Raw genomic sequence first — 57,671 nt, 5'->3', positions numbered from 1 at the left:
AGAAGATGACGAGTCCCAGTGTGATGAAGATATTGAAACCCGTTAATAATGTATTTTGAATTGGAATAAGTCCTGCAATGTGTTCAACTGGATTTCCTGGTGTTGCGGCTAATAATGGCATTGAACCAGATAAACCACCTCCCCAAGACATAAAACCAATATAAGCACAAGCAATTAATAGAGGATAGTCAGATCCTTTGACTCTACGCGCAACTTCACGTGCGAACATCGCACCAACTACTAAACCAAAACCCCAGTTAATAACACAAGCCAATGCACTGAAGAAGGTAACCAGCATAACCCCCTGTGTTGGTGTTTTAGCAAGTGATGCGATGTTACGCAATATAGTTTTTATTGGTGGTGAACTAGCTAGTGCATGACCTGTGACAACAATTAATGCCATTTGCATACCAAATCCGAGTAGATTCCAGAAACCATCACCCCAATATTTCACCATTTGTACAGGCGTTGAGTCTGTAAGACCCAACGCGACAAAAAAGGTGATTAGCGTCAGTAGTAATGCGAAGATAAGTGGATCTGGTAAGTAACGGCTGACAAACTTCGTCATTCCTCTGGAAATAGTGCTAATCATACAATCTCCTTATTGTGCTAGCGGCATAACTTTGATAAATGGCGAAACAACAAATTCCGCTTCAGTTTTTGCCCGAACAGCATCTACGTCATAGCCTTCTGCAATTTCGGTTAAGTGCAATTTTCCATCAATAAATTCGAATACTGCTAATTCAGTGACTAACATATGTACTGCATGTATTGCTGTGAGAGGTAATGTGCAACGTTTTAACACTTTGGAGGAGCCATCCTTGGCGCAGTGTTCCATTGCAATAATAACTTTACGAGCACCAGTCACGAGATCCATCGCTCCACCCATGCCTGGCACCATTTTTCCGGGCACCATCCAGTTTGCTAAATTCGCTTCTTCATCTACTTGTAAGCCACCAAGCACGCAAGCATCAACATGACCACCACGAATTAATGCAAATGATGTTGCACTATCAAACATCGCTGCGCCAGAGAGCATGCCACAAGGCTGACCTCCAGCATTAACTAAATTAGGATCGGCTTCCGTCACAGGTCCTAAACCTAAAAATCCATTTTCAGACTGTAAAGTAATATCGATACCTTCGGGTAAGTAATTTACGACTTGAGTCGGTAAGCCGATGCCTAAATTTACAACATCACCATCACGTAATTCTAAAGCGACTCGGCGAGCAATCAGTTCTTTTGCGTTCATCTTAGTGTTCCTCTGGAAGAATAATGTAATCAATAAGTGCAGCAGGGGTGATAACATGGTCTGGCTGAATTTGACCTACTTCGACAATTTGTGTTGGTTCAACGAATGTTTTTTCTGCTGAGAATGCAATGATAGGATTAAAATTACGAGTGGTTAATTGGTAAGTTAAATTGCCTTTTTTATCTGATATATGTGCGCCGATAATCGCAATATCCGCTTTGATTGGTTTTTCGAGAAGATATTTTTTGCCATCCAATTCAATCGTTTGTTTACCTTCTTCAACGACGGTTCCTACACCTGTTGGTGTTAATACACCGCCTAAACCTGCGCCTCCTGCTCGAATTCGTTCAATCAGAGTGCCTTGTGGTACGAGTTCAACTTCAAGCTCTCCAGAAATCATTTGTCGCCCCGTTTCTGTATTAGTCCCAATATGAGATGCAACGACTTTTTTAACGCGTTTGTTGGCAATTAATGGACCTACGCCAGTGTCAACGAAAGCGGTATCATTTCCAATAATAGTTAAGTCTTTTACCCCAGAGTCCAAAATAGCTTGGACTAAGCGAGTTGGGGTACCGACTCCCATAAACCCCCCAAATAAAATCGTCATTCCATCAGATAAATGACTTTGTACATCAGTAATAGGTATTACTTTAGACATAGTAGTTCTCCATATATTTTAATAAAATAAATTTATATCAAACAAAGAAACTCTGATTAAACATGCATCTAAATATGTTTAATTACTTTAGTGAATATTAAAGTTTTAGCTTATAACCTCTTATTAATTACGGTTGTTTTATTGAAAATGTTAAAATTATGTAAACTGATGTAGTTTATTTATTCAAAAAGATAGCAAGAAATATTCTACGTAGAAAATATTGTTTTTTTAGTCTTATATAAATTTATTTTATAGTTTTAGTTGACTATTGAGATGGATGCTTTTAAGCTTAATTTCACCTAATGGAATCAGAAGGGGAATGTTTATGGATATTAGACATCTACGTTACTTTATCTCTATTGTAGATAATGATTTTAATTTAAGCCGCACCTCACAAACCTTATATATTTCACAACCGGCTTTAAGCATGATGATCAATGAATTTGAACAAAGAGAGTCAGTGCAATTATTTAAGCGTGCTAAAGGAAAAATTGTTGGTTTAACTTATGCTGGTGAAAATTATTATAATGATGCAAAGGAGATCATTAATAAATATAATGAAATGAATAGAAATCTTCATAAAACAGCAAAACAAATCACGGGTAATATTACCATTGGAATTCCACCATTAGTCCTATCTGTTGTCTTCTCTAAAATAATGCCTAAATTAATTTTAAATAATCCAGATATTAATTTTACGATTAAGGAACAAGGAGCTTATGTATTAAGAAATGAATTGTTATTAGGTAATATTGATTTGGCTGCATTATTATACCCAGAGCATATTTCAAAAAATATTATTGATTCTTTTGAGTTAATTCATTCTGAATTAGCCGTTTTCTTATCACCAGAGCATCATCTTACTCAGAAAAATATATTAACTTGGCAAGATTTACATAATGAAAAACTAGCGATATTTGATAAAACCTTTTTTATTTATCATCAACTTATTTCGGCATTTGAATTACACAATGTGTATCCCAATATTATATTAGAATCTAGTTCTTGGGATTTTTTGCTAAATTCAGCAAAAATTAATAAAGATTTATTAACAATTTTGCCTTTGCCTATTGTAGAACAATATCCTTCTCATGATTTTGTCTGTCGTCGAATTAAAGATCCTATTCCTTGGATTGTCACTTTATGCCGATTAAAGAAAAATAATTATAGTCGGGTGGAAAGTTATATTTTTGATTCTTTATTAAAGGGGTTTAGTTAATTGAAATATTTTTTAATCAAAGTGCAGTCGAAATATTCAATATATTGACCGCACTTTAATTTTGTCATTATTAATTTGTTTTTAGTCTATTCCAATATTTTTCATAGAGATCAACAGCTTTACCTACATCAGCTTGCATAATTCCTTTTTGTACTTCTTCAGCTGGTGGGAATAATACTGGATTATTTACCATTTCAGGTGATAGTAATGCTTTTACACCTTCATTTGGCATTGAAAAACCCATGCGTTCAATTACGATTTTAGCGTTTTCTGGACGTAAGAGGAAATCAATAAATTGATAGGCACCCTCGACATTTTGTGCTGTTTTAGGAATAGCGTAGTTATCCATCCAGAAAATTGCGCCCTCTTTGGGATAAATGAATTGAATATTTGGATTTTCTTTATTGCCTAAATACGCTGAACCATTCCAAATCATACCTAAAGCAACTTCACCTTGCACATAAGGGACTTCAGGCGAATCAGAGTTAAAGACAAGGACATTTGGCATCAGTTTTACTAAGCGTTCATAAGCTGCTTTGATTTCACTTTCTTTAGTCGTATTTGGCGATTTACCATTTAATAATAAAGCAATATGAAAGACTTCACGTGAATCACCGGTTAACAGCACTTTTCCTTTATATTCTGCTTTCCATAAATCTGCCCAACTAGTAATTTTTTGTGGATCGATTTCTTCAGCGTTAATGCCAATACCCGTTAGGCCATAAATATAAGGGAGCGAATATTGGTTATTTGGATCAAATTCTTTGTTTAATAAATGGGATGGAATGTGATGAAAATTGCTTAATTTAGTGTGTTCGAGCTTTTGTAGCATGCCATCTTTTACCATTTTATTAATGTAATAACTTGATGGAAAAACTAAATCATAGCTGTTGTTTTTAGACAGCAATTTTAACTTAGCATACATTTCTTCATTACTTTCAAAAGTCGAGTAAATGACTTCGATACCAGTTTCTTTAGTAAAGCTTGCAATTAGACTGGAAGGAATATAGTCAGTCCAGTTGTAAACATAGAGTTTTTTGGCAGCAAGAGCAGAATGGGTGAAGAATAAGAGAGAGGTTAACGCAAGTGATTTGATCACATTGGTAAAAAGTCTTTTCAATTTTTAGTCCCTCAAAGTCCAAAGACAATAAAGTGCGGTTAAAAATGAACGGATTTTAGTATGTCGATCCGCATGAATACTAAGTTTAAAAACTTGGCGCCGAGTATAGCAAATTTTATAACCTGATTGAATTAAATTGACATCTTGTTAAGTAAGAGTAAACTGCCGGCAATTTTCATTACCAAGTCATTTTATGTTGAAATTTTCTCATCAAGAGCATATCCAATCTTATTATGCTGCTACTCGTCATTTTCATTTCACTTTACCTACATTGACACAACGTAAATCAGCAGATGTTTGTGTGATTGGGGCGGGGTTTTTTGGTTTATCTGCCGCCCTTGAGTTAGCAGAACAGGGCAAAAAAGTGATTGTGTTAGAGGGTGCGCGTGTAGGATTTGGTGCTTCGGGGCGAAATGGCGGGCAAGCGATTAATGGTTTTGAAGAAGATATCAGTGCTTATATTGATGCAGTTGGCTTTGATACGGCAAATCAACTCTGGCAAATGTCACTTGAAGCATTAGATATTATTGATGAACGTATCACTAAGTATGCTATTCAATGTGATTGGCAGCGTGGTTATGCTACGTTGGCACTTAATCAGCGCCGTATGGAGGATCTGGTCGCGATTGAGCAAGCTTGTCGTGAATATTTTAATTATCAATCAATGACGTTATGGGACAAGGCGAAGTTAGCACAGAATTTAGGCAGTGACATTTATACAGGGGCATTGTTTGATCCAAATTCAGGGCATTTACATCCACTGAATTATTGTTTAGGACTCGCGCAAGCCTGTTTAGATTTAGGGGTTGAAATTTATGAGCATTCGCCAGCCATGGATTTACGGGTAGGTAAATCTAAAGTCAAAGTCAGTACGGATCAAAGTTCAGTTATTGCAAAAGATGTTGTGTTGGCAACGAATGCTTATATTAGTGTGCTACCTAAAACAATGCACCGTGGCATTGCTAGTAAAATTTTACCTGTTGAAAGTTTCATTATTGCCACTGAGCCATTAACTGATGCAATGGCAGACAGTTTGATTCGTAATCGTATGTCTGTGTGTGATAATAACTATTTTTTGGATTATTATCGTTTGAGTGCAGATAATCGTTTGTTGTTTGGGAGTGATTCGAGTCCGGGATTAGATATGACAACAGTCATGCGTTGTAATATGTTACATGTTTTTCCCCAATTAGAAGATGTCAAAATAGACTATGGTTGGGGCGGTCCGATTGATATGACGTTAAATTCCAACCCTCATTTTGGACGTATTGCACCGAATATTTATTTTGCGCAAGGCTATTCAGGGCATGGTGTTGCTTTAACGGGGTTAGCTGGGCGTATTGTTGCTGAGGCAATTTTAGGTAATGATGAACGTTTACGTGTTTTTGAGAAATTAAAAGTCCCGACAGTACATGGTGGGAAATTCATTAAGCAAGCTGCATTATTTATTGGTACGAATTACTATCGTTTTCTCGATAAATATCGTTAGTGAAATACATAAGAAGAAATGGCGAATAACAATATATTCGCCATTTTTTATAGCAGAGGGCTATTGCTTTTGTGTGTTTTGTTTTATGCTAGCACTGTTTTTTGCTTAGGTAATAAACAATAACAACAAGCAAAGTGCGGTCTGATTTTGCAATTATTTTGTAACACTTATTAAGAGGTAAACTAAGACATTGGAACAAGTCATTTTAAAGTCTGATACCACTTCGTTAACATTCGCTGAAAATACTGTGCGTGAAGTGTGTAATATCAATTATTGGGGTATGCGTTATTATAACGTGGATGAAAATGGTGATATTTTTGTTTGCCCAGATCCAGATAAACCACAAAATCGTATTTCTTTAGCCGCGCTAGCCAAGAAAGCTCAACGGGAACAAGGCGCACATTTACCTACTCTATTTTGTTTCCCACAAATTATCCAACATCGCTTACGTTCGATTAATCAGGCATTTAAACGTGCACGTGAAGATTTTGGTTATGAAGGTAATTATTTTCTTGTTTATCCTATTAAAGTAAATCAACATCGCCGTGTTGTTGAGTCACTAATTAACTCAGCACAGCCATTAGGTCTAGAGGCAGGCTCTAAAGCAGAATTGATGGCAGTATTAGCGCATGCAGGAATAACACAAACTGTGATTGTATGTAATGGTTATAAGGACCGTGAATATATTCGTTTTGCTTTAATGGGTGAGAAGTTAGGTCATAAAGTCTATTTAGTGATTGAGAAGTTATCTGAAATCCAATTAGTGCTAGAAGAGGCTGCAAAGTTAAAGGTAAAACCACGTTTAGGCGTGCGTGCCCGTTTAGCTTCGCAAGGATCGGGCAAATGGCAATCTTCAGGCGGTGAAAAATCAAAATTTGGCTTATCTGCATCACAAATGTTGACGCTGGTGGAAATGTTAAAGGCGCATGCTTGTTTAGATTGCTTACAACTTTTACATTTTCATTTGGGTTCACAACTTGGCAATATTCGTGATGTAGCGACAGGTGTCCGTGAAAGTGCACGTTTTTATGTGGAATTACATAAATTAGGTGTGAATATCCAATGTTTTGATGTCGGCGGTGGTTTGGGTGTGGATTATGAAGGTAATCGTACACAATCGGATTGCTCAGTGAATTATGGTTTAAATGAATATGCGGATACGGTGGTATGGGGAATTGGTCAGGCTTGTCGTGAACATGGTTTACCACATCCAACGATTATTACCGAATCAGGTCGTGGTGTGACAGCACATCATGCGGTATTAGTTTCTAATGTCATTGGGATTGAGCGCTATAAGCCTGAACCATTAAATGCACCAGAAAAAGAAGCACCAAGTGTACTGCATAGTATGTGGGAAACTTGGGTAGATATTCAATCATCACGTGAAAAGCGTTCATTACGTAGCTGGATTCATGAAAGTCAATTTGATTTATCTGATGTACATAATCAGTACAATGTGGGTTTATTGAATTTAGCGCAACGCGCTTGGGCAGAACAGCTATATTTAAATATTTGTCACGAAGTAGGGCAATTATTTAATGAAAAACATCGTTCACACCGTACAATTATTGATGAGTTACAAGAGCGTTTCGCAGATAAACTGTATGTCAATTTTTCTTTATTTCAATCATTACCTGATGCTTGGGGCATTGATCAATTATTTCCCGTATGCCCCATTTCAAATTTGAATCAGCCTGTGAGCCGTCGAGCAGTATTGCTGGATATTACTTGTGATTCAGATGGTTCAATTGACCATTATATTGATGGTGATGGTATTACAACGACAATGCCAATGCCACATTATGAGGAAGATAATCCACCGCTTGTTGGCTTCTTCATGGTCGGTGCTTATCAAGAAATTTTGGGTAATATGCATAATTTGTTTGGTGACACGAGTACGATTGATGTTTTAGTTGAAGAAAATAACCAGGTCAACATTGTGGATTATGATGAAGGTAATACGGTAGCAGATATGTTGCAGTATGTGTATCTTGATCCCAAGAAGCTACTGGCTCGTTATCGTGAGCAAATTGAACATTCCAATTTACCTGCTTCAGAAGCGATTCAGTTCTTAAAAGAACTTGAGGCAGGTTTGAATGGTTATACTTATTTAGAAGAAGAGTAATTGGTGACAAAAGTGCGGTCACTTTTTTACAAGTTTTGATGGCGCTTGTCAGTTAATAGGAACAACTATGTACAATACGTTACACAATAAAGAAGATATTTCATTAGTTTCCAATAACTTTGGTTTTTTACGTTTGCCTGTTAATTTTAATCCAACAGAAACAGAGGCAGAATGGGTGATTACTGGCGTTCCTTTTGATGCTTCTGTTTCTGGTCGTGCGGGAACACGTTTTGGTGCAGAAGCTATTCGCCGTGCTTCAGTTAACCTCGCTTGGGAACATTGTCGTTTTCCTTGGGATTTTGATGTGCGTGAACGCTTAAATATTGTGGATTGTGGTGATTTAGTTTATTCGTTTGGTGATAACCAGAATTTTGTCGAAGAATTAGAAGCACATACAACTGCATTGCTCAAAGCAGGTAAACGTTGTTTAACCTTAGGTGGGGATCATTTTATTACCTTGCCATTATTACGTGCACATGCAAAGCATTTTGGTCAGTTAGCAATGATTCACTTTGATGCACACACAGATACTTACCAGAATGGCAGTCATTACGATCATGGTACGATGTTCTACCATGCGCCAAAAGAAGGTTTAATTGATCCTGCTCATTCTGTACAAATTGGAATTCGTACAGAATTTGACCGCACTTTGCCATTTACTGTGCTTTCCGCACCGCAAGTTAATGAGGAGAGTGTTGAGCAAATCGTCGCAAAAATTAAAGCAGTAGTTGGCGAGTTGCCCGTGTATTTGACCTTTGACATTGATTGTTTAGATCCTGCTTATGCACCGGGCACAGGTACACCTGTATGTGGTGGGTTAAGTACAGATAACGCATTGAAAATTTTACGTGCATTAAAAGACGTCAATATTGTAGGAATGGATTTAGTGGAAGTGTCGCCTGCTTATGATCAATCCGATATTACGGCATTAGCTGGCGCGACTATTGCACTGGAAATGTTGTATATGCAGGGTTGGAAAAAAGGTTAAGGGATTCTTTCTGTGCTAAAAATCCACCTTCACTTGTTAAGGTGGATTTTTTATCGGCGTTAAAGTGCGGTCAGTTTTTGTTGTAATTCTCTTTGTTTAAAAGGCTTAACTAAAACAGGGAATTGTTCTGCTTTTTCTAATTGCTCAGTATGCCCAGTCATTAAGAGAATTTTGACCTGCGGTAAATGAGCGACTACCCATTTTGCTACATCTGTGCCAGTGAGTTTGCCAGATAACATAATATCAGAAAGTAAATAGTCAATGGTTCGCCCTTGGCTGAGTAATTCAATTGCTTGTTCACCAGATTCACACAACATGACTTGATAGCCCATGGTATGCAGTTGCTCTGCCAATGTTTCGCGTAAGCTGGCTTTATCTTCTACCACTAAAATCTGATATTGGATATCACAAGTTGCACAGTCTTGTTGTGTAACTCGCGTTTGTGTTTGAGTCTGTTTCATAATTGGCAATTGTAAGTGAATTGTAGTGCCTTTATTTAAGCGAGAGTCAATCGTCACACGGCCTTTTGATTGGCGAATAAAGCCATATACCATAGATAAGCCCAAACCACTGCCACGTCCATTTTGTTTAGTGGTAAAAAAAGGTTCAAAGACATGTTTCTGTGTTTGTTCATCCATGCCACAACCATCATCAATAATGGATAATTGCACCATATGTTCTTGGCGATGTGTGCGTTGTACATTGAGTTGTGTTGTACGAATAATGATGTTACCTTCGTTATTTAATGCATCTTTTGCATTGACAATTAAATTGACCAGTGCGGTTTCAAGTTGATTTTTATCAATATAGACTTGTGGTAAATTTTCGGCTAAATCTAACCGCACTTTAATTGTTGGTGGAATCGTGTGTTTGATTAGATCATTAAACTCCAGAACAAGCTGATTGATATCTAACGTAGTTGGATGCAGCGGTTGTTTTCTGGCATAAGCTAATAAACGTTGCGTGAGAGTCGCGCTGTTTTCGGCAGCTTTCAAGGCGCGTTGTAGACGCTTAGCTTGGCGCTCGTTTAGAGTATCGGGATCGATTAAATCAAGGTTGCCAATAATGACTGCTAAAAAGTTATTAAAGTCATGAGCAATACCGCCCGTTAAGTGACCAATAGCACGCATTTTTTGGCTATGTGCAATTTCATTTTCTAATTTTTTACGTTGAGTACGGTCAATAAGAAAGGTGACTAAACCATCTTTTAATGGACTCACACGCCATTCCAAAATTTGTTGTTGGTATTCAATTTCCAGTAAATCTTGCGCTTGGCGAATTTTTTTCAACAGCGCTAAATTAATAGCTTGCTCGCTACCAACCACCTTCGCTTGTTGTGCGTTGAAGTAGTCAACGAGTGAGTGAATACTCAGTTGCTCATGTTGATTGAAACAATCTTGGAGCAGGCTTTTGAATTGGGCATTATAAGAAACTAAATTAAGTTGGTTATCAAAAATGGCTAAACCATCGCGCATAGCTAAAAAAGTTTGTTCTAATAATTCGCTTTTTTCTTTGAGCAAAGAATCTGTTTGTTCCAACGTAATTACATTTTGATGAAAGATATCAAAAGTACGCGCTAAATCACCAATTTCATCTTGAGTTTGCTGCTGTGGTACAGTGACATTTTTATCACCTTGCGATAAGCGTTTTAACGCGTCTGTAATTGAATAAAGACGTTTACCAATCAAGGAATAAATGTATTGACCAAGAATAATGATGAGTAAAATAGTGAATAAAGAAAACAGTAAAATAGATAGTGAGAAGGTAGATAAGAGTTGTTGAATTTGTTCAGAATCAACATTAACGCTGTCTACTTTTTCTTTAGCAAGTTGAGTGTATTGTTGATTAATTTGTTGTACTAGCGCATCAATTTGGAAAGTCAAAAATTGAATACGTAGATTAATTTGTGCCAATGTTTCCGCATTTTGAATCATGGTTGGAAAAAGCTGTTTGAGCTTGTTAAATTCAACATGGATATCTGTGAAGTCTTCGACTGATGGAAAGAACAAAAAGTTAGATTGAATACTGAGAAAGACGCTGGTGGAAAAACTGCTTTTGGTGGCATCTTCGATTAATTTTTCTACGCGAGCCAGCTGTAACATAAAATTGGGCGATAACTCACTGGTAAGTGCGGTCCGTTTTTCTAATCTTTTGATATGCTGGATATAAAGTAAACCTTGATTTAATTCACTAATGATATTGGTATGCAGTACATGACGTTTGTGAGTTTGCAGTAATAATTCTTGTACGCTTTTACTTAATAAATCAATGTGATGTACGATGTGGGCGAAACGCTGATCCTGCTCTGAAGTTGATTGTTTTGCTTGAGCAAGCAGAGTTTGTAGCTGTTGTGCATGCAAAGTCAACGCTTTGGATTCCTCTTGATACTCTAAGGCGCGTGTTGTTTGGGTAAGGCGCTTGGCATAAGTGGAGATTTGTGCTGTTTTTACACCTAATGTCATAGAGGAAAACATTTGGGTAAGTGAACGATCACGTAAGTTAGATAAAGAATTATAGGTGCTGTTTAAGCCAATGATCGCAGTCATACTGATCACAACGATCAAAAAAATAGCTGTGATCAAAAAGAGCATTAAACGAAAGCGTACACTGTAAGACTTAGTAAAAAAAGTGTTTTTCCAGTTTTTCATTATGTAGACCGCACTTGAGTTAGATAGTCACTATTTTAAGCATAAATGGCGGAAAAAAAATGATAAATATGAATTGAATTGTGTTTTTTATGCTAAGAAACGACCTACTTAACATTAAAGTAGGTCGAGGGAATGTGGTTAAACAGTGACAACACTCATTTTTGGTCCAAACGGCTCAAAGTGGATATCATTCTCATGCCAACCTTGTTGTTTTAATAAATCAATCATACTTTCCATAAAACTAATAGTGCCACAAACATATACGTCAGCACCTTGTGGAATATGTTTAGCAATGAAGTTTGCATCAATACGCGCTTGTTGTGCAGTATAAATTACATGATTTTGAGCATGCCTTGCTTTGTTAATTAAAGTGTCAACTTCTGCTTTGAAAGCATGGTTTTCGCGGTTACGGCAAGAATGAATCCAATGAATTTCACGTTGATCATTCGTATTCACTTGTTGTTCTAACATAGCTAATAATGGGGTAATACCAACGCCACCACTAATTAAAACAAGTGGTTTATCGCTTTGTGCTAATAAGAAATCTCCAGCTGGGGCGGTAAAATCTAATTTATCACCCACTTGTACATGATCATGTAAATAATGTGAAACTAAGCCTTTTTGTTCACCTACACCTTCACGTTTTACGGCAAATTTTAAACCATTATTAGTGTCCGTTGAACAGAGCGAATAATGGCGCCATGCTGTATTGGTTTCACCTTCAGGTTGTACGCGTACAGTAATATATTGCCCTGCTTTGACTATTGGTAGTGGGAAATCAGCTTGTATAGTAAATTCTGTGATTTGATCAGAAACAGCACGTTTAGCTACGACTTTAAAAGGCTTATAACCTTCCCATGCCGCAGCATCATACATTGTTTGCTCAACTTGAATAAAGACATCTGCAATCACCCCATAAGCTTTTGCCCAAGCATCAATAATTGCGGGTGTGGCGGCCTCACCTAATACTTCTTTAATCGCTTTAAGTAAATTTTCACCAACAATGGGATAATGTTCTGCTTTAATTTCTAGCGCTCGGTGCTTATGCCCGATTTGCATCACATTAGGCAAAATTGCAGCCAGATTATCAATATGTTTTGCGGCAGCTAAAACAGTACTGGCGAGCGCCATTGGTTGGCGACCTTGTGTTTGGTTAGTTTTATTAAAGACGTTTAATAGCTCAGGATGGGCACTAAACATATTGTGATAAAAGGTTTTAGTAATGGTTGTGCCATGTTGTTCTAAAACAGGAATTGTCGCTTTGATAATGTCACGAGTTTGTTGATCTAACATTTTTTCTTCCTTGTTATTAATAATTGAGTAATTTACTCAGATTTATTTTTTGCTCAATTTACATAAACTAGGTAATAGCTTGCTATACCTCATTAGATGTATATAAATAGTGTTTTTGATGTAGATCAAAGTGAATGTTTATAATAAGATTTGTTATTTTGAACTAAAATTAGTACTAATTCATTTTGGCATAAAAAAAACTGAGGATTGCCTCAGGTTTTTTTACTTGTGATAGGGAATTATTCGACCGCCATTGGTACTTCCATCAGCAAAACTTCTGCATCGCTTGTGGCAATGATATCAATACTGTCTGTATCCCATAGCCCTAAACCATCACGTTGGTTTAACTCAATACCACCAATATTCGCATTCCCTTTTATCACAAAAGCGTACACACCATTGCCTGTTTTGTGTAGTGCATAGTTTTTAGCAACACCTTGATCAAATTTGGCAAGTGAAAACCAAGCATCTTGATGAATCCAAACCCCCTCATCTTCTGGATTAGGCGATAAGATTTGTTGGAAATCATTTGGTTTTTGTGTGTTTGCAATCGTAATTTGTTGGTAGCGTGGTTCCACATCACGTTTATTTGGAAAGACCCAAATTTGTAAAAATTGCACAGGCTTATCTGGGTTAGGGTTCATTTCACTGTGCGTAATGCCTGTCCCAGCAGACATGACTTGAATATCGCCATGACGGATCACACTTCCATTGCCCATACTGTCTTTATGTGCTAAATCACCACTCAATGGAATAGAAATAATCTCCATATTATCGTGAGGATGAGTACCAAAGCCCATGCCACCTTCAACAAAATCATCGTTGATGACTCGTAACGCGCCAAAATGAACTCGAGTTGGATCATAATAATGCGCAAAGCTAAAAGTGTGTCTGCTTTTTAACCAACCGTGATCTGCGTTGCCACGACTGTTTGCTGCGTGATATACCGTTTTCATTCTTTTATTCCCTCTCTGTTCAACATATAAGGGCATTATATCTTTTCTAATAAATAGATAAATAGACGAAATATTGATTCTGTTTTAACAAAGAGTAAATAATTCATCTTTTAATTAAAGTTTGAGCAGTGTTATGTTGCATTAATATTGGAGTAAAGTGCGGTCGTTTTTGTGCGAATTTCGTGATCCCTTTCGCAAAATTGAGAAAAACTGAGAATTATGACAATTATGAATGAGATTCAACATTTTTCATTCATATTGCTGTGCTTAAATGCAAACTATGTTTAATTTGAAAAGGGATTTATGAAGATGGCACAAGTTAGTTCTGATTCGCCTGTTCGCCCTCTACTGGAAATGAAAGGCATTGCCAAACGATTTGGTACTTTTTATGCCTTACAAAATGTGGATTTGTCTATTTATCGTGGTGAAATTCATGCATTGATGGGAGAGAATGGGGCAGGTAAAAGTACACTGATGAAAATTCTTGCTGGCGCTTATACTTCGTCTGCTGGTGAGATTCTCATTGATGGTGAGCATTTTTCTATTTCTTCACCTAAGGATGCAATTAAAGCAGGGATTACGTTAATCTATCAAGAAATTCACCTTTCCCCTAATTTAACGGTCGCTGAAAATATTTTTCTTGGACGTGAAATTAAAAATCTGTTTGGTTTAGATCGTAAAACTATGGCTGAAGAGTCACAAGAAGTATTGGATCGATTAGGCGCACAATTTTCTGCAACACAAAAAGTTTCTTCGTTAACCATTGCTGAGCAACAACAAGTCGAAATTGCACGTGCATTGCATCGTAATAGTCGTATTTTAGTAATGGATGAGCCAACTGCAGCGCTTTCTTCACGTGAAACTGAGCGTTTATTTGAATTAGTGAAAAAATTACGTGATGAGGGGATGGCGATTATTTATATCAGTCATCGAATGGCAGAAATTTATGAATTAGCAGATCGTGTTAGTGTATTGCGCGATGGGAAATATGTAGGTTCATTGACCCGCGATAACTTAGATTCGGCGACGTTGGTACAGATGATGGTAGGGCGTCCACTGACGGATTTATTTAATAAAGAAACTGTACCTGCTGGTGAAGAAGTGTTACGTGTCGAACACTTGTCTGATGGTAATAAAGTCAAAGATGCTTCCTTAGTAGTAAGGGCTGGAGAAATTATTGGTTTGTCTGGTTTAGTGGGGGCGGGACGTTCTGAGCTGGCACATTTATTATTTGGGGTAAAACAAGCAACTCACGGTAAAATTTATTTAAGTGGTGGTGAAATCAGTTTCCACTCGCCGCGTGATGCTATTGCACACCATGTCGCTTTGTTACCTGAAAATCGTAAAGAAGAAGGTTTGTTTCTTGATTTAAATATTTTGAAGAATGTCACGATGGCGACCATTGAGCGTGATGCTACGATGTTAGTGATTAATCAGGCAAAAGGTAAACAAGCCACGCAAGAAGCGATTGAAGGATTAAAAATGCGGGTGCCAAGTGCGAATGTCAATGTAAGTGGTTTATCTGGGGGAAACCAGCAAAAAGTGTTGCTTTCTCGTTGGGCGGCAATTCAGCCGAAATTGTTTATTATGGATGAGCCAACCCGTGGTGTTGATGTCGGCGCAAAAAGTGAAATTTATCGCATGATGATTGACATGGCAAAACAAGGTGTCGCAATTTTGATGATTTCTAGTGAGTTGCCAGAAATTGTGGGTATGAGCGACCGTGTATATGTTATGCGCGAAGGCTATACGGTAGGTGAGTTAACAGGCGATGAAATCAATCAAGAACGCATTATGGCATTTGCTTGTGGTGCAGAATCATAGAATCAGATTAAAAAGAATTAAAAATTGAGGAGAGGTAAAAATGGGAACAGCACAACCAGCCAAAGCAGGTTTTAAAAAGATTGCAATTGCGGATGCAATGCAAGCAATGGGGATTTTGCCGATTTTAATTTTAATCGTCATTATTTTCTCTTTTGTCGCACCAAATTTTATGACCGAAGCCAATATGTTGAATATTACACGGCAAGCGTCAATTAATATTGTATTAGCGGCAGGGATGACATTTGTTATTTTAACTGGAGGGATCGATCTTTCTGTTGGTTCTATTCTTGGTGTAACCGCTGTAATTGGTTTAGTGACTTCACTTAACCCAGCTTTAGCTGAATTTGCTGTACCACTTGCCTTGCTTGCTGGTCTTGGTATGGGCGTATTTAATGGTTTGCTCGTTGCTTACGCTGGGCTACCTCCTTTTATTGTGACACTAGGAACTTATACTGCTCTGCGTGGCGCTGCATATCTAGTCGCAGATGGCACCACAGTGATTAACTCAAAAATTTCATTTAGCTGGATCGGTAATGGTTATCTTGGCTCCATTCCTTGGTTAGTGATTATTGCCTTTGCTGTTATTGCAGTATGTTGGTTTATTTTGCGTCGTACTACATTGGGTACGCATATTTATGCCGTAGGCGGTAACTTACAAGCTGCTCGCTTAACGGGTATTAAAGTGTCTTTAGTATTAATTTTTGTTTACGCAACCAGTGGTTTGTTATCTGGGCTTGGTGGCGTAATGAGTGCATCACGTTTATACAGTGCTAACGGTAACCTTGGTGTTGGTTATGAACTTGATGCAATTGCAGCTGTTATTTTAGGCGGCACAAGTTTTGTGGGCGGTATCGGTACAATTACAGGTACGCTCATCGGTGCGTTGATTATTGCCACCTTAAATAATGGTATGACGTTAATGGGCGTGTCTTATTTCTGGCAACTCGTTATTAAAGGTGGGGTAATCATCGTTGCTGTATTAATCGATAAATACCGTACTCGTTCAGTTTAATATCCACTTTATAGGAGAAATTGTAATGAAATTAAAAACTTTAGCAGTATCTTTAATGTTAGCAGTCGCACCTTTTGCGCAAGCAAAAGAATTAAAATCTATCGGTGTTACAGTGGGCGATTTGGCTAATCCCTTCTTCGTGCAAATTGCGAAAGGAGCTGAATTAAAAGCCAAAGAATTAGCAGGTGATAAAGTGAACGTTGTTTCTGTATCAAGTGGTTATGATTTAGGTCAACAAGTTGCACAAATTGATAACTTCATTGCGGCAAAAGCGGATATGATTATTCTTAATGCGGCAGATTCTAAAGGAATTGGACCCGCAGTACAGCGTGCACGTGATGCGGGTATCGTAGTAGTCGCGGTTGACGTCGCGGCTGATGGTGCGAATGCAACAGTGACTTCAAATAACTACCAAGCAGGAGAAATTGCTTGCCAGACTATCGTTGAAAAATTAAATGGTAAAGGGAATGTCGTCATTATTAATGGACCACCAGTATCTGCAGTACAAGATCGTGTACAAGGTTGCCAAGATGTATTTGCAAAACATAGTGATATCAAAGTGTTATCACATAACCAAAATGCAAAAGGTAGTCGTGAAGGTGGTTTAGAAGTGATGACCTCATTATTAATTGCACATCCGAAAATTGATGCGGTATTTGCCATTAATGATCCAACTGCGATTGGTGCAGATTTAGCTGCAAAACAGGCGCAGCGTAGTGAATTCTTCATTATGGGTGTGGATGGTTCGCCAGATGGTGAAGAAGCATTGAAATTATCAGACAGTTTATTCCGCGGTACGCCAGCTCAGGATCCACAAGTAATGGCGGCAGAAGCAGTGAAAATTGGTTATGATATTTTACAAGGCAAACCAGCCCCGAAAGATCCTGTGTTAATCCCAGTACATTTAATTACTCGTGATAACATCAAAGATTACAAAGGTTGGACTGTTAAGTAATTGAATTTCCCCCTCTTTCTTTTTTCAGAAAGGGGGGAATTATATGAAAAAATTGAGTTTTATTTGAGAGATAGACGTTATCGAAGTAATTCGAAATATAATGGAAGGTGAAATCCTTCCATTTGGTCTATAGCAATGAGTTGTCACTAAGAGGAAAGGTGCTTTACTTATTGATTTTATATTAAAAGTGGTAGAATTCTAGTTAATTAGATAAATTAACAGCGTTCAACAGCAGCAGAAAATAAATAACCAGTACCACGTACAGTTTGAATATAAGTAGGCGCTTTGGGATTAGGCTCGATTTTTTTACGTAAGCGCATAATTAAAACATCGATAGTGCGATCGAAAATTTCTAAGCTTTCACTGTGAGTGAGTTCGAGTAACTTTTGGCGAGAAAGGACTTTTTGTGCATTAGCAATTAGTGCATATAGCAAGGTATATTCACCTTGAGTTAGTTCTACTTCCTGTTTTTGTGGGGTATAAAGTTTATGATTTTCAGTATCAAGGATCCAGTGATTAAAGGTGAGTCCTTGGTGGATATTACTTGCAATAAAAGGTTGTGGTTGATGGCGGCGTAAAACTACTTTTGCTCTTGCAACTACTACACGAGGATAAAATGGTTTTGGAATGTAGTCATCGGCACCCATTTCTAAACCTACCACAATATCAGATTCAGAGTCTAGCCCACTTAACATGATGACAGGTGCTGACGTCATTGTTTTTAAACTTTGTAATAGGACTAAACCGTTCACGTCAGGCAGAATTAAATCCAGAAAAATAAGAGAAAAATGGGCGCCAGATTGCAGCAAACTTAATGCTTGTTTGCCTGTTTGTGCACTGACAACAGCATAACCATGCTCTTCGAAAATATCGGTAAGCAGTTCACAAATTTGAACATCATCATCAATAACAAGAATAGACGTATTTTGTTGCATGGCTGGACTCATTTATGACACAAAGAATTTCTAAAGTATATATAATTTCGTTCTGAAATAATATTCATCAATTCACAAAATTAACATTATGAGGTGGCTATGCGTATTGGCATTGATTTAGGTGGGACAAAAATTGAAGTGATTGCACTTTCTAATGATGGAAAGGAACTGTTTAGAAAACGTGTGCCAACACCAAGAGGTTCATATGAAGAAACATTGGCAGCAATTAAAGGACTAGTTGATGATGCAGAACAAGCTACAGGACAAATGGGTACGGTGGGTATTGGTATTCCAGGAACGATTTCACCTTTTAGCCATAAAGTGAAAAATGCCAATTCGGTTTGGCTAAATGGGCAAGCGTTAGATAAAGATTTGTGTCGTTTATTAAGTCGAGAAGTACGTATTGCCAATGATGCAAACTGTATGACCGTATCTGAAGCCACTGATGGTGCAGGAGCCGGATATGAAGTGGTACTCGCGTTGATTTTAGGTACAGGTTCTGGTTCAGGTATTGCGATTAATGGTAAACCTCATAATGGAGGTAACGGTATTGGTGGTGAATGGGGGCACAACCAGTTACCTTGGATGGATGAAGAAGAACGAGAAGTTGCACGTCATAATCAATGCTATTGTGGGCATTATGGTTGTGTTGAGCAGTTTGTTTCTGGTACGGGGTTATGCGATGACTATGAACGTCGTTCTGGTCAGCGTTTAAAAGGGAATGAGATTGTTGCTCTTTCTGAACAGGGGGATGTGCTCGCCGAGCAATCAATTCAGGCTTACGAACGTCGTTTAGCCAAAGCGTTATCGGCTTATGTCAATATGCTGGATCCTGATGTTATTGTATTCGCTGGTGGGGTGTGTAATATCGATCGGCTTTATACGAATGTACCAAAATTAATGCCAAATTACATTTTTGGTAAAGAGTTCCATACGCCAATTCGTAAAGCGTTACATGGTGATTCTAGTGGTGTGCGCGGTGCCGCTTGGTTATGGCCGTTGGAGAAATAAGCAAAACTTTTGCAAAATCGACCGCACTTTAGACCTTATTGAAGGGGGGAGGGGAGCATGAAACGTTCTGAAATTAATCAAGTGATTGAGGAAGCAAAGGCGCTAATGCAGCGCTATTGTTTCCATCTACCCATATTTGCTGATTACAGCTTGCAAGATTGGCAACAAGCAAATCTTAGTACACAACAAGAAGTTCTTGATGCACGTTTAGGCTGGGATGTGACAGATTTTAATTTGAATGATTTTGCCAAATTTGGTTTAACGTTATTCACCATTCGTAATCAGTCTGCAACTAACAATAAGCCTTATGCAGAGAAAATTATGATGGTAAAAGAAGGGCAAATTACCCCCATGCATTACCATTGGAAAAAAATGGAGGATATTATTAATCGTGGCGGCGGGACTTTAGTGATTCGCTTATATCAACGTGATGAGCAAACGGATTTGTTAGATGATAGCGCAGATATTCACGTTGCGATTGATGGCAAGCAAATGACTGTGCCAGCAGGTGGTCTAGTTAAACTTAAACCCGGGCAGAGTATTTGTTTAACCCCATTGCTCTACCATAGTTTTTGGGCTGAAGATGGCGTGGTGTTAGCGGGTGAAGTTTCTATGGCAAATGATGATTTAACTGATAATCGCTTTTTAGAGCCTTTAGGGCGTTTCTCACACATTGAAGAAGACGAAACACCAATTCACTTGCTGTGTAGTGATTATAACCATTATTTAAAAGGGGAATAACATGGCATTGTTAAATTTAAAATCCATGTTGGCTGTCGCAAACCAACACAAATTTGCAGTAGGCGCATTTAATGCGATTGATTCCAATTTTATTGATGCAGTTTTTGCTGCGGCGCAACAACATCAATCGCCAGTGATTATTAACGTAGCAGAGGTACATTTACAGTATATTGATTTAGAGCCAACGACAGAATATATCAAGAAAAAAGCAGCACTTGCTGGGATACCTGTTTGTTTAAACTTGGATCATGGCTTAACTTTCCCTACGATTGAGCGTGCGATTAAGTGCGGTTTTTCTTCAATTATGTTTGATGGTTCACAATTACCTTATGCCGAAAATATTACACAAACCCGCAAGGTAGTTGAACTGTGTAAAAACTATGGTATTTCAGTGGAAGGTGAGCTAGGCGCAGTGGGGGGGGATGAAGGCGGTGCATTAGAAAGTAGCGCTGATGTGGCGTTATATACCAAAGTGGAACAAGCAGTGGAATTTGTCAGTGAAACGGGGATTGATGCACTTGCTGTTGCAATTGGTAATACGCATGGTAAATATAAAGGCGTACCTAAATTAGATTTTGCGCGACTTGAGCAAATTCATCAGGCTGTTTCTGTACCATTGGTTTTACATGGGGGGTCAGGCTTAAGTGTAGAAGATTTCCAACAGACGATTCAGCGTGGCATTTGTAAAATCAATTTCTTTACTGGTATGTCACAAGCCGCGTTACAACAAGTTGAACAAGATATAAATAATACTGAATTAGACGCTAAATATAATTATTACTTGATTATGATGAATAATGTGCAACAAGCAATTAGCCATACTGTTGCAGAACAAATGCACATTTTTAATAGTATTAATAAGGCACAATACTATGCAGGCACGTAATGGTATTCTCGCAATTGGTAATTTGTTAGTTGATCGTACTTTATTGATTTCAGATTATCCGCAAGAATCTATGTTAGCCACCATTTCAAAAGTCGAACTTCATTGTGGTGGTGGCTGTACTAATATATTGTTTAATTTAGCGAAACTTGATCCAGACTTACCGCGTTTTCTTGCGGGGGCAATTGGTAAAGACAGTGAAGGACAGTTTATTTTACGTCAAGCCCAGCAACATGGTGTGAATGTAGATAATGTGGTTGAATTAGATTTACCTACTTCGTTTACAGATGTGATGATAAATTCACACACAGGTGACCGCACTTTTTTTCATTATGTGGGAGCGATGGCACAGTACCAAGCGGAACATATTTTGCAAATTCATCATCCCGCTAAAATTGCACATATTGCATACCTTCCGTTATTGCCACAATTATTGGATGTCGCTCAGCTCAAGAATACACTGACACAATTACATCAACAAGGTTTACTGATTTCTATTGATTTAGTTTCTGTGTCAGATAAACACATTTTCATCCAACAAATCCAACCAATTTTACCTTTTGTCGATTATGTCATTATTAATGATGTTGAAGCGAAATGGCTGACGGATTGTGAGCATTTAGCATCTACACCAGAAGTATTACAACAAATGGCAGCACAAATTATAGCACAAGGTGTGCGAGATACTGTGATTGTGCATGAGCCAAAATGGGCAGTGGCAACAAATAAACAAGGGGAACAGATTGGAGTGCCATCTTATTGGGTGGAGAAGAAACACGTTATTAGTACGTTAGGGGCTGGTGATGCTTTTTGTACTGGTGTGCTTTATGGTTTACACCATCATTTGCCTTTAGTTGAGGTGTTAAAACTCGGGCATGGCTTGGCATATTTTAATTTATTCTCTATGTCAGCCACAGGTGGTGCGGTCAGTTATGAAACATTGCAAAGTTTTATTGCGGCACAAACATAAAATGATTGGATGGTCTGATAGCACTATTTTAATCTAAATTCTTTTGGGGTTTTCCCATATTCTCTTTTAAATACCGCATAGAAATATTGTACTGATGGATAACCGCAAATCTCAGCAATTTCTTGCGTAGAAATATCAGTAAAACGTAGCATATATTGTGCTCGGGTTAATTTTTCTTCATGAATGATTTGATGAATTGTTTTGTTCATTTCATTTTTAAAACGCTGTTCTAAATTAGAACGGGAAATACGTAAATGATCTAATACTTGTTCGGTTTTAATACCTTGGCAGGCACGATGGCGAATAAAATGCATGGCTTGAATAACTAAAGGATCTTGTAACGAGCGATAATCTGTTGAACGGCGTTCTGCGACATTAATTGGTGGAATTAATATAGGTTTATGTGATACTGGATATCCACTGAGTTGCTGATGAAGCAATTTAGCGGCTTGGTAACCAATTTGGCTAGTTCCTTGTACAACGGAAGAAAGTGAGACTCTGGATAAGTATTGAATCAGTTCTTCATTATCGATCCCAATGATACACAGTTCATCCGGAACAACAATGTGGAGCCGTTCACAAGCTTGGAGTAAATGTCTCGCACGAGCATCGGTTACAGCAATAATCCCAGTATGTTTTGCAAGCTTTTTTAGCCATTCGCACAGCCTGTCTTGCGATTCTAACCAATTTTGCGAGTTAGTTTTATCGCCAAGATAATACTGTGGCTTATGTTCATAACGCTGCATTAGCTGAATAAAAGCATTTTGGCGTTCTAATGACCAATGTTTTTCACTTTCAGCAGGATAACCATAAAACGCAAAACGATTAATTCCTTTCTGTTGAAGATGAAGAAAAGCTGTTTCGATTAGTGCATAATTGTCTGTTGCGACATAAGGGAGATCAGGATAATAAGCTGGGTTTTGGTATGAACCACCTACAGCAATAATTGGTACATTAATGTTATGCAGCAATTCTGCGGTTTCAATGTCATCAAAATCAGCGATAATACCATCAATAGATAAATTTCGGATGTCTTCTTTGTGATAGACAAAATCATCCTCCATAAAAATATCCCAGGTGCATTGTGATGCTTGGATATATTGTCCAATCCCCTCAATTACACCACGGTCATAAATTTTATTTGCATTAAAGAGTAGGGCAACTTTGTAAGGTTGTTCTGACATTTTTATCTCCTTTGCTTGTTCCACTATAAGATAAAAAAGTAAACTTAGCAAAATGATAAAAATTCCACCGCACTTTTGGCTAAACAAAGTAGTCAGCGGTGGAATGAGACATGAATTTGAGAGTAAATTACGCTTTTTTCTTGCTTACTGTATCAAGCCATACTGCGAGAAGGAGAATGCCGCCTTTTACGATATATTGCCAGAATGTAGGGACATCTAACATACTCATTCCGTTATCCAGTAAAGCAATAATAAATGCACCTATTACTACACCATAAATAGTACCTATACCACCAGCAAGGCTCGCGCCGCCAATTACACAAGCCGCAATCGCATCAAGTTCTGCATTTTGACCTGCCGATGGTGCGCCTGCGCCTAAACGTGCACTTAAAATTAAACCTGCAATGGCGACTAAAAGTCCATTTAAAGCAAAAATAATTAGCTTGGCTTTTTCGACATTAATGCCAGATAATCTTGCCGCATCAATATTGCCACCGATGGCATAAATATGGCGACCAAAAGCGGTTTTTCTGGCTAAAAATGTACCAATAATAGTCAGTAAAGCCAATACTAAAACGGGAAATGGCACGCCTCGGTAGGTATTTAGCAAATAAATTGCACCTAATACTAAAATAGTAACTACAGCATAGGTTAGCGTGTCTTTTGTGACAGGTTGTACTGCTAAGTTGAGTCTTTGGCGAGCTTTACGTTGATAGCTGCCCCAAACAACAAAGAAAAACAACACAATGGTCGCCAACAGCATGCCTAAGCTATCTGGTAAATAACCTTGCCCGATAGCGGTCATTTCTGCACTAATTGGTGAAACTGTTGTACCATTAGTTAAACCAATTAAAATGCCTCTAAAAGCTAACATACCTGCTAATGTGACGATGAAAGAAGGTACTTTTCGGTAGGCAACCCACCAGCCATTCCAAGCACCCAACATAAGCCCTAATATTAATGTAATCAGGATAGTTAAGGGTAATGGCCAATGCCACCAGACATTAGTAATCGCCGCAAACCCACCCAACAGACCCATTAAGGAACCAACAGATAAGTCAATTTCTGCCGAGATAATAATAAAGACCATGCCGATAGCTAATATTCCCGTAATGGAAGTTTGGCGTAGTAAATTTGATATATTTCTTGCACTTAAATAGGCACCATCGGTTGCAAATGAGAAAAACGTCATAATAATCACAATGGCAATAAGCATAATATAAACTTGTAAATTAATTGATTTTAATTTGTTCATTGGTTACTCCTTAAGTGCCGCTTCCATCACTTGTTCTTGGGTCAGATTGTTATTAATAAGATCTGCTTTAATTTTTCCTTGATGCATCACTAATATGCGATCGCTAATACCAAGTACTTCAGGTAGTTCAGATGAAATAACAATAATCGCCATACCTTCTTGTGCGAGTTGGTTGATTAGCTTATAAATTTCATATTTGGCGCCGACATCAATTCCTCTGGTCGGTTCATCTAAGATCAAGATTTTGGGATTCAGTAACAAGCATTTTGCCAGAATCGCTTTTTGTTGGTTGCCACCACTTAAACGCCCAATAGCCAGCTGTGTTGAGGAAGTTTTGACGGTGAGTTTAGCGATGGATTGATTGATGATCGTTTCTTCAAGCGGAGCATTAATGATTTTTTTTCCAAAACAGAATTGTGAGAGAGAGGCGAGAGTAATATTTTGCCCCACTCCCATAATTGGAATAATGCCATGTTTTTTACGATCTTCTGGCACCATGACAATATGATTGGCAATGGCTTGCGCACAGTTTTTAATCTGGATAGGCTGATTTTCAAGGATAATATTACCCTGATATTTTCCTAGATAAGATCCAAAGATACATTGTGCCATTTCTGTGCGCCCAGAACCTACGAGTCCTGCTACGCCAAGAATTTCCCCTTTGTGTAAAGCAAAATTTGCGTTATCAACGCGTTTGATATGGGTATTTGTTGGATGCCATGCCGTTAAGTTTTCTATGCGTAGAATTTCATCACCAATGGAATGCGCTTGATGAGGATACAATGAAGTGATTTCTCTACCGACCATCATCGTGATAATGTCATCTTCGCTCATCTTTTTAGCAGGATGCGTACCAATATGCTCCCCATCTCGAATAATGCAAATATTATCGGAGATGGCTTTGACTTCATTTAATTTATGTGAAATATAAATACAAGCAATATTGTGTGCCTGTAGATCCTTAATAAGATTTAACAAAATTGCCGTTTCTTTTTCAGTTAATGAGGCAGTAGGTTCATCTAGAATGAGTAAACGGACTTTTTTATTTAATGCTTTCGCTATTTCCACTAATTGTTGTTGCCCTAAACCCAGTTCTCTAACTTGCGTATGTGGATCAACCTCTAATTGCACTTGTTGTAATAATGCCTGACAACGTAAGTACATTTCATTGTCATTAGTGAATCCTAGCTGCGTCATTTCATTGCCTAAAAACATATTCTCCAGAATAGACATGTTTTTTACTAACGCGAGCTCTTGATGAATAATTGAAATACCCTTTTCTTCGGTATCTTTGATATTTTTGGCAATGAGTTTTTCGTTTGAAAAGTAGATTTCACCTGCATAGTCACCATGTGGATAAATACCACATAATACTTTCATTAAGGTGGATTTGCCGGAACCATTTTCGCCACAGAGAGAAAGCACTTCTCCCATTTCTAGCGAAATTGAAATATTATTTAAAGCAACAACATCACCAAATTTTTTTGTGATGTTTTTCATTTCTAATAATTTCGCCATAATTTATCGTTCCCTAACAGGGTAGTGCAGTGTAGTTGCACTACCTTGTTATTTTAGTTAAAAAGATTATTTATAAATTGCCTCTTTACTATGAAAACCATCTTTAATCACGGTGTCATCAATGTTTTCTTTAGTGACGATAACAGGCTCTAACAAGTAACTTGGCACCTCTTTCATGCCATTATGGAGGGTCGAATTCGCGTCTATTTTTTGCTCTTTACCTAATTCGACAGCGATTTCAGCGGCTTTATTGGCTAAATGAGCAATTGGTTTATAAACTGTCATAGTTTGTGAACCATCAACAATACGTTTGATTGCGGCTAAATCAGCATCTTGCCCTGAAATAGCCACTTTACCCGCTAGACCTTGTGCACTTAATGCTTGGATTGCACCACCTGCCGTAGCGTCATTAGACGCGACTACTGCATCAATATTGTTTTTGTTAGCAGTGAGCGCATTTTCCATAATTTGTAAGGCTTTTTCCGCTAACCAAGAATCGACCCATTGATCGCCAACCACTTTAATTTTTCCACTGTCAATATGTGGTTGTAATACTTTCATCTGCCCTTTACGAAACAACTTCGCATTATTATCTACAGGTGAGCCACCCATTAAAAAATAATGACCTTCTGGTTTTTTCTCGATAATACTTTGTGCTTGTAACTCACCGACTTTTTCATTATCAAAAGAAACGTAGAAATCAATATCTGCGTTATTAATTAAACGATCATAGGCTAATACTTTTACGCCTTCTTTTTTGGCTTCTGAAATGACATTCCCTAAAACTTCACCATTAAATGGAATGATAACCAGCACATCAATATCTTTGTTTAACATATTTTCAATTTGAGAAATTTGAGCGCTAGCATCACCATTAGCAGATTGGACAAAGACTTTTGCCCCTAATTCTTCGGCTTTTTTTACAAAAATATCACGGTCTTTTTGCCAGCGTTCTAAGCGTAAATCATCAATAGACATCCCAATTTTTAAATCTTTTGCAATAGCAGTATTGTTTAAGAACATTAATGCAGTAGTGATTGCGAGTAATGTTGATTTAATTTTCATAGGCCACCTCAAAGTAGTTGGATAAGTGATATTTCGAGTAGTCACTGCTTAACTCATAGTCAGTTTGAGCAGATTACAAATGAAGTGCAATTATCAGATCTTGTAATAGCATTACGTTTTTTGTTTTTTGTGATTTGCTACACAATAACCAATAATCTAAAGTCCAAAGTGAAATAACATAATGCCTTTATTGGAAGAATAAAAAAAATCACCGCTCATCAGGTTGAGCGGCGATGTTATTATGGTAAAAAACGGCAGCTATTTTAATTTTGCAATACCAAATCCTGTCACTCCCCATAGCATGGCAAAGACAATACCACTCCAGCACAATACAGCCCAAGGTAGGTAAGAGAGTGTCGCGACACCAAGTGTGCCTGCCATATAAGCGCCTGCTGCTGTCCAAGGTAGGATAGGTTCGATAACTGTGGCAGAGTCTTCAACTGTTCGACTGAGGTTTTTAGGATGTAATCCACGTTCAATGTAAGCTTCTTTTAGCATTTCACCCGGAATTAAGATAGAAATTTGCCCATTACAAGTCACTCCAATCATGGTTAATCCACAAAGGATAGTCGCAAAGATTAAAGAAGCTGTAGATTTTACTAGTTTAAGCAAATGTTTGATGATCACATCTAACGCACCGCTGAGTGATAAAATACCAGCGAAAGATAATGCGCAGAAACAGATTAATAAAGTGCCCATCATCGCATTCATTCCGCCTCGATTTAAAAGCCGCGCTAGATCTGCACTGATTGCTATGTCATTTTTGATCATTGAAACATTAAATCCGTTGACCGCACTATTGATCACATCATGCAATGAAAACCCTTGAATGAATAATGCATTTAATACAGCAATCGCGGCTGAAAGTAGCATAACGGGGATTGTCGGCTTTTTAGTAATAGACCCCCATAAAATAATGACGATAGGAATAAGTAACAAAATGACATTAAAATGATAAATTTGCTTTAATCCTGAAAGCATTGCTAATACTTTTTCTGGGGTTGCAACATCATGAAAATTACTACTCATGCCGTAAACAACATAAATGATCGCTGCTAGTATGAAAGAAGGCAGAGTAGTATAAAGTAAATGAGCGATATGTTCATAAAGATCAACACCAGTGGCGGCTGAAGCGATGTTTGTTGTATCGGATAATGGCGATAGTTTATCACCAAAATAAGCCCCAGCGACGACCGCACCTGCCGTCGCCGCCAAGTTGGCGTCTAATCCGATTGCAACACCCATAAACGCAACACCAACTGTGCCCGCAGACCCCCAAGACGTACCTGTACAAACAGATACAATAGAGGTTAAAACAAGTGCGGTGATATATAAGAATTGAGGGTCGATAATTTTTAAGCCGTAATAAATCATCATAGGGATTGTACCGCCAGCAATCCAGGTACCGATTAATAATCCAACAGTAATTAAAATTAACAATGCGGGCATTGTTTTAGCTATTTTAGCTGCGATAGCATTTAAGATATCGCTGTAATTGTACCCTAAATGTTTTACTAAAAATCCAGCAAATACACAGGAAATTACCATCAATGGTTCAGGCGGTAAGTCAAAGAATGCATAACCTAAACCTAATAGAACCAACATAACCAATATAGGAGATAAAGCTTGTGGCAATGTGGGGATTTTTATTTCATTGTTCATCTTCATAATTAAGCTCCTCTTGCATTAATAACGCTAGACCTTGTTTCATTTTTTGTAGGCTCTCTTTTAATAAGGCGCGCGGCATGGCGACGTTCATTCTGAAAAAAGACTGTCCTTCGCGACCAAAATCACTTCCCCAAGACACTTCGATATGGGATAAATCAAGAAACCAGTGTTTCAGCTTTTCTTCATTGATCTGTAGCTTGCTATAGTTAACCCAAATCAGATAAGTGCCTTCGCTGTTGAATACCTCCAATTGTGGTATTTCTTGAGTGAAAAAATCTTTTACAATCAATTTGTTGTGATAAATATAATGTTTTAGTTTATCAAGCCAGTCGTCGCAATATTGATAAGCAATCTGAAGGGCGGGAATGGAAAAGAAATTTGGGTTATGCATACCTAAGGCTTGCATACAGCCTTGAAATTTATCCCTGACCTTTTTATTGCGAATAAGTAGATTGGCAATTTCAAGTCCCGGGATATTGAATGTTTTGGCGGGTGACGTACAAATGATGGAGTGCTTTTCAACATATGCGCTTATTGCGGAAATAATCATATGTTTGTCACCAGAAAAATCGAAATCAGCATGAACGTCATCAGATAAAATAAACACGCCATATTTTTCTGCTAACGCTGCAATATGTTGTAAATCGCTACGTGACCAGACGACGCCAGTAGGGTTATGTGGTGAAATCAGAATAAAGGTTTTTGCTGTTTCAAAACATTTTTCCAGTTGATGGAAATCAATAACGTACTTTCCTGCTTGATAAATTAATTCACAGCGTTTAACTGTTCGATTATTCAATAAAATCGCATTGAGTATGGGAGCATATGATGGTGTGAGGAGACAGATACTGTCTTTTGGTGAAGTAAACTCTTTAATATAAATAGAGATCGCTTGAATTATGCGAGGACAAAAAATAATGTGTTCGTTGGCTATTTCATACTGATAATGGCGAAGTAGGTATCTTCTGACAATATCGTAATAGTTGTCAGGTAATATCGTATAACCATAGATCCCGGTCCGATTTTGTTGTGCTAAATAATCAATTAACATTTGAGGCGCGGGTAAATCCATATCTGCGACAGACATCGAAATCATATCTTTGCCATATTGACGAGTAATTGCCCATTTGGCGCTATTACAATTCGATCTGTCAGTAAAAACATCAAAGAGATTATCTGCCATACATGTTCTCCAATATTGGATTTATACAAACTTTAGAGCTTGAAGCTAATGGTTTAAATTGTTAAATCTGATATTTCCATTACGTTTTTTCTTTTTTGTGATGTGAGCCACAATAACCAATAATCTAAATCCCAATGTGAAATAACATAATTGAGCTGTTTCTTCGTTTTTAGCATGATGATTTCGAGATTTATGTTTATTGACATTTACAGGAGAATTGACTATGTCCAATTATTTCAGTCAACTTGATAAGATTCGCTATGAAGGCGCGAATTCCAGTAATCCTTTTGCATTTAAATATTACAATCCTGATGAAGTCATTTTAGGTAAAACGATGGCTGAACATTTACGTTTAGCGGTGTGTTATTGGCATACGTTCTGTTGGACAGGGAACGATATGTTTGGTATTGGATCTTTAGATCGTAGTTGGCAAAAAACAGGTGACCTGTTAGATGGCGCAAAGCAAAAAGCGGATATTGCTTTTGAATTTTTGAGTAAGTTAGGTGTGCCTTATTATTGTTTCCATGATGTTGATGTGGCGCCAGAAGGCAATTCATTTAAAGAATATTTGGCAAACTTTAATACAATGGTTGATATCCTTGCGCAAAAACAAGAAGACACTGGGGTGAAATTGCTATGGGGAACCGCAAATTGTTTTACTCACCCTCGTTATATGTCTGGCGCGGCAACTAATCCTGATCCTGAAGTCTTTGCTTGGGCAGCAGCACAAGTATTTACCGCGATGGGGGCAACTCAGCGTTTAGGCGGCGAGAATTATGTCCTATGGGGAGGACGTGAAGGTTATGAAACTCTATTAAATACAGATTTAAAGCATGAACGTGAACAAATTGGACGTTTTATGCAGATGGTGGTGGAACATAAACACAAAATTGGCTTTAAAGGCACGTTACTGATTGAACCAAAACCACAAGAACCAACGAAGCATCAATATGATTATGATGTTGCCACTGTTTATGGATTCTTAAAACAATTTGGTTTGGAAGGTGAAATTAAAGTCAATATTGAAGCCAATCACGCCACATTAGCAGGACATACTTTCCAGCATGAAATCGCGATGGCTACGGCGTTGAATATTTTCGGTTCTATTGATGCCAATCGTGGTGATCCACAATTAGGTTGGGACACAGATCAGTTTCCTAATAGTGTAGAAGAAAACACATTAGTCATGTATGAAATTCTCAAAGCCGGTGGCTTTACAACAGGGGGCTTTAATTTTGATGCCAAAATTCGTCGTCAAAGTACTGATCCTTATGATTTATTCCATGGTCATATTGGTGCGATTGATGTCCTTGCTTTATCGCTTAGACGGGCAGCAAAAATGCTGGAAGAACAAGCGTTACAAAAAGTCGTCAATCAACGTTATGCTGGTTGGAAATCGCCACTGGGGCAACAGATTTTATCAGGTCAAACTTCATTAGCTGAACTGGCACAACTGGTAGAAACGCAGAGTTTGGATCCAAAACCTGTTTCTGGTCAACAAGAATATTTAGAAAACCTAGTTAATCACTATATTTTCAGTAAATAGTTCTCAAAGTGCGGTATAATTTTGTTCAATTTTATACCGCACTTTTTTAGGGGGAAGGATATGTATATCGGCATTGATTGTGGTACACAAGGGACAAAAGCGATTGTCGTGGATAGCCAGCAGAAAAAAGTGATTGGAGTTGGTTATGCACCACATGAGATTATTGAGAACAGTGAAGGGCGTCGAGAGCAACAGCCACAATGGTGGACAGCCGCGTTAGTCGATGCGTTTCGTGAAGCGATAAAAGTGGCAAAAATTGAACCGCACTTAATTAAAGGCATTGGTGTGTCTGGACAACAACATGGCTTAGTCATGTTAGATGAAAATGATCAGCCTTTGTATAATGCAAAATTGTGGTGTGATACTGAGACAACAGTTGAAAATACGGAATTTGTGAATGCGCTTGGTGGTAAAGAAAAAGCCTTTGCCGAGCTCGGTATTATGGTACAGACAGGATACACCGCTTCAAAAATCCTCTGGTTCAGGAAACATTATCCAGCGCAATATCAACGTATTGCTAAAATTATGTTGCCTCATGATTATCTTAATTATTGGTTAACTGGCAACTTTTGTATGGAATATGGTGATGCTTCAGGAACTGGCTATTTTGATGTTGTAAAACGTCAATGGCACTTAGCTGCATTTCGTTTACTTGCGCCAGAACTTGATCCACAGCGTGTTTTACCTCCTCTCGTTTCGTCTGAACAAAAAATAGGTATAGTACGCCCTGAAATCGCTAAGTTGTTAGGACTATCTGAACAGGTGATTGTATCTACTGGTGGTGGCGATAACATGATGGGGGCGATTGGTACGGGGAATATTCAACAAGGCATTGCCACCATGAGTTTAGGCACATCAGGCACACTGTATGCTTATACGGATACGCCTCTCGCTGGTTTACCAATGGAAATCGCGAATTTCTGCTCAAGCACGGGAGGATGGCTGCCTTTAGTGTGTGTCATGAACATGACATCAGCCAATAAAAACTTAATGGATTTGTTGCAAATTGATGTGAAAAAATTCAATGAGTTTATTCAACAAAGTCCAATTGGCGCAGAAGGCATTACGATTTTACCTTTCTTCAATGGCGAACGTGTTCCACCTCTGCCGCAAGCGAAAGCCAGTATTTTAGGGTTAGACGCAGCTAATTTTACTCAAGCCAATTTATGCCGAGCGATGATGGAAGCCGCCAGTTTTACCTTACGTTATGGTTTAGATTTATTCCGTCAGGCAGGCTTATCAACTTCACAAATTCGCTTAATCGGCGGTGGGGCAAAAAGTGCAGTTTGGCGGCAGATGATCGCGGATATTATGAACACTGAAGTAGTCTGTTTAAAAGAAGAGGAAGCTGCTGCATTGGGTGGTGCGATTCAGGCTATGTGGGCAAATGGTGAGGGGGAGTTAGAGAGTTTATGTGAGGCATTTGTACATATTGACCAACAATCAGTGGTACAGCCTAATTCACAACATGTTGCGGCTTATGAACATGTTTATCAACGATATTTGTCGCTTTTACAACAACATTATTAATTTTCTCGCGCAATCAAGTGATAGGTTAAGTGGTCTCGCTCATTTAACCTATTTTTTATTGCTTCTTTTTTGCTTATTGAAAGCTGAGTTATCCAAAGGGAAAAGGTGGCATTCACAGGCGATTTCATTCTACATTTTTATATGCAAATTTGCGTATAACTCTTTGTGCAAACCCTACTCAGTGATAAACTAACCCACAATTTTTTTCTATTTATACATAGTTTTAGAACTCATACAGGTATCTTAATGCGTACAAGTCAATATTTATTCTCAACCTTAAAAGAAACGCCTGCGGAGGCAAGTATTGTTAGCCATCAATTAATGTTGCGTGCAGGGATGATTCGTCCGTTAGCATCGGGGCTTTATACTTGGTTGCCTACAGGGCTACGTGTGTTACATAAAGTAGAAAACATTATTCGTGAAGAAATGGATAAAAGCGGTGCGTTAGAAGTGAAAATGGCGGTTACGCAACCAGCAGAATTATGGCAAGAGTCTGGTCGTTGGGAAGAATATGGTCCGGAGTTATTGCGTTTTAAAGATCGTGGTGAGCGTGATTTTGTGATTGGACCAACCAATGAAGAAGTCATTACGGATTTAGTGCGCCGTGAATTGAGTTCTTATAAGCAATTACCACTCAATTTATACCATATTCAAACCAAATTCCGTGATGAAGTACGTCCACGTTTTGGTGTCATGCGCTCGCGTGAGTTTGTGATGAAAGATGCTTATTCTTTTCATACTACACATGAATGTTTGCAAAATACCTATGATGTGATGTATCAAACCTATTCCAATATTTTCAATCGTTTAGGTTTAGATTTCCGTGCCGTACAGGCTGATACAGGTTCAATTGGTGGGAGTGCATCCCATGAATTCCAAGTGTTAGCACAAAGTGGTGAAGATGATGTAGTGTTTTCAACTGAGTCAGATTTTGCCGCCAATATTGAACTTGCCGAAGCAGTAGCATTAGGTGAGCGCGGACCAGTAACAGAAGAATTACGTTTAGTGGATACGCCTAATGCAAAAACCATTGCGGAATTGGTAGCACAATTCAATCAACCAATTGAAAAAACAGTAAAAACCTTAGTGGTGCACGCGACTGAAGAAAGCGGTCACAAGTTAGTGGCATTGTTAGTACGTGGTGATCACGAGTTAAACGAAATTAAAGCGGAGAAAGTGGATATCGTCGCAAGCCCATTACAGTTTGCTACCGACGAAGAAATTCGTGCAGTAGTAGGTGCGGGTACAGGTTCATTAGGCCCAATCAATTTACCAATGCCGATTGTGATCGATCGCACCGTCGCCAATATGGATAACTTCTCTGCGGGTGCAAACCAAGACGGTAAACATTATTTTGGTATTAATTGGGAACGTGATTTGGCGGTACCACAAGTAGCCGATTTACGTAATGTAGTAGAAGGTGATCCTAGCCCAGATGGTAAAGGTACTTTGCAAATTAAACGTGGTATCGAAGTAGGTCATATTTTCCAATTAGGCACCAAATATTCCGCTGCGATGAATGCCACGGTACAGGGCGAAGATGGTCGTCCACAAACCATGATCATGGGCTGTTATGGTATCGGAGTAACGCGTGTGATTGCAGCAGCCATTGAGCAGCATCATGATGAGCGTGGCATTATTTGGCCAGAAAATATTGCTCCATTCAAAGTGGCGATTGTACCAATGAATATGTATAAATCAGAAAGCGTGCAGCAATTTGCTGAAGAATTATACCGCACTTTAATGGCACAAGGTGTGGATGTTATTTTTGATGATCGTAAAGAACGTCCTGGTGTGATGTTTGCGGATATGGAACTTATTGGCGTGCCGCATATGATTGTGATTGGTGAGAAAAATCTTGAGAAAGGCGAAATTGAATATAAGAATCGTCGTTTAGGTGAGAAAGAAATGATTGCTAAAGAGCAGCTATTAGCAGTGCTCAAGGCTAAATTAGCTTAATAACAGACAAAAAATGCGAGTATTAAACTCGCATTTTTTATTGGTGGGGCGATTATTTAATTTTAGCTAAAACTTCACGTACTAAACGTCCAATTTCATCCCAATTTTTCTCTTGAATTAATTTTTTCTCCACAAACCAAGAACCACCACAAGCAACAACATTTGGAATTGCTAAATACGCTTGAATGTTATGTAAACCAATTCCGCCTGTTGGCATGATTTGTAATTGTGCATAAGGACCTAGTAAGGCTTTAATCATTTTTACGCCGCCAGAAGCTTCAGCTGGGAAGAATTTAACCGCAGTGATGCCCATTTCAAGTGCGGCTTCAATCGACATGGGATTGTTGATACCCGGTGTAATAGGAAGTTGTAACTCTTGACAAAGTTTGACAATGTTAGGATTAAAGCCCGGTGTGACAATAAAATCAGCTCCTGCATTTTTGGCTTGGATGACTTGCTCTGGTGTTAATACTGTACCTGCTGCAATTAATATTTCAGGATAATGTTGGCGAACTAAACGGATTGCTTGTTCAGCCGCAGTAGAGCGAAAAGTAATTTCTGCAACAGGTAAGCCATTTTGGACTAAAGTTTCTACTAAGGGTAAAATTGTTTCCGCTTCTTCTACTGCAATCACTGGCACAACTTTAATTGTTCTTAACTTTTCAATAATTTGATCAGTATTATATTTCATAAAAATCCTTAAATATTAATTAGTTGAATGTATTTATTAAATGAGCTGTTACTGATTTATCAATAATTGCACCTTGATACTGGATGACAAGCCCTGCTAATTGGTGACCCTGTTCACAACAAACATATAATGGTTTACCTTGCAAATAGCCATTAAGGAAGCCTGCATTAAATGCATCACCTGCAGAAGTTGTATCAACAATATTGTTGACTTCTTGTGTTGGCACAAAGCATTGATTGTTATGACGATCACTGCACATTGCCCCAGATTTTCCTTGTTTGACAATAACTTTTTTGACTCCCATTTGTTTTAAACGATGGATGGTATCAAGAGCATTTTTATCTTGCCAAATAGCTTGTTCATCCTCGAACGTGACTAACGCCAGATCAACAATAGGTAAAAGTGCGGTATAAATTTCTTGTGTTTTTTCCAGTGATTCCCAAAGTGCAGGGCGGTAGTTACTATCAAAAGCAATTTTTATGCCTTGCTTTGCAAGTACAATTAACTTTGTAATTAATGCTGTTCTGTCATGATCAGGTAAAATAGCTAAAGAGATACCACTTAAATAAATCATATCTACTGCTATCAGTGCTTCAAATACTTTTTCTATCTCAATATGTTGCAATAAATAACGCGCAGCGGATTGATTACGCCAATATAAAAACGTTCGCTCACCTTGTGCATCCAGTTGAATTAAATAGAGACCTGCATGTCGTTTCGGGTCACGCAGTACCCAATTGGTATTGATGCCATCAGTTTGCCAATGCTCAATCATTTGTTGGCTCAGTTTATCTGTTCCCATTGCTGAGATATATTGTACTTCAAGTACTGTTGATGGGGTGACGCGAGTTAAATAAGTTGCTGTATTCAGGGTATCTCCACCATAAGTTTGATACATACGACCAAATGCCTCACCATTTAGCTCAATCATACATTCACCAATAATTGCTATTTTCTTCATGGATTTTCCTTATTTAAAATAGCGTTTTGCATTATTAAAGCAAACATTTTGAACCATACTACCTAATAATGTTAAATCATTTGGTGCTTCTCCGTTTTCAACCCAACGACCTAATTTTTCACATAAGATGCGGCGAAAATATTCATGGCGAGTATAAGAAAGAAAACTGCGAGAATCCGTGAGCATACCAACAAATTGGCTTAATAATCCCAGTTGAGAGAGTTGTTCTAATTGACGCTCCATGCCATCTTTTTGATCATTAAACCACCAGCCTGAGCCGAATTGAATTTTACTGGCAATACCATCGCCTTGGAAGTTACCTATCATACTGCCGATCATTTCATTATCACGAGGATTTAAGCAATAGAGGATTGTTTTAGGTAACTGGTTTGTGTTATCCATAGCGTCTAAGAGTTTTGCAAGTGGTTGTGCAAATATACGATCGCCAATAGAGTCGAAGCCACTATCAGCACCTAATAATCTAAACATTCTGCTGTTATTATTACGAATAGCACCAATATGCAATTGCATTACCCACTGACGTTTATGATATTCTTGTCCTAACCAAACCAATATTGCAGTACTAAATTGCGCAATTTGTTGTTCGGTCAGTGGTTGATTTTGACGGCGTTGTTGTAGGATTTTATCTAGTTCTTGTTCTGTTGGTATGTCAGCAAAACGGACAATTTCAATACCATGATCGGCAGATTTACAGCCATGTCGATCAAAATGATCAAGTCGTTTTAAAATCGCTTGTTGTAATGTTGCAAAATTAGTAATTTCAATATCAGCGACTTCAGCAAGCTGTTGTATATAGGGATTAAATGTTGGGAGTTCAATTTTAAAAATTTTGTCTGGTCGCCAACTTGGTACGACATCAATATCAAATGTTTTATCTTCTGCAATTGCTTTATGATAGATTAAAGAATCAGTAGGATCATCAGTAGTCCCTGAAAGTTTGACATTCATCTGTTGCATAATGCCTCGTGCAGAAAATGCTGGCTGCTGCAACATCTCATTGCATTCATGCCAAATTTTTACCGCACTTTCGGGATTAAATAACTTATTGTGGAGACCAAACGGACGACGTAATTCTAAGTGTGTCCAGTGATAAATAGGGTTGCCAATACAAAGAGGAACTGTTTTCGCCCAAGCTAAATATTTTTCATAATTGGTGGATGGACCTGTAATTAAGTGTTCTTCAATGCCAGCAGTGCGCATTGCACGCCATTTATAGTGATCGCCTTCTAGCCAAATTTCTGCTAAATCTTTAAATTGCCGATTTTCAGCAATGTCTTTTGGATTAAGATGACAATGATAGTCAAAAATAGGCATATTTTCTGCATAGTCATGATACAGCTTTTCTGCAGTTTTTGTCGAAAGTAAAAAGTTTTCACATAGAAAGGATTTCATTTCACCTACTCCTTAAAACAACTTATTACACACCACTATACGCTGAGAAACCACCATCAATAGGTAATACAACGCCGTTCACAAAACTTGAATAGCGTTCATCAATTAAGAATAAAATGCCACCTACTAACTCTTCGGCTTCACCAAAACGCCCCATTGGTGTATTAGTTAAAATTTTATGTGCTCTTGCTGTTGGGCTGCCATCAGTATTAAATAACAACGCACGATTTTGGTTACTCACTAAAAAACCTGGTGCGATCGCATTACAACGAATACCAACATGAGAGAAATGCACTGCAAGCCATTGTGTAAAATTACTGATGGCTGCTTTAGCGCCTGAATAGGCAGGAATTTTAGTGAGTGGAGTAAAAGCATTCATACTAGAAATATTGACAATGCAACTACCTTTCCTCCCTACCATTTCCTTCGCAAAAACCTGAGTAGGAAGAAGTGTGCCGAGATAGTTAAGGTTGAAAACAAACTCTACGCCGCTTTTATCTAAGTCAAAAAAGGATTTAGTATTGTCAGGTAGTTCAAATTCATGAAATTCATTGTCTGTTGTTGCGTTAGGATTGTTACCACCAGCACCATTAATGAGAATATCACAGGGACCAAAATCTTTTTTAATTTGTTCGTTTGTTGCTTGAATGCTATTCAGTTCTAAAACATTCGTTTGATAACTTTTCGCAATCCCTCCCGATTGCGTGATTTCCTCTGCAAAATGATTTGCCATTTCTAAGTTAATATCTAGTAAGGCGATTTTGGCTCCTGTTCTTGCTAGCTGCTTAGATAGAAAGCCACATAACACACCGCCAGCACCAGTAATCACAATAACTTTATCTTTAAATTGATGATTAAATGGAATTTGCATAATTTTTCCTTATCAATAACTGTATTCGAGGTTTACCTAAATGATTTAATTACATGGGTGAATAATTAAGGAATAATTTAGGCAGTAATAAGCTGATATCAGGGATGAATGTCACCATTAATAACGTGACAATGAGTGCAACGAAAAATGGCAACATCGGTTTTAATACTCGATCAATACTCACATGACCTACTGAGCAGCCAATAAATAACGCGCTACCAACAGGTGGTGTACAGATACCAATACAAAGGTTAAAGGTCATGATGATACCGAAATGAACGGGATCAATGCCGAGTTCCATCGCAATAGGTAAGAAAATAGGTGTGAAAATTAACACTGCTGGCGTCATATCCATAAAAGTACCAACGATTAATAAAAGTACAGTGATAAAGAGCATAATAATAATTGGATTAGCAGAAACAGCGAGTAAGGCATCTTGGATCAAATAAGGAATATCTGCATTTGCCATTGCCCAAGACATGCCGGATGAGGCACCTATGAGTAATAAAACAATTGCTGTTGTTATGCTTGATTCTAGAATGATTGCTGGGAGTTCTTTAATTTTTACTTCTTTATAGAATCCAACAGCAAGAATTAAAGTATAGATGACGGCAATTGCAGAGGCTTCTGTTGCAGTAAATATTCCAGCAATAATGCCACCAATGACAATAAAAATAAGTAATAAAGAGGGTAATGCATCAATAGTTTTTAGCATGACATCTTTGCAACTTGGCGCAGGTTCTAGGGGATAATTTTTACGTTTGGCAATAAAGCCCGCTACAAGCATTATGCCTAATCCCATTAGCATGCCTGGAAGATAACCTGCGAGAAAGAGAGCGGAAATAGAGGTACCACCTGAAACAAGAGAATAAACAATCAAAGTATTACTTGGTGGGATAAGTAATCCTGTTGGACAAGATGCAATATTGACTGCAGCTGAAATCTCAGGGTCATAACCTTCTTTCTTTTGTAAAGGTGACATGATCCCTCCCATTGCAGCTGCTGAGGCAACGGCGGAGCCAGAAATTGAGCCAAATAGCATATTGGCAAGTACATTACTGTGGAATAGTGAGCCTGGTAATCTAGCGCCTAATGCTTTAGCGAGAGCAATTAAGCGGATGGCAATGCCTCCACGATTCATGATATTACCCGCTAAAATAAAAAAGGGGATTGCTAACAACGCAAAATTATCTAAACCAGATGCCATTTTTTGAGTGACAACAGTTAAGGCTCCATCTAATGGTAAACTAATTGTAATCGTGATTAATGTTGAAATTGCAATAGCAAAGGAAATTGGCACTGAAAGTACTAACATTAAAACGAAAGAGCCAAAAAGGGCGAGAATACTTGTCCATTCCATAAGTAAGTTGCTCCTTAATTAAGTTGTTGACCAGTTTTATTAAATTTTGAAATAAGGTCTATAAGAATATAGAACATCATAATGATTCCAGAAACAGGTAAACAAAGGTAAACAAGCCCCATGTCTATACTAAGTGATGGTGAAATCTGTCCTGATACATGAGTATCCCAAGCAAGATTAGCACCACCATAAACAAGAATAAATCCTGCAAAAAAGAGCATTACGCAAGAAATAAAGATTTCAAGAAGTGTTTTATTTTTTCCTTTACTTTTCATGAGTAATAAATCAATCGCAAGATGTCTTTTTAATCCCGTTGCATAAGCTGCGCCGATAAGACCTACCCACATAAAGAGAAAGCGAGCTAGTTCATCAGTTACAATGCTTGCTGAGCTGAGAATATAACGAGAGATGACTTGCCAAACGACACAGATTACAAGTACTGCGGAAAGTGAAACTAAGAAAGCAATTAATATTTGGTTCACCAATTTAAACAATTTTTCCATGAATCCCTCCTGTAATGATAAATATGCAGCAAATTCTATAATAATCACACCATTTTAAATGAGATCGAGGTCACATTTTTTAAATTGGAATTCCAATTTTGTTTATTTTGTGATTTTGGTCTCATTTTTAGATAAATAATTTTGACTAAAACGAAAAAAAATACAATTATTGGCATGCCAAATGGGGTATTACTCTTATAGATCTAAAGTGAATGAAATGAAAGGAGATGATTATGAAAAAATTCTCATTAAATGTGGTTATTACTGCGATTGCATTGGGGCTTTCTCTTAATGTATTAGCAAGTACGACTTTAAAATTAAGCCATAATCAAAATAGGGCGCATCCAGTTCATGAAGCATTACAATTCATGGCGAAGCGTACTGAAGCATTAACAAATGGCGAGCTTAAAATTCGTGTTTATCCCGATGCTCAACTTGGTTCACAACGTGAGTCTTTAGAACTTGTACAAAAGGGCGCTTTAGCATTAGCAAAATCGAATGCTGCTGAATTAGAAGCTTTTAGTAAACCATATGGTGTATATAATTTGCCTTATTTATTTAACAGTAAGGAACATTATTATAAAGTGATGGAAAGTCCAATTGGACAAAATATTTTACAGTCATCGAAAGAAAATGGCTTTATTGGTTTAGCTTACTTAGATGCTGGGGCAAGAAGTTTCTATACATCAAAACCGATTAAAGCACCTGCGGATTTAAAAGGCTTGAAAGTACGAGTCCAGCCTAGTCCAACAGCAGTCAATATGGTGAAATTCTTAGGAGGAAATCCAACACCATTAGCTTATGGTGAGCTTTATACAGCTCTGCAGCAAGGAGTAGTTGATGCTGCTGAAAATAACATTCCGTCTTATACATTGAGCCGCCATAGTGAAGTATCTAAATATTTTAGTTTAGATGAACACACTATGGTACCTGATGTGTTAGTGATTTCAGCAAAAGTATGGGATGGTTTAAGTGAAAATGAACAAAAAGCATTGAAGCAAGCCGCTAATGAGGCTACGGTTAAAATGCAAGCGCTTTGGGTTGCTTCTGAAAATAAAGAAAGAGAATCTGCGATTAAGCAGGGGTCAACCTTTGCTGAAGTAGACAAATCGACATTTAAAGCTGCGGTTATTCCAATGTACGAAGAATTACAAAAAACAGATCCTGACACATACAAAATTGTAGAAGAGATCCGTAAAATACAGTAGTTATGTTATATTAAATTATAATTTGTTATACCAATATTTAAATTGGTACTGTTATTGTTTGTAGTATTTAAGGCTTTTTAATTATGAGTAAAAACTATCCATTACGATCTTATAAAAAAATTGGTGAATTATTAAAAGACGAGCTTCGCAAAGGGATTTATACAATTGGTGAGCGATTACCTCCAGAGCGTGATATTGCGGAACGTTTTGAAGTCAGTCGGACTGTCGTTAGAGAAGCATTAATTATGTTGGAACTAGAGAACCTGATTTCTGTTAAAAAGGGTTCTGGTGTCTATGTCATTAATTTACCAAGTAGTAATGATAGTTTTGATTATTTAGATGTAGGACCATTTGAATTGTTGCAAGCTCGACAATTATTAGAAAGTAGTATTGTTGAATTTGCAGCAATTCAAGCAAACCGTAATGATATTGTACGCTTGAAGGAAATTTTAAAGCGCGAATATATCACTTTAGAGAAAGGCGGTGATGATGATTATTCTGAAGATGAAGAATTTCATACTGCGATTGCAGAAATAACGCAGAATGAAGTTTTAATTCAGATGCAAAAAGAGCTATGGAAATATCGTTCTAATCCGATGTGGAAAGGGCTTCATTCGCATATTAAAGTACATCATTATCGTCGATTATGGTTAAAAGATCATGAAGCGATTCTCAATAGTATTCAACGAAAAGATCCTGCGCTTGCTAAAAAAACCATGTGGCAGCATCTTGAAAATGTAAAACAGAAATTATTTGAATTATCTGATCTTGATGACCCTAATTTTGATGGTTATTTGTTTAATCGAAATCCAGTCTTTGTTGGGATTTGATATTGCTACATTGGCGTTCAAAGTCGGAAAATTCGATTGAGCTCCTAAAGTAATCGAATTGTTGTCTGATGGATATGAAGTTTACCTAGAGCATACTACTATTGAATCTTATGGAACACAAGAAGCAAAAGTGTTACAAGAAGATCCGATGAGAATGAGATGTTCCTCCATAAAAAGTATAGCAAAGGGTAGGTAGTGATATGTTTGATGACAGAATGATCATATTTATAAAGCCAAATAATTTTGAATGGAGAAATTCTTATGGAACAAACATGGCGTTGGTATGGACCAAAAGATCCTGTTTCACTAGCAGATATTCGTCAAGCTGGCGCAACGGGAATTGTCACTGCGCTTCATCATATTCCAAATGGGCAAATTTGGTCAGTAGAAGAGATTGAAAAACGTAAAGCAGAGATTGAACAAGCTGGTTTGGTTTGGTCAGTAGTAGAAAGTGTACCGGTTCACGAAGAAATTAAAACACAAACGGGACAATATCAGCAATGGATTGATAACTATAAGCAAACACTGCGCCATCTTGCTCAATGTGGTATTGATACGGTGTGTTATAATTTTATGCCTGTGTTAGATTGGACGCGTACAGATTTGGCATACCAAATGCCAGATGGGTCAAAAGCATTGCGATTTGATCATATTGCCTTTGCTGCCTTTGAACTTTATATTTTAAAACGTCCGAATGCGGAGCAAAGTTATTCTGTTGAAGAATGTTCGCAAGCAAAAGCTTATTTCGAAAAAATGAGTGAGCAGGATATTCAACAATTGACGAATAATATTATTGCAGGTTTACCTGGTGCGGAAGAAGGCTATACACTAAGCGAATTCCAAGGGCAGTTAGATCGTTATCAAAATATCACTCCAGAAAAATTCCGTACGCATTTGGCGTATTTCTTAAATGAGATTATTCCTGTCGCAGAAGAAGTGGGAATTAAAATGGCAATTCATCCTGATGATCCTCCTCGCCCAATTTTAGGTCTACCACGTATTGTTTCGACAATTGAGGATATGCAATGGTTTGTCAAAACACAACCATTAACGGCGAATGGTTTTACAATGTGTACGGGATCTTATGGGGTTCGTTCAGATAATGACTTAGTGAAAATGACGGAACAATTCTCTGATCGCATTTACTTTGCACATTTACGTTCTACCTGCCGTGAAGACAATCCACTGAGCTTTCACGAGGCCGCACATTTAGAGGGCGATGTAGATATGTTTAAGGTTGTAAAGGCTCTCTTAACGGAAGAATACAGACGAAAAGCTAATGGGAATTATCGTTTAATACCAATGCGTCCAGATCACGGTCATCAAATGCTTGATGATCTGAATAAAAAAACTAATCCTGGCTATTCAGCGATTGGTCGTTTAAAAGGTTTAGCAGAATTTAGAGGCTTGGAATTAGCACTTAAAAAAGTCTATTTTGAAAAGTAGCGTAAAAACGTAGAGAAAAAATGCGAGTTGAAAAACTCGCATTTTTATTTGCTTGTTTAATGTTTGCAAAATTTATTTTCTTGCAAGAGGCGGAACGAAAGTTAAGCCTAAATCCCAAGGTTGTTCGATCCATGTATTTTGTGGGATATCAATAACATAGTCATCCACTAACGGTGCACCAGCGGGTTTTGCAAATACTGTGACAAATCTTGCTTTTGGATACATTTCACGGATTGCACGTGCAGTATTACCTGTATCAACTAAATCATCAACCACGATAAAACCATCGCCATCACCTTCTGCACGGTGTAATACTTTGAGTTCGCCTTGTTCAACATGATCATGATAGCTTGCAATACAAACAGTTTCTACATGACGAATACCTAATTCACGCGCTAACACAGCTGCAGGAAATAAGCCACCACGACTGACTGCGATAATCCCTTTCCATTGAGAGGCGGGTAGTAAACGCTCTGATAATTTACGTGCGTGCATTTGGAACATATCCCACGTCACTACATATTTTTCGCTCATAAACACACCTTTTTAAAATAAGAGGGCAATTTTGCCCATAAAATAAAATTGCGTTAGGATAACCTGAAATAGCCTTTTATGCTATAATTTTGCTGGTTTTTTTCGCATTTTTATAGACAACATAATAACGGATTTCAAAATCGGAGGAGTTATGTCAGAGATTCAAACATTACAGCCAAAATTATTATGGAAATGGTTTGGTCAAATCTGCGCCATCCCACATCCATCTTATCAAGAAGAACAAATTGCACAGTTCATTATACATTGGGCGAAAGGAAAAGGCTTTTACGCACAACGTGATGAAGCGGGTAATATTCTGATTCGTAAGCCAGCAACAGCAGATATGGAAGATCATGTACCTGTAGCGTTACAGGCACATTTAGATATGGTACCACAAGCAAATGAAGGGACTGTGCATGATTTTAGCCGAGATCCCATTCAAGCCTATATTGATGGTGAGTGGGTGAAAGCACGCGGCACCACTTTGGGGGCAGATAATGGGATTGGGATGGCATCTGCATTGGCAGTATTAGACAGTGATGATCTGGCTCATCCTCCACTTGAAGTATTATTAACCATGACTGAAGAAGCTGGGATGGAAGGCGCAATTGGTTTACGTCCAAACTGGTTACAAAGTGAAGTCATGATTAATACGGATACGGAGGAGAATGGCGAAATTTATATTGGTTGTGCTGGTGGTGAAAATGCCAATATTTCATTAGAAATTGAACGTAAACTGAATACGTTTGAACAGAGCTATCAATTAGTGTTAAAAGGCTTGTCTGGTGGACATTCGGGTGGGGACATTCATACAGGGCGCGCCAATGCAATTAAGGTATTAGCTCGTTTCTTAGCGCAACTTACTCAAAATGAGCCTCAATTTCAGTTTGCGTTAAGTGAGATTCGTGGAGGTTCTGTGCGTAATGCGATTCCACGCGAAGCTTTTGCGACATTAGCATTTAATGAGGGCTTAGCAACATTGCAAAGTGCGGTGCAAAATTTTGAAATTTTGTTAAAGCATGAGCTAGCAAAAGTAGAGCCTAATCTTAGATTTACTCTACAACCAGTGGAAAATGCAGATACCGTGTTCTCGCAAAGTACGACACATAAAGCTATCCACTTATTTAACGTGTTACCAAACGGTGTCATTCGCAATAGTGATGTACTTGAGAATGTAGTAGAAAGCTCATTAAGTATTGGTGTATTGCGGACAGATGAAACCCATATTAAAGGGACTATTTTAATTCGTTCACTGATTCATAGTGGCAATCGTTATGTAGGTAGCTTATTGAAATCATTAGTTTCTTTGGTCGGTGCTGATGTTGAATTTAGTGGCTACTATCCGGGCTGGGAGCCGCATAGCGATGCACCAATTGTGAATTTAACCGAGAAAGTCTATGCAGAGGTACTGGGTTATGCGCCAGTGGTCAAAGTGATTCATGCGGGCTTAGAATGTGGTTTGTTGAAGAAAATTTATCCAAATATCGATATGGTTTCTATTGGACCAACCATTCGTAATGCGCATTCACCAGATGAGAAAGTACATATTCCCGCAGTACAAACCTATTGGACATTGCTAACCAAACTGTTAGCGGCAATGCCGAAAAAATAATGGTTAAACCATAGCATGAAGTGCGGTCAAAATCTTGCAAATTCTGACCGCACTTTTTTAGACCAATAACAACTCAATGTCCATTTCAACAATCTTTTCTTGCGCATTAATCAAGAGTGATTTATCACAGATGATTTGATCAAATGTATCTAGTGGATAGAGTAGAAAAGTAGCAACTTTGCCGTATTTTGATGAGTCAGTGACGAGGATATTACGCTGGCTTGACTGCACAATTGTCCGTTTGACAGGTAATTTATCTTCATCAGGTGTGGTTAAACCTTGTAAGTTCCAAGAAGAGGTAGAAATGAATGCCAAATCAATGGAAACATTGCGCAGAAATTGTGCGGAAAGTTCACCTACAGAAGAACGGTTTTCTTTACATACTCGTCCACCCGTATGAATTAAATCGCAGCGACCATTTGCGATGAGGAAATCAACAATACCAAAATCATTAGTAATAATTAACACATCTTCACGTTCAGTAATTTGCTTGGCGATTTCTAATGTAGTGGTACCTGCATCAAGATAAATTGTCGCATTAGTGGGAATCAGTTCTGCTGCGGCAAGACCAATAGCTGCTTTTTGTTGGTGGAAAAGTAATGATTTGTCGTCACGAGTAGGCTCTGAAATTAAACGCTCTAATAACTGCACGCCTCCAGAAACGGAAACCACTTTGCCTTTTTCTTCCAGTTTTTGGATATCACGGCGAATTGTCATATGGGAAACACCCATGATATCGACTAAATTAGCAATTCGCATAATACCTTGCTGATGAATTAAGTTAAGAATTTTTTTCTGACGTTCTACGGGAATTAACATTCTTTTACATCCATTCAAATAAAACCAGGCAAATTATACGCTTATTTCTCCTTTATTGTATAAAAATTTAACTTCGCAGTATTATAAATAGACTTTATTAACAAAAATTAACATTAAATTGTTAATTTTTGAGATCTAGATCGCAGATTTATTTGTAAAAAATAGGCAATATAACTAATAGTAAAATATTCGTTCAAAAAATAGGTGGAGGAACTTATGAATCAAGATTTTTCAGTTGCAGTCATTGGTTTAGGAGCTATGGGAATGGGCGCAGCGCAATCTTGTGTGCGTGCAGGTTTGGAGACTTACGGCGTAGATCTTAACCCCGTTGCCTTAGAAAAGCTTAAAGCAGATGGTGCAAAGCAAGTTGCACAAAGTGCGGTGGGTTTTGCACAAGATTTAGATGCTGTTGTGTTACTGGTAGTCAATGCAAATCAAGTCAATGCGGTACTTTTTGGTGATAACGGTCTGGCAGCGCATTTGAAACCTGGTACGGCTGTGATGGTATCTTCGACAATTTCTGCCCAAGATGCACAACAAATTTCACAAAAATTAACAGAGTTAGGTTTATTTATGTTAGATGCTCCTGTTTCTGGTGGCGCGGCAAAAGCAGCTGCTGGCGAGATGACAGTAATGGCGTCTGGTTCAAAACAAGCTTTTACGAAGCTACAACCTGTGTTAGATGCTGTAGCAGGCAAAGTGTATAACATTGGCGAGGAAATTGGTTTAGGTTCAACAGTTAAAATTGTGCACCAGCTATTAGCAGGTGTTCATATTGCTGCTGGTGCTGAAGCAATGGCATTAGCAGCGCGTGCAGGAATTCCACTTGATTTAATGTATGACGTAGTGACTAATGCGGCAGGTAATTCATGGATGTTTGAAAATCGGATGAAACACGTGGTAGAGGGTGATTATACGCCGTTATCTATGGTGGATATTTTCGTCAAAGATTTAGGCTTAGTCACAGATACTGCGAAGTCGTTGAAATTCCCATTACCACTCGCAAGTACAGCTTTTAATATGTTCACCTCTGCTAGCAATGCAGGTTATGGCAAAGAAGATGATAGTGCAGTGATTAAAATTTTCAGTGGGGTTGAATTACCAAGTAAAAAAGGAGAAGCGTAATGTTAGGTGTGATTGCAGATGATTTCACTGGAGCAAGTGATATTGCTAGCTTCTTAGTAGAAAATGGACTGAAAACAGTACAGATGAATGGTGTACCTGATTGTGCATTACAAAGTCAAGTTGATGCCATCGTAATCAGCTTAAAATCGCGTTCAAATCCAGTCGAAGAAGCGATTGCCCAATCGTTACAAGCATTAGCGTGGTTGCAGCAAAATGGGTGTAAACAGTTTTATTTTAAATATTGTTCCACTTTTGATAGTACTGAGAAAGGTAATATTGGTCCGGTTACTGATGCATTATTAGATGCGTTACAAGATGATTTCACGATGATTTGTCCTGCATTACCTGTGAATGGTCGTACTATTTTTAATGGTTATTTGTTTGTGGGTAATGTGCTTTTAAATGAATCTGGCATGCAAAATCACCCAATTACACCGATGAAAGATGCTAATTTAGTACGCTTAATGGATAAGCAAGCACGAGGTAAGACGGGTTTAGTGAGCTATGCAGATCTCATGAAAGGCTGTGAATTTGTGAAGTCACGCTTTGCTGAATTAAAGCAGCAAGGCTGTCGTTATGCAGTAGTGGACTCTGTGGATAACAGCCAATTAGCGGTCCTTGCAGAGACGATCGCTGATTTTAAATTAGTCACAGGGGGTTCTGGTTTAGCTGCTTACATGGCAGCACGTTTAAGTGGTGGTAAGCAAGGGGATAATGCGTTATTACCAAGTAAAGCAAAAACGGTTGTGTTGTCAGGTTCTTGCTCTGTCATGACCAATAAACAGGTGGCGAAATATGCCGAAAAAGCACCGCACTTTTACTTAGACGTAGCACAAAGCATTTCGAATCCAGCTTACGCTGATGAGCTAGCGCAATGGGTCATTACAAATTTACATCATGCATTAGCCCCGATGGTTTATGCCACAGTTTCGCCAGAGAAATTGAAACAGATTCAAGCAGAATTTGGTGCAGATAAAGCAAGTCATGCAATTGAGAATACCTTTGCTCAATTAGCACAAAAATTAAAAGCAGCAGGTGTAGTAAATTTCATCACGGCGGGGGGGGAAACTTCAAGCATTGTTGTACAGCAACTGGGCTTTACTGGATTCCATATTGGTAAACAAATTGCGCCAGGCGTGCCTTGGTTAAAAGCATTAGATGACAATATTTTCTTAGCATTGAAATCAGGTAACTTTGGTACAGAAGACTTTTTTGCTTTTGCACAAGGAATGTTTGTATGACGGAATTAGAACAAAAAATCGAAATGGTCAATCTTGCACGCTCGTTGTTTGAGCGTGGTTATACCGTAGGAGGGGCAGGAAATTTATCAGTTCGTTTAGATGATAAACGGATTGTAGTTACCCCCACCGGCTCATCTTTAGGTCGTTTAGAGGCTGAAAGCTTATCTGTGCTTGATATGGATGGGAATGTGTTATCTGGTAAAAAACCGTCGAAAGAATCGGTATTTCATCTCGCGATGTACAAAAAAAATCCAGATTGTAAAGCCATTGTGCATTTACATTCCACTTATTTAACAGCGTTATCTTGTTTGGAAAATTTAAATCCAGATAACGCGATGCAAGCGTTCACACCTTACTATGTCATGCGAGTAGGTAAATTGCCTGTGATTCCTTATTATCGCCCAGGAGATGTGAATATTGCACGTGAATTGAGTGAAAGAGCCTTATCTGGTAAAGCATTTTTATTAGCTAATCACGGTGTTGTCGTAACAGGCTGCGATTTAGTTGATGCAGTAGACAATACCGAAGAATTAGAAGAAACCGCAAAGCTGTATTTTATTTTGCAAGGACAAAAAATTCGTTATCTCACTGATAACGAAGTGAAAGATCTCGAAAATAGAGGAAAGTAATATGCCAAAATTTGCAGCAAATTTAACCATGATGTTCACTGAGGTGCCTTTTTTAGATCGTTTTGAAGCCGCTGCGAAAGCTGGGTTTAAATATGTTGAATATTTATGGCCCTATGACTATCCAGCAGATGTGCTGAAAGCGAAATTAGATCAATATAGTTTACAGCAGGTGTTATTTAATACATCAGCAGGCAATATTGATGAAGGTGAATGGGGTGTTTCTGCTATTCCAAATCGTGAAGCAGATAGCCAACGTGACATTGATTTAGCTTTAGAATACGCACTTGCCCTGAATTGCCCTAATGTACATATTATGGCAGCTGTTGTGCCAGAAGGTGCAGATAAAACGCAATATAAACAAACATTTGTCAACAATCTTCGCTATGCGGCAGAAAAATTTAAACCGCATGGAATCAAGATCTTATTAGAAGCGTTAAGCCCGCAAGTTAAGCCGAATTATTTGTTAAAAAGTCAGTTTGATACCTTAGAAATTGTCAATTTAGTGGATAGAGATAATGTCTTTATTCAACTGGATTATTTTCACGCGCAAAATGTTGATGGCAATTTATCACGCCTAACTGATCAACTCAAAGATAAAGTCGCACATATTCAAATCGCATCAGTGCCCGATCGTCATGAGCCTGATGAAGGTGAAATAAATTATCAATATCTTTTTGATAAGTTGGATCAAATTGGTTATCAAGGATTTGTTGGTTGTGAGTATAAACCAAGAATTGAAACTGTCGCGGGTTTAGATTGGTTTAAACCTTATCAGCAAGAATAGATCAGGTGATAGCAATGAATTATCAGTTACTTTCTTATCCATTAGATGTGAAGGACCCAGGATTTCCGGGTGAGCCTACACTGACTTATGATATTTGTACAAGCACGGCACAAGGTGATGTGTATAACAGTGCCATTATTCATTTGTTTAATCATTTTGGTACGCATTTTGATGCGCCTAAGCATTTTAATCCAAATGGGTTATCTATTACCGAGTTACCTTTAACACAGTTTATTTATGAAAAGCCCCTTTTGATTGATGTGCCTAAAACGGCAGGTACATTAATTGAGCCAGAAGATCTTGAACCTTATTTAGCACAAATTCAGCAAGCAGATGGTTTATTCATTCGCACTGGATTAGAGCAATTAAGGGTTGATGATCCACAGCAATATGCAGCAAATGGTGGAGCAGTCAGTATTCAAGCTGCGAAATATTTGATTGATCATGCGAGTAATTTGAAAGCCATTGGTTTTGATTTTATTTCCCTTGCTTCACCGGCGAATCCTGATCATGGTGTTGAGGCTCATCAAGTGATGCTGGGAATGTACAAAGATAACTTTATTTGCATTATTGAAGACATGAAATTATCACAGCTCAATAACAAAACTTTAAAACGTGTTTTAGCAATGCCTTTATTAGTCAAAGGAATTGATAGTGCACAAGTCACTGTACTGGCAGAAGGAGTTTAATATGAATTTAACAAAAAATTATCTTTGGGGGAGTGTATTTTTGTTATTCACTTTCCTTTGTGCTTATCTTGCCTCTTCTATTGATCGTGATTTCGGGCGGATTGAAGTAAGTTCGGTCAGTTTTATGACTGAAGAAATGCAACCTATGGTTGCTAAATTATATCGTCCTGTTTCTGCAAGCGCAGAAAATCCCAAAGCAGGCTTACTTGCTTTGCATGGCTACCAAAGTGATAAAGAAGCAACCAGTACTTTTGGCGCGTTAGAGTTAGCAAAACGTGGTTTTGTGGTATTGGCGATTGACCACTTTGGGCATGGTTATTCGACAAAGTTGCCTGCTTCGAATAAAAATATGAGTGGGGCAAATAACGGCTATCAATATTTGAAATCCTTACCTTTCGTAGATAAAACACGTTTAGGCGTTTTTGGGCACTCAACAGGTGCGCTGAACGCGATTCGTGTCGCTAAACTTAATCCAGATCATAAAGCAGTCAATGGATTAAGTAGTAATGGTGGCGATATGGAGCTGAATAACTACTTATTAACTCAAGGTTTATATGAGGAAATTGGTGGTTACCGTGAAAGAACTTTCCCTGTGAAAGATTTAGTCACTCACCCTAAACGTTTGAGTGCTTTTGGTTTGGCGGAAAGTGACACATTAAAATGGGATCATACTTATGGTGATTTTAACGATGGTTCTGCACGTCGTGCTGCTATAGTTGATGGAACTCATCTTGGTGTGATGATTGCGGCTGACAGTAATAAGGAAGCCATTCTTTGGTTTAACCAAGCGCTACAAAATGGCGAAAAAGGGACAGATTGGCTTGAACCTGATCAGCAGACTTATTGGTATAAAGAGTTTGCGGGGTTATTTGCTTTAGGCTCAGCCTTAATCGCCGCATTATTTTTCGCAAGTGGCTTATTAAACAGCGCATATTTCTCTGCCGCACGTAAACCTGTGACAGAAAAAACCGCAATTTCTGATAAACAATGGTGGGTGTTTGCTGCGGTCAATATTGTGTTAACTATGTTGCTGTATCCATTGTTTACTCAGTGGGGCGGTGCGAATGAACCTATTGCATCTAAATTGAGCTTTATGCCATTAGAAATGGGTAATGGTATTGTTTTATGGCTAGTTGTAAGTGGTATTGTTGGCTTAATTTTATTTAGCCTATGGAAAAGAAAAGCGGCTATTTCACTGGCGGAATTTGGTGTAACCAGTCATTCTTCGGTATTAACAACAGGTCAAATTATTGGGCGTTATTTACTACTCAGCGTGCTATTAGTTTTAGGTTTGTATTTACTTACAAGCTTAATTTATCAAGCTTTGAGCGTAGAATTACGCTTCTTATGGCCATTGTTGAAACCGTTAACTGCAGAACGTTTTAGTTTGTTCTTTGTTTATTGGTTACCGATTTTAGCCTTTTTCTTCATCTTTAATGGATTGATTGTATCAGTACAAATGAAGCAAAAATTGGCGGCATCTTTCCATTCAACACTAATTATTTGGAGTATCAAAACAATCATTTTTGCCACAGCGGGATTAGTTATCTTGTGGCTATTCCATTTTGTGCCTGGCTTTATGCAAATTGGTCCTGGCTTCGATTTACTCGGTTTACCACAATTTGGTGGGCGCTGGATGATGATGTTAGCTGTCATTATTCCACAGTTCATTGTGTTTACTGTAATCAATCACTGGTGCTATTTGAAAACGGGTTACATTTATTTGGGTGTATTTTTCACCTCTCTCTTAATGACTTGGGTTTTAGTAGGCGGTCAAGTAATTGGTCGATTCCTCGCATAAAACTTAATTAGTCAGCAACGTTGTTATTAATTGGTAAAAATGCCCTGCTGTTGATGGGTAGGGCATTTTTTACATCCTAAACCGTGATTTGCACAAAATATAGCCAAAAGTGCGATCAGAAATTGAGGAGAAAATGATGAAAATTGTTATTACGGGAGGACAAGGATTTCTTGGACAACGTTTAGCAAAAACCTTGTTATCCCAATCTAATGTGGTAGTCGATGAGCTTATTCTGATTGATGTGATTAAGCCTGTGGCGCCAAATAATGATCCAAGAGTGCGTTGTTACGAAATGGATTTACGTCATCCAGTGGGATTAGAAGACATTATTGATAGTAAAACAGATGTGGTTTTTCATTTAGCTGCAATTGTGAGTAGTCATGCGGAACAAGATCCAGATCTGGGCTATCAAATTAATTTTTTAGCAACACGTAATTTGCTTGAAATTTGTCGTCATAATAATCCTAAAATTCGTTTCATTTTCACCAGTTCTTTAGCGGTATATGGTGGTCAGTTACCTGCATTGATTCAAGATCATACCGCAGTCACGCCACAGTCAACCTATGGTGCACAAAAAGCGATGTGTGAGCTATTAATCAATGATTATAGTCGCAAAGGTTTTGTGGATGGGATTGTTTTGCGTTTACCAACGATCTGTATTCGTCCAGGCAAGCCAAATAAAGCAGCTTCTTCTTTTGTGAGCAGTATTATTCGTGAACCTCTACAGCAAGAAGAGGCGATTTGCCCTGTATCAGAAAAACTGAATTTATGGTTATCCAGCCCGAATACCGTCGTCAACAATTTTATTCATGCACTTCAATTACCTTCTTTACCTGCACGCGATTGGCATGTCATCAACTTACCGGGCTTTAGCGTGAGTGTTGAACAAATGCTGGCTGATTTAGCGAAGGTTAAAGGAGAACAGATTTTACAGTATGTGAAATTTGAATTTGATGAAGGCATAAATAATATCGTGGCAAGTTGGCCTGCTGCGATTAACTGTTCACAAGCGTTTGGTTTAGGTTTTAGCGCTGATCAAAATTTTGCTGATGTGATTCAACAATTTATTCAATGTGATATGTAACAGGAGGCGTTATGTTTGGATTACCTATTCCAATTATCGGCTTGTTAGTTGCCGTATTTGTGTTAGTGTTTTTAGTATTAAAAACTCGAGTGCATGCGTTCATTGCAATGCTGATTGCCGCCGCGATTGCTGGTTTAATCGGGGGACTGAGTGTAGATAACACGTTAGGTGCAATTACAAAAGGATTTGGTGGTACTTTAGGGGGAATTGGGATTGTTATCGGTCTTGGTGTCATGATGGGGAGCATTCTTGAAGTATCTGGTGCTGCTGAAAAAATGGCATATAGTTTCATTAAATTCCTGGGTAAGAAAAAAGAAGAATGGGCATTAGCGATAACGGGTTATGTTGTGAGTATCCCGATTTTCGTTGATTCTGCGTTCGTCATTCTTTATCCAGTCGCTAAAGCATTGGCTAAGAATGGTAAACGTTCATTATTGACATTGGGTGTTGCATTAGCTGGGGGATTAGTTGTAACCCATCATACTGTACCACCAACACCAGGTCCATTGGGGGTAGCGGGTCTATTTAGTGTTGATATTGGCGCAATGTTGTTAGTTGGTATGGGGATGGCAGTATTACCTGTAGTGGGTATGGTACTTTATGCGAAATGGTTAGATAAAAAATATCCAACTTTTAACCAAGAAGTGTTTAGCCAAGAAGAACTAAAACAAAAATACGATGATTATATTGAGAGCCGTGAGAAGAAAAATCTACCAAGCCTAGGTCTATCATTATTACCGATTTTATTACCAATAGGCTTGATTTTCATTAAAGCTATTTTAGGTTTAATGGCGAAAACAAATCCGACATTAGCTGAAAATACACTCTATCAAGTCTTCAATTTCATTGGTCATCCAATGATTGCATTGGCAATTAGCGTATTAGTCGCGGTGTATACCTTATTACCTAATGTAGATAAAACCACAACTGCATTGCATTTAGAAGAAGGCGTAAAAACCGCAGGGATTATCCTATTAGTGACGGGTGCAGGTGGTGCATTAGGTGCAGTTTTACGTGAGAGTGGTGCAGGTAAAGAGCTTGCAGAACAGGTTGCGGCGTTACCAATTTCACCGATCTTGATTCCGTTTATCGTCTCGACGTTAGTACGTTTTATTCAAGGTTCAGGTACAGTGGCAATGATTACCGCAGCATCAATTTCTGCGCCTATTTTGGCACAAATTCCAGGTGTGAATATGTTATTAGCTGCGCAAGCTGCAACAATGGGGTCTTTATTCTTCGGTTATTTCAACGATAGTTTATTCTGGGTTGTAAATCGTATGATGGGAATCAATGATGTGAAGAAGCAAATGATTGTGTGGTCTGTGCCTACCACAATTGCATGGGCAATTGGTGGTAGTTCTGTGATTTTAGCCAACTTAATTTGGGGCAATGATGGCTCAATTACTGACTTGTTATTACCACTGGGTGTACTTGCTGCGATTCTTGTATATGTCAATGTACAAAGTAAAAAACTGTAATTAATTAACTTAATGAATAGCAACAATCTCGCCTAGTTTGTTGCTATTCTTTTATGGAGCCTCGTTATGTTAAGAAAAATACTTATTTTATCTTGTGCCAGTTTTCCTTTATTTAGTACTGCTTCTACTCAAATACCAGATAGTCCACAAATGCCAAAAGCGATCAATGCCACCTTGTTAGCAGATGTGACAGAAAAAGGCGCGAAAATCACGGGTATTGCATTGGAATATGAAGCGAATTTACTGGCAGGCAGTGATTTACGTCAAATTTACCAAATTCAGACCGCACTTGAGCAAGCAGAAGCGATGCCACGAACTTTACTTCGAGCTTATGTGAATGATACGCCGAATAAGGCATATCAAAGTAAAGTGGGACGATTTGTGATTTTAGAGTTAGATGAACGGGATAAAAATGCGGATTTCTACTCGTTGAAAGTAGAAAATAATCAACCCGTTAAATTTAAGTCAAAAGATAGTACAGGACAGCTTGTTGACGTTGAAAAAGTACAGGCTAATCGCGTCCCTGTATTTTATGACGATAAATTAGTGTATACGATTAAGCAAGCAGGCTTATTAAAATTAACTAATGGTAAGACATTACAGTCTAGTGAAATTAAGCAAGCAGCAACTAAAGCGCAAGTGAAAACTCGTTATATTGATGATTTCACTGCTCATTCAATTTCTTTAGCTAAGACAGATAATCAATTACTTTATCGTTTATACAAACCGACTTTGCAAGAGGGCAAAAAGTATCCATTAACGCTGTTTTTACATGGTTCAGGGCAAGTTGGCAAAGATAATATGGCACACTTATTGTCAAGTAAAGGCGCAATCGCTACTTTGCAGTATGAAGATGGATTTGTACTCGCACCACAATATGCTTCTGTATTTGATCCGTTTGATAAAAAAGGTATCCATTGGCAAACAGATAATCGTCATCAGCTAGTATTTAAAATGTTAGATGAGGTGATGGCGAATAATCCTAATATTGATACAAAACGTATTTATATTGTAGGCTTATCGCGTGGTGCAGAAGGTGGCTTATATTTGTTGCAAAAACGACCGCACTTTTTTGCTGGTGCATTACTGATGAGTGGACGAGAAGCTAACACTGTTGAATGGATAGATGGTAATGCGACGGTTGAGAGTTTATCTGTGTTGAAAGATGTACCGATGTGGTTTTTCCATAGTATCGAAGATAAAGTTTCACCTGTAGTAGGATCACGAATTAATTACGATATTTTGCAGAATAAAGTGAATGCAAAAAATGTGAAATATACCGAATTTAGCGTACAACAAGTAGGCGATAATGGCATTATTAATAATAATCCACATAATACATGGGATGCTGTGTTTAATAGCCCTGAAGTGATAATGTGGCTATTAGAACAACGGTTAGCTAAATAATATGATGTCACTAAGCTTTAGTGAAACAAGATTGGATATAAAGTGCGGTCAGTTTTTTTGAAATTTTGTTGTATTTAAGCTAATAACGCTAAACACTTGATGTCTTGTTTATGATTTCAGTTATGTGGAATAGAAAACTCATGCAACTTAACGCATGAGTTTTTGTATTTATTATTTGTTTACAGAAATATTGGAAAC

Annotated in this window: 49 protein-coding genes (1 of these 49 running past the window's edge); 27 read left to right on the top strand and 22 right to left on the bottom strand. The window is 38.1% G+C overall.

The annotated features are described in order from the left end of the window. The 3 genes in view from C0975_RS10185 to atoD are tightly spaced (at most 9 nt apart) and all read right to left on the bottom strand, a layout consistent with a single transcriptional unit that may run on beyond the window. Window positions 1-592 carry the start of a TIGR00366 family protein gene (locus tag C0975_RS10185; RefSeq protein WP_101776286.1) on the bottom strand. Its footprint begins 731 nt before the window's first position, so 592 of the gene's 1,323 nt are visible here — the first part of the coding sequence; its start codon is at window positions 590-592; its stop codon lies beyond the left edge, outside the window. Window positions 593-601: 9 nt separating this feature from the next. After that, window positions 602-1,252 (bottom strand): 3-oxoacid CoA-transferase subunit B, encoded by a 651-nt coding sequence (locus C0975_RS10180; RefSeq protein WP_101776285.1) that lies wholly within the window; start codon window positions 1,250-1,252, stop codon window positions 602-604. Window position 1,253: 1 nt separating this feature from the next. Beyond that, window positions 1,254-1,910, bottom strand: coding sequence for an acetate CoA-transferase subunit alpha (gene atoD / locus C0975_RS10175; protein WP_101776284.1), 657 nt, complete (start codon window positions 1,908-1,910; stop codon window positions 1,254-1,256). A 325-nt stretch (window positions 1,911-2,235) separates the two neighbouring features. Here atoD and C0975_RS10170 point away from each other — a divergent pair, with 325 nt between their 5' ends. Then, window positions 2,236-3,129, top strand: a complete 894-nt coding sequence (locus C0975_RS10170; RefSeq protein WP_101776283.1) for a LysR family transcriptional regulator — start codon at window positions 2,236-2,238, stop codon at window positions 3,127-3,129. 70 nt (window positions 3,130-3,199) lie between these two features. On the opposite strand, the gene C0975_RS10165 is transcribed toward C0975_RS10170, so the two are convergent. Next, complete coding sequence (locus tag C0975_RS10165) at window positions 3,200-4,249, bottom strand: extracellular solute-binding protein (RefSeq protein WP_101776282.1); 1,050 nt, start codon at window positions 4,247-4,249, stop codon at window positions 3,200-3,202. Window positions 4,250-4,442: 193 nt separating this feature from the next. Between C0975_RS10165 and C0975_RS10160 the strand changes: the two genes are divergently transcribed. The 3 genes from C0975_RS10160 to speB all read left to right on the top strand — a co-directional run bounded on the left by C0975_RS10160 (window position 4,443) and on the right by speB (window position 8,851). Further along, on the top strand, window positions 4,443-5,738 hold the full coding sequence (locus C0975_RS10160; protein WP_101776281.1) for an NAD(P)/FAD-dependent oxidoreductase: 1,296 nt from the start codon (window positions 4,443-4,445) through the stop codon (window positions 5,736-5,738). A 190-nt stretch (window positions 5,739-5,928) separates the two neighbouring features. Beyond that, a complete protein-coding gene (speA, locus tag C0975_RS10155; RefSeq protein ID WP_101776280.1) occupies window positions 5,929-7,863 on the top strand; it encodes a biosynthetic arginine decarboxylase in 1,935 nt (644 codons plus the stop codon). Between the two features lie 67 nt (window positions 7,864-7,930). After that, complete coding sequence (gene speB / locus C0975_RS10150; protein WP_101776279.1) at window positions 7,931-8,851, top strand: agmatinase; 921 nt, start codon at window positions 7,931-7,933, stop codon at window positions 8,849-8,851. Window positions 8,852-8,910: 59 nt separating this feature from the next. Here speB and C0975_RS10145 read toward each other — a convergent pair whose 3' ends face one another. From C0975_RS10145 to C0975_RS10135, 3 genes are all read right to left on the bottom strand, one after another. Continuing rightward, window positions 8,911-11,499, bottom strand: a complete 2,589-nt coding sequence (locus C0975_RS10145) for an ATP-binding protein (protein WP_101776278.1) — start codon at window positions 11,497-11,499, stop codon at window positions 8,911-8,913. A gap of 138 nt (window positions 11,500-11,637) precedes the next feature. After that, entirely contained in the window at window positions 11,638-12,792 is a 1,155-nt protein-coding gene (hmpA, locus tag C0975_RS10140) for an NO-inducible flavohemoprotein (protein WP_101776277.1), read from the bottom strand. Window positions 12,793-13,031: 239 nt separating this feature from the next. Then, window positions 13,032-13,748: a pirin family protein gene (locus C0975_RS10135; protein WP_101776276.1), complete on the bottom strand. Its 717-nt coding sequence runs from the start codon at window positions 13,746-13,748 to the stop codon at window positions 13,032-13,034. A gap of 303 nt (window positions 13,749-14,051) precedes the next feature. On the opposite strand from C0975_RS10135, the gene C0975_RS10130 reads away from it, so the two are divergent. From C0975_RS10130 to C0975_RS10120, 3 genes are read left to right on the top strand one after another with little or no spacing between them, the layout of a single operon-like run. After that, window positions 14,052-15,572, top strand: coding sequence for a sugar ABC transporter ATP-binding protein (locus tag C0975_RS10130; protein ID WP_379095396.1), 1,521 nt, complete (start codon window positions 14,052-14,054; stop codon window positions 15,570-15,572). 40 nt (window positions 15,573-15,612) lie between these two features. After that, window positions 15,613-16,584, top strand: coding sequence for an ABC transporter permease subunit (locus C0975_RS10125; RefSeq protein WP_101776274.1), 972 nt, complete (start codon window positions 15,613-15,615; stop codon window positions 16,582-16,584). A gap of 25 nt (window positions 16,585-16,609) precedes the next feature. Then, window positions 16,610-17,539: an ABC transporter substrate-binding protein gene (locus C0975_RS10120; RefSeq protein WP_101776273.1), complete on the top strand. Its 930-nt coding sequence runs from the start codon at window positions 16,610-16,612 to the stop codon at window positions 17,537-17,539. Window positions 17,540-17,754: 215 nt separating this feature from the next. On the opposite strand, the gene C0975_RS10115 is transcribed toward C0975_RS10120, so the two are convergent. Beyond that, on the bottom strand, window positions 17,755-18,474 hold the full coding sequence (locus C0975_RS10115) for a response regulator (RefSeq protein ID WP_101776272.1): 720 nt from the start codon (window positions 18,472-18,474) through the stop codon (window positions 17,755-17,757). Window positions 18,475-18,573: 99 nt separating this feature from the next. Between C0975_RS10115 and mak the strand changes: the two genes are divergently transcribed. From mak to C0975_RS10095, 4 genes are read left to right on the top strand one after another with little or no spacing between them, the layout of a single operon-like run. Then, entirely contained in the window at window positions 18,574-19,485 is a 912-nt protein-coding gene (gene mak / locus C0975_RS10110; RefSeq protein WP_101776271.1) for a fructokinase, read from the top strand. Between the two features lie 57 nt (window positions 19,486-19,542). Beyond that, window positions 19,543-20,226, top strand: coding sequence for a D-lyxose/D-mannose family sugar isomerase (locus C0975_RS10105; protein WP_101776270.1), 684 nt, complete (start codon window positions 19,543-19,545; stop codon window positions 20,224-20,226). 1 nt (window position 20,227) lies between these two features. Then, the gene (locus C0975_RS10100; RefSeq protein WP_101776269.1) at window positions 20,228-21,112 is read left to right on the top strand and encodes a ketose 1,6-bisphosphate aldolase; all 885 of its coding nucleotides are present in this window, start codon (window positions 20,228-20,230) and stop codon (window positions 21,110-21,112) included. Next, window positions 21,099-22,079, top strand: a complete 981-nt coding sequence (locus tag C0975_RS10095; RefSeq protein WP_101776268.1) for a carbohydrate kinase family protein — start codon at window positions 21,099-21,101, stop codon at window positions 22,077-22,079. Before C0975_RS10100 ends, C0975_RS10095 begins: the two co-directional genes overlap by 14 nt. A gap of 23 nt (window positions 22,080-22,102) precedes the next feature. Here C0975_RS10095 and C0975_RS10090 read toward each other — a convergent pair whose 3' ends face one another. The 6 genes from C0975_RS10090 to C0975_RS10065 form a co-directional block, all read right to left on the bottom strand. Then, on the bottom strand, window positions 22,103-23,263 hold the full coding sequence (locus C0975_RS10090) for a XylR family transcriptional regulator (RefSeq protein ID WP_101776267.1): 1,161 nt from the start codon (window positions 23,261-23,263) through the stop codon (window positions 22,103-22,105). 127 nt (window positions 23,264-23,390) lie between these two features. Then, complete coding sequence (locus C0975_RS10085) at window positions 23,391-24,518, bottom strand: sugar ABC transporter permease (protein ID WP_101776266.1); 1,128 nt, start codon at window positions 24,516-24,518, stop codon at window positions 23,391-23,393. Between the two features lie 3 nt (window positions 24,519-24,521). Continuing rightward, window positions 24,522-26,036 (bottom strand): D-xylose ABC transporter ATP-binding protein, encoded by a 1,515-nt coding sequence (gene xylG, locus C0975_RS10080; RefSeq protein ID WP_101776265.1) that lies wholly within the window; start codon window positions 26,034-26,036, stop codon window positions 24,522-24,524. A 66-nt stretch (window positions 26,037-26,102) separates the two neighbouring features. After that, complete coding sequence (gene xylF, locus C0975_RS10075) at window positions 26,103-27,101, bottom strand: D-xylose ABC transporter substrate-binding protein (protein WP_101776264.1); 999 nt, start codon at window positions 27,099-27,101, stop codon at window positions 26,103-26,105. A 258-nt stretch (window positions 27,102-27,359) separates the two neighbouring features. Continuing rightward, on the bottom strand, window positions 27,360-28,763 hold the full coding sequence (gene nhaC / locus C0975_RS10070) for a Na+/H+ antiporter NhaC (protein WP_101776325.1): 1,404 nt from the start codon (window positions 28,761-28,763) through the stop codon (window positions 27,360-27,362). Next, window positions 28,753-29,952 (bottom strand): MalY/PatB family protein, encoded by a 1,200-nt coding sequence (locus tag C0975_RS10065; RefSeq protein ID WP_101776263.1) that lies wholly within the window; start codon window positions 29,950-29,952, stop codon window positions 28,753-28,755. Before C0975_RS10065 ends, nhaC begins: the two co-directional genes overlap by 11 nt. Window positions 29,953-30,175: 223 nt before the next feature. On the opposite strand from C0975_RS10065, the gene xylA reads away from it, so the two are divergent. From xylA to proS, 3 genes are all read left to right on the top strand, one after another. Beyond that, window positions 30,176-31,498 (top strand): xylose isomerase, encoded by a 1,323-nt coding sequence (gene xylA / locus C0975_RS10060; RefSeq protein ID WP_101776262.1) that lies wholly within the window; start codon window positions 30,176-30,178, stop codon window positions 31,496-31,498. Window positions 31,499-31,558: 60 nt separating this feature from the next. After that, the gene (gene xylB / locus C0975_RS10055; RefSeq protein WP_101776261.1) at window positions 31,559-33,028 is read left to right on the top strand and encodes a xylulokinase; all 1,470 of its coding nucleotides are present in this window, start codon (window positions 31,559-31,561) and stop codon (window positions 33,026-33,028) included. A 246-nt stretch (window positions 33,029-33,274) separates the two neighbouring features. After that, window positions 33,275-34,987, top strand: coding sequence for a proline--tRNA ligase (gene proS, locus C0975_RS10050; RefSeq protein WP_101776260.1), 1,713 nt, complete (start codon window positions 33,275-33,277; stop codon window positions 34,985-34,987). Window positions 34,988-35,039: 52 nt separating this feature from the next. On the opposite strand, the gene C0975_RS10045 is transcribed toward proS, so the two are convergent. Genes C0975_RS10045 through C0975_RS10020 form a run of 6 tightly spaced genes read right to left on the bottom strand, consistent with a single transcriptional unit; the run spans window position 35,040 to window position 40,786 of the window. Next, window positions 35,040-35,678: a bifunctional 4-hydroxy-2-oxoglutarate aldolase/2-dehydro-3-deoxy-phosphogluconate aldolase gene (locus C0975_RS10045; protein WP_101776259.1), complete on the bottom strand. Its 639-nt coding sequence runs from the start codon at window positions 35,676-35,678 to the stop codon at window positions 35,040-35,042. Between the two features lie 19 nt (window positions 35,679-35,697). After that, entirely contained in the window at window positions 35,698-36,639 is a 942-nt protein-coding gene (locus C0975_RS10040) for a sugar kinase (RefSeq protein WP_101776258.1), read from the bottom strand. A gap of 9 nt (window positions 36,640-36,648) precedes the next feature. Further along, complete coding sequence (gene uxaC / locus C0975_RS10035) at window positions 36,649-38,052, bottom strand: glucuronate isomerase (RefSeq protein ID WP_101776257.1); 1,404 nt, start codon at window positions 38,050-38,052, stop codon at window positions 36,649-36,651. A gap of 25 nt (window positions 38,053-38,077) precedes the next feature. Next, the gene (locus C0975_RS10030; RefSeq protein ID WP_101776256.1) at window positions 38,078-38,923 is read right to left on the bottom strand and encodes an SDR family oxidoreductase; all 846 of its coding nucleotides are present in this window, start codon (window positions 38,921-38,923) and stop codon (window positions 38,078-38,080) included. A 49-nt stretch (window positions 38,924-38,972) separates the two neighbouring features. Then, window positions 38,973-40,283, bottom strand: a complete 1,311-nt coding sequence (locus C0975_RS10025; protein WP_101776255.1) for a TRAP transporter large permease — start codon at window positions 40,281-40,283, stop codon at window positions 38,973-38,975. 14 nt (window positions 40,284-40,297) lie between these two features. Continuing rightward, on the bottom strand, window positions 40,298-40,786 hold the full coding sequence (locus C0975_RS10020; protein WP_101776254.1) for a TRAP transporter small permease: 489 nt from the start codon (window positions 40,784-40,786) through the stop codon (window positions 40,298-40,300). 233 nt (window positions 40,787-41,019) lie between these two features. On the opposite strand from C0975_RS10020, the gene C0975_RS10015 reads away from it, so the two are divergent. The 3 genes from C0975_RS10015 (at window position 41,020) to uxuA (ending at window position 44,270) form a co-directional block, all read left to right on the top strand. After that, the gene (locus C0975_RS10015; protein WP_101776253.1) at window positions 41,020-41,994 is read left to right on the top strand and encodes a TRAP transporter substrate-binding protein; all 975 of its coding nucleotides are present in this window, start codon (window positions 41,020-41,022) and stop codon (window positions 41,992-41,994) included. A gap of 83 nt (window positions 41,995-42,077) precedes the next feature. After that, window positions 42,078-42,824 (top strand): FCD domain-containing protein, encoded by a 747-nt coding sequence (locus C0975_RS10010; RefSeq protein ID WP_101776252.1) that lies wholly within the window; start codon window positions 42,078-42,080, stop codon window positions 42,822-42,824. A 261-nt stretch (window positions 42,825-43,085) separates the two neighbouring features. Beyond that, window positions 43,086-44,270, top strand: coding sequence for a mannonate dehydratase (gene uxuA, locus C0975_RS10005; protein ID WP_101776251.1), 1,185 nt, complete (start codon window positions 43,086-43,088; stop codon window positions 44,268-44,270). A 72-nt stretch (window positions 44,271-44,342) separates the two neighbouring features. Here uxuA and gpt read toward each other — a convergent pair whose 3' ends face one another. Continuing rightward, window positions 44,343-44,804 (bottom strand): xanthine phosphoribosyltransferase, encoded by a 462-nt coding sequence (gene gpt / locus C0975_RS10000; RefSeq protein WP_101776250.1) that lies wholly within the window; start codon window positions 44,802-44,804, stop codon window positions 44,343-44,345. Window positions 44,805-44,955: 151 nt separating this feature from the next. On the opposite strand from gpt, the gene C0975_RS09995 reads away from it, so the two are divergent. After that, complete coding sequence (locus C0975_RS09995) at window positions 44,956-46,416, top strand: aminoacyl-histidine dipeptidase (protein WP_101776249.1); 1,461 nt, start codon at window positions 44,956-44,958, stop codon at window positions 46,414-46,416. Window positions 46,417-46,473: 57 nt separating this feature from the next. Here C0975_RS09995 and C0975_RS09990 read toward each other — a convergent pair whose 3' ends face one another. Next, the gene (locus tag C0975_RS09990; protein WP_101776248.1) at window positions 46,474-47,235 is read right to left on the bottom strand and encodes a DeoR/GlpR family DNA-binding transcription regulator; all 762 of its coding nucleotides are present in this window, start codon (window positions 47,233-47,235) and stop codon (window positions 46,474-46,476) included. A gap of 216 nt (window positions 47,236-47,451) precedes the next feature. Here C0975_RS09990 and ltnD point away from each other — a divergent pair, with 216 nt between their 5' ends. From ltnD to C0975_RS09945, 9 genes are all read left to right on the top strand, one after another. Then, window positions 47,452-48,360 carry an L-threonate dehydrogenase gene (gene ltnD / locus C0975_RS09985; protein ID WP_101776247.1) on the top strand — a complete coding sequence of 303 codons (909 nt, stop codon included), beginning with the start codon at window positions 47,452-47,454 and terminating at the stop codon, window positions 48,358-48,360. Continuing rightward, window positions 48,360-49,601, top strand: a complete 1,242-nt coding sequence (gene otnK, locus C0975_RS09980) for a 3-oxo-tetronate kinase (RefSeq protein ID WP_101776246.1) — start codon at window positions 48,360-48,362, stop codon at window positions 49,599-49,601. Before ltnD ends, otnK begins: the two co-directional genes overlap by 1 nt. Further along, window positions 49,598-50,230, top strand: a complete 633-nt coding sequence (otnC, locus tag C0975_RS09975; protein WP_101776245.1) for a 3-oxo-tetronate 4-phosphate decarboxylase — start codon at window positions 49,598-49,600, stop codon at window positions 50,228-50,230. Before otnK ends, otnC begins: the two co-directional genes overlap by 4 nt. Before the next feature lies 1 nt (window position 50,231). Next, a complete protein-coding gene (otnI, locus tag C0975_RS09970; protein ID WP_101776244.1) occupies window positions 50,232-51,014 on the top strand; it encodes a 2-oxo-tetronate isomerase in 783 nt (260 codons plus the stop codon). A gap of 14 nt (window positions 51,015-51,028) precedes the next feature. Next, a complete protein-coding gene (locus C0975_RS09965) occupies window positions 51,029-51,703 on the top strand; it encodes a cyclase family protein (protein ID WP_101776243.1) in 675 nt (224 codons plus the stop codon). 1 nt (window position 51,704) lies between these two features. Beyond that, complete coding sequence (locus tag C0975_RS09960) at window positions 51,705-53,504, top strand: alpha/beta hydrolase (protein ID WP_101776242.1); 1,800 nt, start codon at window positions 51,705-51,707, stop codon at window positions 53,502-53,504. Between the two features lie 136 nt (window positions 53,505-53,640). Next, window positions 53,641-54,588 (top strand): D-erythronate dehydrogenase, encoded by a 948-nt coding sequence (gene denD, locus C0975_RS09955; protein WP_101776241.1) that lies wholly within the window; start codon window positions 53,641-53,643, stop codon window positions 54,586-54,588. A gap of 11 nt (window positions 54,589-54,599) precedes the next feature. Next, window positions 54,600-56,066 (top strand): GntT/GntP/DsdX family permease, encoded by a 1,467-nt coding sequence (locus tag C0975_RS09950; RefSeq protein ID WP_101776240.1) that lies wholly within the window; start codon window positions 54,600-54,602, stop codon window positions 56,064-56,066. Window positions 56,067-56,132: 66 nt separating this feature from the next. Then, on the top strand, window positions 56,133-57,473 hold the full coding sequence (locus C0975_RS09945; RefSeq protein WP_101776239.1) for a carboxylesterase family protein: 1,341 nt from the start codon (window positions 56,133-56,135) through the stop codon (window positions 57,471-57,473). The last annotated feature ends 198 nt before the right edge of the window (window positions 57,474-57,671 follow it).

It is taken from the genome of Pasteurella oralis (assembly GCF_002850605.1).
GTDB classification, from domain to species: Bacteria; Pseudomonadota; Gammaproteobacteria; order Enterobacterales; family Pasteurellaceae; genus Pasteurella; species Pasteurella oralis.
This window is presented reverse-complemented; position numbering and strand designations above follow the sequence as displayed.

Bases quoted from the DNA above. Each gene is read 5' to 3' on its own strand.
- C0975_RS10180 (WP_101776285.1), bottom strand. From the start codon at position 1,252: ATGAACGCAAAAGAACTGATTGCTCGCCGAGTCGCTTTAGAATTACGT.
- atoD (WP_101776284.1), bottom strand. From the start codon at position 1,910: ATGTCTAAAGTAATACCTATTACTGATGTACAAAGTCATTTATCTGAT.
- C0975_RS10170 (WP_101776283.1), top strand. From the start codon at position 2,236: ATGGATATTAGACATCTACGTTACTTTATCTCTATTGTAGATAATGAT.
- C0975_RS10160 (WP_101776281.1), top strand. From the start codon at position 4,443: ATGTTGAAATTTTCTCATCAAGAGCATATCCAATCTTATTATGCTGCT.
- speB (WP_101776279.1), top strand. From the start codon at position 7,931: ATGTACAATACGTTACACAATAAAGAAGATATTTCATTAGTTTCCAAT.
- C0975_RS10145 (WP_101776278.1), bottom strand. From the start codon at position 11,499: ATGAAAAACTGGAAAAACACTTTTTTTACTAAGTCTTACAGTGTACGC.
- hmpA (WP_101776277.1), bottom strand. From the start codon at position 12,792: ATGTTAGATCAACAAACTCGTGACATTATCAAAGCGACAATTCCTGTT.
- C0975_RS10135 (WP_101776276.1), bottom strand. From the start codon at position 13,748: ATGAAAACGGTATATCACGCAGCAAACAGTCGTGGCAACGCAGATCAC.
- C0975_RS10130 (WP_379095396.1), top strand. From the start codon at position 14,052: ATGAAGATGGCACAAGTTAGTTCTGATTCGCCTGTTCGCCCTCTACTG.
- C0975_RS10125 (WP_101776274.1), top strand. From the start codon at position 15,613: ATGGGAACAGCACAACCAGCCAAAGCAGGTTTTAAAAAGATTGCAATT.
- C0975_RS10120 (WP_101776273.1), top strand. From the start codon at position 16,610: ATGAAATTAAAAACTTTAGCAGTATCTTTAATGTTAGCAGTCGCACCT.
- C0975_RS10115 (WP_101776272.1), bottom strand. From the start codon at position 18,474: ATGCAACAAAATACGTCTATTCTTGTTATTGATGATGATGTTCAAATT.
- mak (WP_101776271.1), top strand. From the start codon at position 18,574: ATGCGTATTGGCATTGATTTAGGTGGGACAAAAATTGAAGTGATTGCA.
- C0975_RS10105 (WP_101776270.1), top strand. From the start codon at position 19,543: ATGAAACGTTCTGAAATTAATCAAGTGATTGAGGAAGCAAAGGCGCTA.
- C0975_RS10100 (WP_101776269.1), top strand. From the start codon at position 20,228: ATGGCATTGTTAAATTTAAAATCCATGTTGGCTGTCGCAAACCAACAC.
- C0975_RS10095 (WP_101776268.1), top strand. From the start codon at position 21,099: ATGCAGGCACGTAATGGTATTCTCGCAATTGGTAATTTGTTAGTTGAT.
- C0975_RS10090 (WP_101776267.1), bottom strand. From the start codon at position 23,263: ATGTCAGAACAACCTTACAAAGTTGCCCTACTCTTTAATGCAAATAAA.
- C0975_RS10085 (WP_101776266.1), bottom strand. From the start codon at position 24,518: ATGAACAAATTAAAATCAATTAATTTACAAGTTTATATTATGCTTATT.
- xylG (WP_101776265.1), bottom strand. From the start codon at position 26,036: ATGGCGAAATTATTAGAAATGAAAAACATCACAAAAAAATTTGGTGAT.
- xylF (WP_101776264.1), bottom strand. From the start codon at position 27,101: ATGAAAATTAAATCAACATTACTCGCAATCACTACTGCATTAATGTTC.
- nhaC (WP_101776325.1), bottom strand. From the start codon at position 28,763: ATGAACAATGAAATAAAAATCCCCACATTGCCACAAGCTTTATCTCCT.
- C0975_RS10065 (WP_101776263.1), bottom strand. From the start codon at position 29,952: ATGGCAGATAATCTCTTTGATGTTTTTACTGACAGATCGAATTGTAAT.
- xylA (WP_101776262.1), top strand. From the start codon at position 30,176: ATGTCCAATTATTTCAGTCAACTTGATAAGATTCGCTATGAAGGCGCG.
- xylB (WP_101776261.1), top strand. From the start codon at position 31,559: ATGTATATCGGCATTGATTGTGGTACACAAGGGACAAAAGCGATTGTC.
- proS (WP_101776260.1), top strand. From the start codon at position 33,275: ATGCGTACAAGTCAATATTTATTCTCAACCTTAAAAGAAACGCCTGCG.
- C0975_RS10045 (WP_101776259.1), bottom strand. From the start codon at position 35,678: ATGAAATATAATACTGATCAAATTATTGAAAAGTTAAGAACAATTAAA.
- C0975_RS10040 (WP_101776258.1), bottom strand. From the start codon at position 36,639: ATGAAGAAAATAGCAATTATTGGTGAATGTATGATTGAGCTAAATGGT.
- uxaC (WP_101776257.1), bottom strand. From the start codon at position 38,052: ATGAAATCCTTTCTATGTGAAAACTTTTTACTTTCGACAAAAACTGCA.
- C0975_RS10030 (WP_101776256.1), bottom strand. From the start codon at position 38,923: ATGCAAATTCCATTTAATCATCAATTTAAAGATAAAGTTATTGTGATT.
- C0975_RS10025 (WP_101776255.1), bottom strand. From the start codon at position 40,283: ATGGAATGGACAAGTATTCTCGCCCTTTTTGGCTCTTTCGTTTTAATG.
- C0975_RS10020 (WP_101776254.1), bottom strand. From the start codon at position 40,786: ATGGAAAAATTGTTTAAATTGGTGAACCAAATATTAATTGCTTTCTTA.
- C0975_RS10015 (WP_101776253.1), top strand. From the start codon at position 41,020: ATGAAAAAATTCTCATTAAATGTGGTTATTACTGCGATTGCATTGGGG.
- C0975_RS10010 (WP_101776252.1), top strand. From the start codon at position 42,078: ATGAGTAAAAACTATCCATTACGATCTTATAAAAAAATTGGTGAATTA.
- uxuA (WP_101776251.1), top strand. From the start codon at position 43,086: ATGGAACAAACATGGCGTTGGTATGGACCAAAAGATCCTGTTTCACTA.
- gpt (WP_101776250.1), bottom strand. From the start codon at position 44,804: ATGAGCGAAAAATATGTAGTGACGTGGGATATGTTCCAAATGCACGCA.
- C0975_RS09995 (WP_101776249.1), top strand. From the start codon at position 44,956: ATGTCAGAGATTCAAACATTACAGCCAAAATTATTATGGAAATGGTTT.
- C0975_RS09990 (WP_101776248.1), bottom strand. From the start codon at position 47,235: ATGTTAATTCCCGTAGAACGTCAGAAAAAAATTCTTAACTTAATTCAT.
- ltnD (WP_101776247.1), top strand. From the start codon at position 47,452: ATGAATCAAGATTTTTCAGTTGCAGTCATTGGTTTAGGAGCTATGGGA.
- otnK (WP_101776246.1), top strand. From the start codon at position 48,360: ATGTTAGGTGTGATTGCAGATGATTTCACTGGAGCAAGTGATATTGCT.
- otnC (WP_101776245.1), top strand. From the start codon at position 49,598: ATGACGGAATTAGAACAAAAAATCGAAATGGTCAATCTTGCACGCTCG.
- otnI (WP_101776244.1), top strand. From the start codon at position 50,232: ATGCCAAAATTTGCAGCAAATTTAACCATGATGTTCACTGAGGTGCCT.
- C0975_RS09965 (WP_101776243.1), top strand. From the start codon at position 51,029: ATGAATTATCAGTTACTTTCTTATCCATTAGATGTGAAGGACCCAGGA.
- C0975_RS09960 (WP_101776242.1), top strand. From the start codon at position 51,705: ATGAATTTAACAAAAAATTATCTTTGGGGGAGTGTATTTTTGTTATTC.
- denD (WP_101776241.1), top strand. From the start codon at position 53,641: ATGAAAATTGTTATTACGGGAGGACAAGGATTTCTTGGACAACGTTTA.
- C0975_RS09950 (WP_101776240.1), top strand. From the start codon at position 54,600: ATGTTTGGATTACCTATTCCAATTATCGGCTTGTTAGTTGCCGTATTT.
- C0975_RS09945 (WP_101776239.1), top strand. From the start codon at position 56,133: ATGTTAAGAAAAATACTTATTTTATCTTGTGCCAGTTTTCCTTTATTT.